This is a genomic window from Clostridium sp. CTA-17 (genome assembly GCF_054767895.1).
In genome coordinates, this window is sequence record NZ_BAAABF010000001.1 from 403700 (window position 1) to 461370 (window position 57671).

Consider the following 57671-nt stretch of genomic DNA (forward strand, 5'->3'; position numbering starts at 1 on the left):
AGCAGATTGGGCAAGCCAAGCGTAATAATTATTATAAAATAAGATTGAAGTATAAAACATAGAGCTTACTTTTTAATAAAAGTAAGCTCTATTTTGGTATTAGGTTAGGTAAATATTAAGATTTTATTTGATGTAGAGTTTGGCGAATATTGTGCTGTGAGAAGTTTTTTTTGCATAATTCATGAAGAAGCAGACAAATTAGTACATTATCAAAAAACTCCCCTACTATGATATTTATATGCAGAGAATTTCAAAATTATTACTAAAAATGGGAAATATTATTTTTAGATTAATGCAAATGTATATTGACATATTAATCATATAGAATTAAAATAATTGTATAAAATTAAATTTTAAAAAATATAATTTAGAATATATGGGGTGAGTAGTATGGAAATTTATGATATTAGCGTAAAAGATATTAATGGAGAAAATGTAAGTTTAGAAAGATATAGAGGAAAGGTCCTTTTAATAGTTAATACTGCTAGTAAATGTGGTTTTACAAAACAGTTTGATGGATTAGAAGAGCTTTATGAAAAATATAAAGATGAAGGTTTTGAGGTTTTAGGATTTCCTTGTAATCAATTTAAGGAACAAGATCCAGGAAGCAATTCAGAAATAATGAACTTTTGTAAATTAAATTTTGGTGTAACATTCCCTATGTTTGAAAAAATTGATGTTAATGGAGAAAATGAATCTCTATTATATTCATACTTAAAAGAACAGAAAAGTGGAATGTTTGGAAGTAAAATTAAGTGGAATTTTACTAAGTTTTTAGTGGATAGAGAGGGCAATGTAATAAAGAGATTTTCGCCACAAACTACTCCAAAGTCAATAGAAAAAGATATTGAGGAACTTTTAGCTTAAGGTTACATATTAATTTAATATTACTTTTAAACAAGCTTTATTTTTTAGGTGCACAAACCATCTTTTCTTTTGGCATTACAATAGATGATTTTAAACAATATTTGCTTTTAGGTGCTAACAGCTTTTTAGTAGTTACTATTAATAGAATATTGATTTTAGGTTAGAAATTTTAATCACACATAAATCCTTAAATGAGAACATAGTATGACATTGTTTAAGTATTAGGGGAGAGGGTATAATTAACATTGGATGAAAGAGATAAGCTTTAAAAAAGCAAGACTTTCTCTTTTATATAGGTGTAATTAAACTTATATGAAAAATACATGTAAGATTTAGTGATTTATTTGAAGTTAGGAGGAGTTTGAAATGAATCTTAAAAGAATAAATTCAAATGATAATTGCTTTAATAAGGCAATGGAAATATACAATGGAAGCTTCCCAATATTTGAAAGAAGAACAATGGATGATCAAATAAAGGCATTAGATGATATAAACTATCATTTTGAGGTTATATATGATAAAGAGGAAATAGTAGGAATATTACTCTATTGGGATATGGGTAGGTATAAGTATATAGAACACTTTGCCATAGATTCTAAGTTAAGAGGAAAAAACTACGGATCTAGAGTGTTAAAAGAGTTTTGTGACCATAATAAAAATGTAATTTTAGAGATAGATCCTCCGATAGATGAGATATCAATAAAAAGATTGAATTTTTATTTGAAATTAGGTTTTAAATTGCAAGATTTTGATTATACACATCCATCCTACAGAAAAGGCTGTAAGAGACATAGTTTAAAGATTATGACTTTTAATCATAATATGCCTAAAGAGGATTATGATACTTTCAATATATTGTTGAAAAGAGATGTTATGAAGTATTCTGAATTTAAAGATAGGTTAAATAATTAGTTTAAAGTATATTTTTATATAAACTAAATAGAAATTGATTTAAGTAGAAAATACAATGGTACTAAATTTAGGCCATTGTATTTTGTTTTTTAGAGCAATAAAACTTTATAATACTCTAAAAAATTAGAAGCATAATAGAATAGCAATATAGACTTTAGAGTAACAAAACTTTAGAAGGATTAGTATAAAAGCTTTTTAAATTTCTAGAAAAAAAGGTTTTTTTTATTTATAATAAAAAAGATGTAGATTTTAGAGTATTAATATAAATTACTAATAGCAAAGGAGCAAAATATGAAGAAGGTTTTAATTGGAGTTTTAGTGTTTTTAATTTGTATTATTTCAGTCTTTTTGTTTTTTGATAGAGAAGAGGAAAGCATAGTTACTGATGTAGTTGAAAAATCTCAATATGGTCTTTTAGTTAATTATGAAGATGGACTTATTGCAGTTGATACTGAAGACGCTGAAATAATTGATAGAGATGGAAAAGAAAATACTCTAGATTGTATAAATGAGGGAGATAGAATAGAAATTATTTATGATGGAAAAATAGAAGAAACTTATCCAGCTCAGATTAATAATGTTTACAAAATAATAATTTTTTAGTTTATATTAAGAGTCTTATAATAAATATATTTTTGAGTTTTGTTGAAAGTTTTATAAGAAAAAGCACTAAATTTATTTAATAGATTTAGTGCTTTTTTATAAATATTTATATTGTTTAAATTTTAATATAGTTTTATATTTATTTATTAATTTAGATAAAGAAAAATTAGTTAATTGCTTTAATTTCAAAAAAGAAGAGATAAAAATATCAATTGCTTAAATCAAGTTTATTAGAAAATTATGTTAATATTTAAATAGAGTAAAAATTTATTTAGAGATAAGGCTATATGAGAGGTTAGGGAAGTGTTACTTTATGAAAAAAAGGGTGTTTTGGGTAAGTATAGTATTTTTAATAATTATAACGGTTTTAGGTATTACAATTAAATTTGATGGTAAGAAAGTTAATTGTAACAGAAAAACAATTAAAGTAGGATTTTATGAATATTATCCTTATTATTATCTTAATAAAAATTCTGTGCCAGATGGCTATTATAATGAAATACTAGAATTAATATGTAATAAGTTAGATTTAAATTATAAGTATGTAGATTGTAATGTAACAGATGCTTTAGAAAAGCTTAAATCTGGACAGATAGATTTAGTCTTTGGAATAAGTAAGACTCCTGATAGAGAAAAGGAATATGAATTTACTGACCACTATCTAAATAATGATAACTTTGCTATATATACTAATAAGAATATAAAAAATGGTGATTTAAAAGCTTTAAATGGATTAAAAATGGGATTTTTAAAAGGAGAAGAAAATAATGAGTGGATTTTAAGGCTTTTAAAGGATAAAGGCATAAATGTGAAACCTATATATGTTTCTAATTATCCTGAAGATGAAGAATATTTACATGATAACAAAGTGGACTTTGTAGTAGAAAATACAAGAAGCAATATAAATTATGAAAATAAAAATATTAAAAAAATTTTTGAGTTTTCTTCTGGACCAGTTTATATAACTAGTAGAAAAGGTAATGAAAAATTAATTGAAGGAATAGACTCTGTCCTTGGAGAGCTTGAAGAAGATGGGGAACAAAAAGATGCTAATTTATATTCTAAGTATTTTGATGAGCATTTAGATAAATTAAAAAATGAAAAGTTATTAGTTGTAATATTTTTAATTATAATATCATTATTTATTTATAAAAAAAGAAAAAATAAAATATTCGCTATAAGAACTAAAAGAAAAATTAGAGACTATATGAAAAATGATAAATATATATTATATTATCAACCTATAGTAGATCCAAAGACAAATGGAGTAAAGGGATTTGAATCTCTTTTGAGATTAAATAAGGATGGAAAAATTTTAACTCCCTATAGCTTTATAAGGGAAATTGAAGACAATAATATGTCTTTAGAAGTTTCTTTATGGCTTTTAAAGAAGGTTATTTTAGATTACAGAATAATAAAAGATTATGATATGGTTAAAGGAAGAGATTTTTATATATCCTTAAATGTTTCATTTAAAGAAATAGAAAATCCTAAGTTTTTAAGATCCTTAATGAAAATTGCAAAAGATTATAAGATTGATGATTGTAATATTTGTTTAGAGATAGTAGAAAAGTTTGGTATGGAGGATATAGGAAGAATACAAAGTGCAATAAGAATAATAAAGGAATATGGATTTTTAATAGCTATAGATGATTTTGGAGTGGAATATTCTAATTTAGATTTATTAAATAAAATTGATTCTGATATAGTGAAGCTAGATAAGTACTTTGCTGATAATTTAGATAAGTCTATTATAAATGAAAAGACAGTGGAATTTATATCAGAAATATGTATCATAGCTAATAGAACTATAGTATTTGAAGGTATAGAGGAACAGTATCAGGTTGACATTGTTAAGGCATTTCCATATGAAAAAATATATATTCAGGGATATTTCTATTCAAAGCCAGTAGATATTGAGACTTTAAAGGATTTTAAATTTAAGGATAGTTAATTTTTAAAGGATAAAAATAGTAAGAATTAAGGAGAAGGATTTATAATATAATAAGGTGGTTATAATTAGGAGGTACAAAAAATGAAAGTATTATTAGTTAATGGAAGTCCAAATAAAGAGGGATGTACTTATACAGCATTAAAGGAAGTAAGTAAAACTCTAGAGGAAAATGGAATAGATACTGAAATATTTCAAGTAGGGAATAAGCCTATAGGTGGATGCATAGGATGTGGTTCTTGTAAAAAAACAGGGGAATGTTTTATGAAGGATGGTGTAAATGAATTTGTAGAAAAAGCTAAGGATGCAGATGGATTTGTATTTGGTTCACCAGTTTATTATGCAGCAGCTTCAGGTTCAATAACTTCATTTTTAGATAGAGCATTTTATTCTGGGGGTAAACATATGGCATTTAAGCCAGGGGCAGTTATATGCAGTGCAAGACGTGCTGGGACAACCTCTACTTTAGATCAATTAAGTAAGTATCTTACAATATGCAATATGCCAGTTGTAAGTTCACAATACTGGAATATGGTTCATGGAAATACTCCAGAGGAGGTTAAAAAGGACCTAGAAGGTATGCAAACAATGAGAGTGCTAGGAAGAAATATGGCATGGCTTATTAAGTGTATAGAATTAGGTAAGAATAATAATATTCTTAAACCAGAATTAGAAGAAAGAGAAAGAACTAATTTTATTAGATAATATGAAGATTTAAAAATAGTTTTTATAAATAGACTCTGTTAGTTAATAGAGAAAATAAGTGAAATATATCAAAGTTAATTTTAATCTTTGATATATTTCACTTTTATTTAGTTATATTCTAATTTTTAAATCATGTCCAGTATTTATTATGTTTCTTTGAAATCTTTATTCTAAAAATTCTTTTTAATGATGAAACTATTATAATTATTTTTGTATTAACTTGATTTGGTATTTAAATATTTAGAAAATATACAAATATTTTAACTTTAGTTAATTTTATAATGTAATTTATATGTGATAAAATGTAGCTAAGAAAATGATTACAAAATATATGATTTATTAAAGGTATTCTTGAAATTTTAGATTACATAAAAAGAAAGTTTATAAGTAAAAATAATACTTCTATAATGTAGATTTTAACTAGAAAGTGGGGAACTAATTATGGAATCAAAGGAAATGAGATTAGCTAAAAAAGCAAAAAAACTTATAGATGAGTTTGAAAGGGTTCAATCAGTTCTTTTAAGTGGAGAATTACCAGAGCAAGAAGTGGAAATAAGAGATGATGGAGCTACTATTGTTCTTAAAAATATAATGCCAGGGTATAGTGGAGAAGCTATGTTTAAGCTAACTCATATATCTGATGTGGTTAAGGCTTATATTGATGATATGGATGAGGAAAATGATGAAATGATTAAGAGTTACGAAGTTGAAAATACTAATTGGCATGAAAGTGACTTGGGGGATATTTACAGAGAATCTGCTATGGAACATTTAGAAAAAGTTGAAGTGGTACAAGATAAAGTTAGGCATACGTATAAGGAACTTAAAAAGATAGAAGAGAAAGCTAGAGAAATTGAAGGACTATAAGATTTAGTTTTTATTTGTAAAGTAAGGTTATATATTAAATAAACCTTACTTTATTTTTATTTATAAATAAAATAACAATATTAATTAAATACATATTTAGGAGATATATTTGTTTGGATTCTATACAGTAAATAAAAGAATAATGAGAATTAATTACTTTAAAATAAGGAGAAGATAATTTTGAGAGGGATAGTTTTATATAAAGGACAAGAATATTACACAAACTTAAGAACGGTTTTTAAAGCTTTTAATGACATTCATCTTGAATATAACTGGCTTATTACAGATTGTTGTGCTTATCCAGAGAATGAAGATATAGAGGAACTATTATCAAGAGAATATTGCTTTATATCTGGAGAAGAACTAGACAATATAATTAAAAAAGAAGATTTTCAATTGATTTGGGGTGTTTTAAGTGGGTTCAATAAGAAAATTACCTTAGAAGAGATTATGAAATATAATTTACCTTATGCAGAAGATAATAAAGATATTTGGGAGAATCCAGTTTGCATTCAACATCCTCTTTCAGAGATAGAGATAATTTCATGGGATAGTGATAAAACAGTTTTAATAAGTAAAGATGAAAATTTATTAATCTGTTTTAAAAGCAATTTTCCCTTAAGTGAAGATTTAGAATTTTACAATAGAAAGTTAAAAAAATAGATTATAAAACTTTAATAAAAAAGAAATTATTAAAAATTTTATGCTTTTTAGAAAGTAGGAAAATACAATGTTTCATTTGGTTTTTAATAGTTTAACTAAAATTTTCTTTGAGTTTTTTGAAAAAAAGTTAAGAAGTTAAAAGAACTTAGATTATAAGAGACATTAAGAGTATTTCCATAAAAAACAAATAGTTAATTGATTATAAACATATAGGTATATGAGTATTTATTATAATACTTTGAACTGATGTATAATGTCAGTATAAATAAAAGGGATGTAAAAAAGGATGTGAAAAATATGTTATCTAGTAAGAAAATAGTAGATGATTATATTAAAAAAATAGATTGGAGAGTCAATGAAAATTCCAATTCACCATATAGTTTTGGGAGTCTCAATAAACATATAATAGCTGAGGTTTCTAAAGATTACTGGCTTAATGAAGTTTATAAGGATAAAAGAATAATAGATGCTTATAAAAATGGAGATATGCATATTCATGACCTAGGAGGATTAACACTTTATTGTTGTGGATATTCCTTAAGAAACATAATTTTAATGGGAGTACAGGGAATTCCTAATATTCCAACTAGTAGTCCTGCAAAACATTTTGATGCTATATTAAATCAAATAGCTAATTTGGTTACAATATATCAAAATGAGATTATGGGCGCTGTTGCTTTTAACTCATTCGATACATTATTAGCACCTTATATAAAGAAGGATAATTTAACATATGAAGAGGTTAAACAAAATCTACAAAACTTTATATTTAGTATAAATAGTAATAGTAGGGCAGGAGCTGAACCAGCTTTCACTAATATTACCTTTGATCTTTTTCCACCAAAAGACTTAGAGAATGACCCTGCTTTAATTGGAGATAAAATTCAAGAGTTCACACATAAGGAATGTCAAAAAGAAATGGACATGTTAAATAAGGCATTTTATGAACTTATGAATGAGGGAGATTATAATGGAAGACCATTTTCTTATCCAATACCAACTTATAATATAAACAGTAATTTTGATTTTGATAACCCTAATAATGATATGTTATTTGAGATGACAGGAAAGTTTGGTTATCCTTATTTTGCAAACTTTGTTAATTCAGATATGGATCAAAGTGATGTAAGATCAATGTGTTGTAGATTAAATCTTGATTTAAGAGAGCTTAGAAAGAGAAATGGTGGTCTTTTTGGAAGTGGAGATAGTACAGGAAGTATAGGTGTTGTTACAATAAATTTACCAAGATTGGCATATAAGTATAAAAATAACGAAAAAGAGTTTTTTAATGCTTTAAAAGAAATATTGATTATAGCAAAAGATAGCTTGGAAAAGAAGAGAAAATGGTTAAATGACAATATTATAAATAAAGATATGTTGCCGGCATTTTCAACTTATGTAGGGACTTTGAAAAATCATTTTAGTACTATAGGAATAGTTGGATTAAATGAGATGTGTGAAAACTTTAATGGAAATAATATATTAACTGAAGAAGGAATGGAGTTTTCAATAAAGGTTTGTAATTTCATAAGAGAAGAATTAATAAACTTTCAAGAAGAAACAGGAAATCTTTATAATTTTGAGGCTACTCCAGCGGAATCAACTTGTTATAGACTAGCTAAAAAGGATGTAGAGGACTTTGAGGATATTATAGTTAGAGGGGGAAGAGAATATCCATACTATACAAACTCATGTCATATGCCACCTAATGAAGTTAAAAACTTAAAGCAATTATTTGATCACCAAGATAAGCTTCAAGTGTTATTCACAGGAGGAACTGTGGTGCATATTTACTGTGATGGAGCTATAAGTGGAGAAAAGGCAAAACACATAGTAAAGACAGTTTGTAAGAAATATAGAACACCTTATGTAAGTATTTCTCCTTTAAATAGATACTGTGAAGAGCATGGATATGTAAAGGAAAGGGTAGAAGAGTGTCCTATATGTGGCAAAAAGCTAGATTTATATCAAAGAATAACAGGCTACTTAAGAAAAGTTGAATTCTTTAATGATGGTAAAAAATCAGAGTTTAAGGATAGAAATCAGTTAAGTCTATGATTATAAAAACAAAGGGCATTGTTCATGAGAGAGTAGAGGATGCGCCTTTTATGGGAGCATTAATAAGTGCAGTAGATTGTAACTTAAACTGCAAAGGATGCTTTAATCAACATTTAAAGGATTTACCAAACATAGAGATGGATTCAGAAGATATATTAGATGAAGTGACAAATGATCCTTTTAATGAAGGAATTATACTTGCAGGACTTGAATGGTCACTTCAACCTAATGAGTTAAGGGAAATGGTTAATTCGGCAAGGAAGAGAAAACTTAAGGTTATAGTTTATTCTGGACTAAGTGAAGAAGATTTTAAGAAAAAGTTCCCTGATATATATGGTTTAAAAGGAGACATGTACTTTAAGTTTGGAAAGTATGATGAAAAATTAAAGGTGAATAATAATATTCAATATGATGTTAAGTTAGCCACATCAAATCAAAAGATATTAAAGAAATAATAGTAATGAAATGGAATGACAAAGAAGAAACTATTGAGTTAAAGAAAGTTTTAGATTAGATAATTACTTTAATATTATAAAAACTCAGTTATTACTGAGTTTTTTTGTATTTTATAAAGAAATCTTTTAGTAGATTTTTATAATATTATAGAAATATAAGCTTCTTAATTGTGTTTATTTTTAGTTCTTTCTCTTATGAAATTTTTTAAGCTAGATATAACTAATACTAAAACTACAAAATATATTAATATGTAGTTTAAGGATAATAGATTACCATTTCTATCAAAACCGAATCGGTATAATAAAAATGATATTGTTACTAATATGATAAAAATTAAATTAACTTTATTTTGGTATTTTATATTAATCTTTTCGTCTTTCATATAAAAGCTCCTTTTTTTAAGATTATTAAATATATTCTTGCATTAATTTTTAAAATTTTCAATTACATGTGTAAAACTGGCAATATTTTATGAATAATTGGGCAAATATAGAGTTTTATAGTGATTAAAAGTATGACATTGCTTACAGCATACCTTTCAAATATGTAATATAAGTGTAATCTAATTAAATATGAGATTTTTACTTAAGAATATATAATTAAGTCAAGAGTTGAGAGAAACAAACAAGAAAATAAATTAAGATATATAAAAGGAGAGAATAGATTATGAAAAAAGCAATGGATTTAGTGAGAGTATTAGTTAAGGTAACATTTTTAGGATATGACGAAAAAGAGGACTTAAAATAATAAAGACAGATGGACAATATAAATAGGATTAGAAAAGAGAATTATTATGTATATGTTAGAATGAAAAAGATTTAGAGCAGAGTAAGCTTTAAATCTTTTTTTTTGCTTAAATCTTTATTTAGTTTATAAGAATTCATTTTAAGGGAGTTTTGATTTTAATTAAGGAATAATTAATCTCAAAGTATGTTGTATATGATTTGGGGAATGATTTCATTTCTGACTTTTTTTCTATATTTTAGTTCACTTTCAGTTTTTCCATTATATATTGATTTATTTTTTATTGAATTATCAGAGACATTAAAAATAGCTGCTATTGGTATATTGCAAATTGAACAAGCTTTAAAAGCAGCAGCAGTCTCCATTTCAATACTTTTACAACCTAATTTCATTATATAATCTAAATGTGCAAATTGAGCAAATATAGTATCTACACTAAAATTGGGTACTATATGATAGCTAACATTATTATCTTTGCATATTTTTTCTGTATTCTTAATTAGAATTTTATTAAGCTTAGTATCTGGATAGTATTTTTCGCCAAAATAGTCTTTTGTTAAGTCTTTTTCTAGGTATCTGCATACCCCATCACCACATACTGATAAGGTAGGTATAATAATATCACCAATACTTATTTTCTCATCTAAAGCACCAACAGAACCAATAAATATAATTTTTTTACAATTAGAGTTTCCTAAGGCTAATATTACATCAGTACAAACACTTGCCCCAATTCCAGTTTTTATGTATGTAATATTTTTATCAAATAACTTACAATTCCATATCTTAATAGAAGTATCTACAATTAATTCAGATTCAATGTCTTTGAATATAGTTGGCTCCCACCAAGGAGCTATAATAACATTTTCTTTAATTGCTTCATCATTACATTTCAATACAGATTTACAAAGCGTATCTTTCTTTAAACCATACTTTTTATGTCCATCTATTAGAAAATTATACATATTACCCTCCAAATATATATTTCTATAATATTATCTTATCATAAATTGGGATGATTACTTATATTAGCGAAAAAGACAATTAACATTTAAATTAATTATTTACAGTATTTTGTAGGTTGTATATAATAGTTTTTAATTACTTAATTTCAAATATTTTCATTAAGGTTAAAGAATTATTTGATTTTGAGTAATTAATGGTGAATAAAAGTTTGTAAGGCATAACTTGTTTTATACCGTAGTTTATTTTAAAGAAAATTATGAGAAGAGTTTTATTTATACTTTTGTTAAGGTGAGAATAAGTTATGTTTTATAGGATAAAGTAAGAAAATTTATGGTGTAAGATAGGGGGAAATACAATGAATAGATGTGAATTGTTATTAATGGTAGAAGGGGACACAATTGAAGTAGAAGCAAAAGTCACATTAGAAAAAGAAATGAAGATTAGTTTTGTATTAAAAGACTCTTTTAATATGTTATATTCTTCTGCTGAATATGACACAGAACTTATAGAACCTAATTTTATTGGCAAGTGCAATAAATATATTTTAAAGGAAGAAACTGATAATTTTACTTTAAGATACAGGGGAAAACCCTATGGATTTTGTACTGAATGCAGTGATGAAAAAGTTTTATTATCATTTTATTGTGCTTGGTATCCAATTTTAGATGATTTTTTATTTGATGATACTAAAGTGATTATAAAAGGTTTAGAGAATTTTATAGTATTAGATGCAGTAAAAGAAAAGGATTTCTGGATCTTTAATAATAAAATACCCTTTGATTGCAATATAAGAGCTTTTAATAAGGATAAAGTATTTTCCTCAGAATGTGATTTCATAAAAATATATTCTGGAAAGGAAAGCGAATTAGGATATATAAATAAAATAGTTGGAGAGTTACATAAGATAAATGAATATTATAAAAGAATATTAGGAGAAAAGGAAAATAATAAGCTACAATTAATTTCTACTGGTATAGAAAATAGTGGTGGATATTTTAGAGAGGGATTTATTGTATTACCATGCTTAGAGGATAATGATAAGTTTATATATTCATTTTTAGGACATGAATTGGCTCATGCATGGCATATGGGATATTCTGTTACAACATATGATGATTGGCTTAATGAAACTGGAGCTGAATGGAGTAGTTTATCATATATATTAAGTATTGGTAAGAATGATTTATATAACAAACAAATTCAATATTCAAGAAAAGCCTTTGAGGAATATCCTATAATGAAACCAGAGGATGGGTCAAGACCTAGAACAGCACACTTTGGAGGAGTTTTGTTATTTGATAAAATTTACGAAAAGTATGGGTTAGATACAATAAATAAGTTATTAAGGTTAGCCTATGAAACAACTCCTAAAAATACTGCTGAATTTTTAAAAAGAGTAAAGGGTGATTTTGATACTGAAATTTATAATATATTAAGTGAGCCTTTTAGATAAATTTTGATTTATAGAAAATAACTTAATAGTTTCAATAATGTTTGTAATAATCTATACAAATATAAGTAATCGTTTCTAAATGAAATTTTAGGGGGATATAATATCAATTAAAATTAGATTAATCTTATTAAGATTAAAGTTATTTGTGTATTAAATAACCAATCAATTAAATAAAATTTGTAAAGGGGAGTTGGCATTGAGAACATATGAGAATAAAGAAGAATTAAAAAAAGAAATTGATAAGTATTATAAAAAGTACATTGCTGAATTTGATAATATACCAAATGATTTAAAAGATGTGAGGTGTGAAGAGGTTGATAGAACACCTGCTGAAAATCTTGCATATCAAATTGGATGGACAACTTTAATTTTGAAGTGGGAAAAGGATGAAAAAGCTGGTTTAAAAGTAAAAACTCCATCAGATAAATTTAAGTGGAATCAATTAGGGGATTTATACAATTGGTTTAATGAAGAATATGCTTTTCTTTCGTTGTCACAATTAAAGCTTCTTTTAGCTGAAAATATAGAAAATATATATAAAATGATAGATTCTATGTCAAATGATGAATTATTTAAACCACATCAAAGAATATGGGCAGATGAAGCCACAAAAACAGCAGTCTGGGAAGTATATAAGTTTATTCATGTCAATACAGTAGCTCCTTTTGGTACATTCAGAACAAAGATAAGAAAATGGAAAAAGTTAATGTTATAAATTTATTAATTATTTTGAGTATATGGAGTGAGAAATATGAAATTTATAATAGTTGGAAGTGGAGGCTGTGTTTCATTACCTAAGCCATTATGTAATTGTGAGGTATGTAAAGAGGCAAGGAGTAAAGGAAGACCTTATTCAAGATGTGGTTGCAGCTTGTTTTTAGATGACATAAATCTTTTAGTTGATACTCCTGAAGATATTGCTTATGGAATAAATTATTGTGATATAAAAGAGATTGATAGAGTTTTATTTAGTCATGTTGATCCAGATCATACTTTAGGAATGAGAGTATTTGAGCATCTTAGGCTAAATTGGTTAGAAGTATCTTGTGGTAAGAATTGTGAAAATCCAATAGAAGTATTTGCATTAGAAGATGTTATGAAAGATATAAATTCAATAGGATTTAAGTTTGGCTCTTATTTAGATTATTACGAAAATGTGAGAAATCTTATTAAGAGAAAAAGTGTAGAGGACTATATATTTATTAAAAATATAAAAGTGAGTTTTATTAAAGTAAATCATGCAACAGTATTTGTTTTTGAAAAGGAAGGAAAGAAATTAATATATGCACCTTGCGATGTTAAGCCATTTCCAGAAAGCAAACTCTTTCTGGATGCAGATTGTTTAATTATAGGAAATACCATTATAGGGGAAGTATTAAAGGATGGTTTTATTTTGAAAGAAGATAATCCTTTAAGAGATGAATTATTTACTATAAGTGACATTGAAGAGTTGAAAAATAAATATAATATTAAGAGGGTAATAATAACTCACTTAGAAGAGGATTGGGGAAAATCCTATGATGACTATGTTGAGCTTGAGAAAGAATTAGATGGTATAGAGTTTGCTTATGATGGAATGAAGATAGAAATCTAAATTATGAGGTGATTTTATGGTTGGGAAAATATTGATGATTGCTTTATTTATTTTATTAGGAATAATGCTATCCTTGGGTAAATGGTCATTTTTAATAGCAGGATTTAACACTATGACCAAGGAAGAAAAGGCAAAATATGATGTTATGTCTTTGTGTAAATTTATGGGTAAACTTATGTTTATAATTGCTTTTTGTATAACATTATTTACCTTAAGTGATATTTTTATGATGAAGATATTGTTTAATATTGGAACTGTTATATTAATAGTTTCAATAATATTTACAATAATATATGCCAATACAGGGAATCGTTTTGAAAGAAAAAATTGAAATTATATAGTAATATAAATTAAAATGGAGCAAAAGTTTTTTGCTCCATTTTTGATTGGATTTTACTGGGATTTATGTTGATATTTTCAATGTAAATTAAGTTTAACTTAAAACAAGAACTTGGTGTATATTATGTACACTATGTTCTTGTTTTAAATAAGATAAATATGGTTTATTATTGATTTGGTGTATTAAGAAAGTTTTCGATTAAATTCTTAGAGTTTATTATATCTGAATCTTTATTTACGATTTCTAATATTATTTTTCCATTATATTGAGGCAACAGTTTACTAAATATATATTGGAAGTCTATTTCTCCATATCCTATAGGTAAATGTTCATGAATAACATCAAAATGTCTATTTGCAATATGAAGAGTTTTAGGATATTTAATATCAATTAGCTCTTGTAAGTGATTAATATTATCTATATGAGCAATATCTAATAAGAATTCTAAATCAGCATTTTGGCTAAATATCTTTTGAATTTCATCAGTAGTTGTAAAAATGGGATCAAGTTTACTATTGTTTTCTAGAAAAAGAGTAATTCCATGTGGTTTAAGTATATTTAAAGCGTATTTAATATTTAGGTTTAATTTGTTTAAGGTTTCTTCGTCTATATCTTCATTTTCGCATATTGGATGGATTATTAGTTCTTTGTGATTTAATTTATTTAGGATATCTAATAGTTTGGGTATGTGCTCTTCAAATTCATTTATGTTTAAAACGGCATGAATAATAGTAGGAAAGTTATATTTATTTATAGTGTTAATAAAATTTTTATCATCTTCATGTAAGCATAATCCCTTATTGTCATACCATAATTGCATAAAGTCAAAGTTATTTTCTTTTGCAAATTTAACTTCATCTTTATATCTATTGAAAAATCGTGCTAAACAACCTAGCTGTGGCATAAGTAATCTCTCCAATCATTTAAAGTAAGTTTAGGTATAAAACTTATATTTCTACATATAAAATACCTTCTGTTCCTATAGGAAGTTCATTTAGTATATCTCCATTTAAAAATTCAAAAGATCCTCCAAAAGCCTTTGATTCTTTTGATATGCTATTAATAAATAGTACTTTTGATTTTAATTTATTTGCTTGATCTGCATATTCTTTTTTATACTGAGATTCAAACTCTCGAATATTAAAATCTACAAATAGGGGCCATAAAACAATATCTTTTTTTATTTTTGATACCATATCAATGTTTTTTTCGTGCCAAAAGTCTCCGCATAATCCCACTGAAAAAGTCAAATCTTTATATTTAAAAGTAGAAAATGTAGTACCTTCTTTGTAGTGAGTAGGATCAGCATAGGATTCTTTCCAACCAGGAGATACCCTTCTAAAATTATTTATTATTTCACCATTTTCATTAATTGTCATATAGCTACAATATAATAAACCTTTGTAATTTTCAATATAGCCAAATGAAACACAAATCCCTAGCTTTTTTGCATAATTACATAGGATTTTAATAGGTAAAGAAGAGAGGGAAAGTGCCATTTCTTTATCTTTCTCATAGTTCCAAGATAGCGAATCAAACCCTTGAAGAAAAGCTTCACCAAAACAAATCATATTAGCATTATTTTCTTTTGCTTCTATCATAGTTTCTATAATTGTATTAGTATTTTTTTCAATATCTTTATTTATAAATTCTTTAGATGCTAGTCCTATTTTCATAGTTATGCTCCTTTGATTTGTTTTAGTATAATGTAGTATTTTATTATTGTTTATTAATTAGCAAGTAATAAGGTGTTAAGTCTTGATATTCTATATTTCCATTGGCTTCATAAACAATGGCTAAATGGTCATTTTTAAAGGATAGACAAGAATATCCACCACCTAATTTGTTACCGTCTTCAGGATAAGGAATGCATATTTCTTGAACTCCTTTAGATAAATCATCAAAGTCAATCATATAAACGGCAATATTGTCTCTTATATATTCACCTTTAGTGTTTTTAGGTGCTGAAATTAATCCTATTCTATGTCCATTTGAAGTAGTAGCCTTAATAAAGGAACCTTGGCATCCAGAGCCTTTACCAGTTAAAACTTTACCATTTAAAGGTTCATATATTTCCCAAGTGGTTCCTAAATCGTGAGAGATGTATGCTGCCCTATAACCAGAGTAATCATATCTTGTACTCATAATTAAAGCTCCATCTAATTCTATGACCATATTTTCAGAAGTATTTGAATTAGGAACTTTATTTCCCATTGTCCATGTTTCACCATTATCCTTTGAATAGATAATTAATGAATAATAGTTATTTTCATTATTTTCTCTTAAGGAAATTTGTGCTGGCATAACTATTGTTCCGTCATCCATTACAATACCTGAGCCAACTCCCCCTAGCCATCCAATTGTATTGCTTGGTTGATTTTTTACTTTTGATGAGTCCTTGGTTAAATCTATTTTGTTAGACCAAGTTAATCCATTATCATCAGAATAAATCATTTGGACAGACCAATCACTTCTTCTTGTGGAGGTAGTCATTGCCCAGTTTCCATTTGTATTCCATGAGCCTGCAATTAATATTATTCTACCTGTATTTGTAATAACTGTTGTAGAGTCCATTACACGAGAATAATTAGAGTCAATACGATTATTTTTCATTGCTATATCATAGCTCCATGTCTTTCCAAAATCATTACTACGTGCAGAAGCTATGTCTATATAAGCATGGTCATCAGGGCCATTATAACGAATATCTGAAAAGGTTAAAATTGTGCCATCATTTAATAATTGTATATTGGGAATTCTAAAATACTTTGAATTCCATATGTTACTATCCTTGTTAAATAGTATTAGTGGTTCTGGTTTATGGCTTATATCTAGATTCTTTTCAAAGGTATTGTTTTTGTTACACATAAATATAATCTCCTCCATAAAATTCATATTTACCCATTCATTTAAAAGTTATTTTTCATATAAATAGGCATAAAAACCTAATTATTAAAAACTCCTATCTTGAAAAATATAGAAGTTTTTCAAATAAATTATAACAGCATTTGAAATTCTTTACTATGGAATAATGTAAATATAATTGTTTTTGGAGTTTTCTATAAAATTTTAGTTTTTATAACTTTAAGAAGGTTTAAGTTTAATAGCTTTAATTTAAGGAGATTTTAATAAAATAATAGTTTTTAAAGAAAGGAAATGGGAGTGAAAAAATTTTATATTTCAGAGAATCTTTAATAAAGTAATAATTTCTAGAGAAGTTATTAAAGATAATTAGCCTTCTTTAACAGTTAGGATGATATAGAAGGATTGAACTCTAAAAGTTTTAAAATATAAGGTATTAAACAAAGGACTTATATTTTTTGATATAATTAAAAGGTGAGACTTAGAATTATTATAAACTGTGAGGAAAAAGATGAAAGTAAGAGTACCAAATTATTTTAATGAATTTAAATGTATAGCATCAGAGTGCGAAGATACTTGTTGTGCTGGATGGGAAATCGTTATTGATGATGAAACCTATAAGCGTTATGAAAATGTGGAGGGTGAATTTGGAGAAATCCTAAGAAGTAAGATAGTTAAAAGTGATGGGGAAAATATTTTCCTTTTAAATAATGGGAACTGTTCCTTCTTAAATGAAAAAAAGATGTGTGAGATTTATATTAATCTTGGAGAGGATCATCTTTGTTATACTTGTCAGCAATTTCCTAGATATACTGAAGAATTTTTAGATTTAAAAGAAGTAGGACTATCTTTATCATGTCCAGAGGCTGCAAGAATTATTTTAAGAAAGGCTGAAAACACTACTTTTAATTTAAGTGAAGAGGATAAGTGTGAAAATGAGATGCGAGAAGAGCTAGAAGATGATTTAAGCTTATCATGTGAAAATATAAATTCATCAAACTGTGATTTATGTAAATCTTCCAACTTAAAGAATAGTGAAAATAGAGAGTGTTTTGACTTGAAAAATAGTGAAGACAGTGAATGCAGTAATAGTGAAGTGGATAGCTTTACTAAGGATGAAGACTACTTTAATGAAGGCATTGATGCAGAGGTTCTTTCAGAGTTTTTAGAGTGTAGGAATATTGTCTTTAATATTATAGAACGCAATGATTTAGGTTTAGGGACAAAGGCAGCCTTAGCTCTTGAATTTGTTAAAGAGGTTCAAAACAAGATAGATTTAGGTGATATGGATGAAATCCCAGAGCTTATGGAAGAGTATAGGGATGAAAATTTCATAAATACACTTTTAAAGGAACTAGAAAGTTTTAAAGGAAAAGAAAGCATAAAACATAAAAATCTATGTGAATATTTAAATGTTTATAAGAGCATAAAGCATATAAATTCAAATGATCCTTTAGGGCTAGAGAAAGCATTAAAGTGTTTTGAAGGAAATGAGGAGTTTTATTTAAGAAAGCACAAGGAATTTAATGAGTATTACAAAGAAAATTTATATAAGTTTAAAAACATACTTGTATATTTTATATTTAGATATTTCATGAAAGCTATTTTTGACTATGATGTCTCTGCTAAGATAAAGTTAGCTATAATCAGTACATTAATGATTAAGGAGCTTGCTGTAGTAAGGTTTATAGAGAATAATAATGAATTTACAGAGGAAGATATGGTAGAGGTTAGCCGTATTTACTCTAAAGATATTGAACATTCAGATGAAAATATAGAAAATTTACAAGAAATATTTGAGACAGAAGAAATATTTGAAGTTGATGAAATACTACCTATGTTAATGAATGACTTCTAAGTTTAGATAATAACAATTAGATTATTTATGGAAAGAATACTATAGGTAATTAAGAAAGTTTTTTTGACTTACCTATAAATAGTTACAATTTTAAATCTTAATGATTTTTCTATTAAAGAGGATATTTAATAAAATGATTAATTGAAAAAGTGATACAGGTTTAATGAGTTAATTTTGGGTATAAATAAATTAAGCTTTTAAAAACTTAGGCTTTTTAAATTTATTAATGATTTCATATAATATAATTTGCTTAAGTTTTAACTTATTTAATAAGTTGTAATCTTGTATAAGGTTTTGGGATTAAAAAATTAAAGAGAAATTAAAATAGAGGCTATATATAAGGTTAAATAATAAAAAAGAGTATTTTAAGTTATATATTTATGTAATTTAAAACACTCTTTTTTTAAAAGTTTTGTTTAAAAAGTTATTTAAACCATTCATTTGGTGAGGGATTAAAATAGTGAGCATTAAACTCTACAAATTTATAATCTTGTATTCCATAAAGTTTAAATGGTTCCTTTGATAAGTAGGCTTCTAATTTTTCTACAGATTCTGATTTAATAACAAATATGCCTCCACTCATGTCTGATTTAAGTCCAGAGACTAATATTATTCCTTCATCCATTGCCTTTTGAGTATAGGCCATATGTTCTTTCATTATATCTTCATTAATCTTATCTGAATCTTTTAATATACCTTCAACAATAAAATATTTCATTTCTTATCCTCCAAAATTAAGTATTATAAATATATTATAAACTAATAGTTAATAGTATTTAATAATATTTACTAAAATAAACTTTTGAGGTTAGAGGTGGAATTTCTTTTAAATATGTTTAGACTTAAAAATGATTGTAAATATATTATTGTGTTAATTTAAGAATCTATATATAAGTCTTATTATTTTATTGCTAGTGCTTAAAATTTTTTTAAGAGGTGTACTTTTAGGAATTAAGGTTATTTAAAAAGTTTTTATTATTAATAAAGGAATTTTAATTGAGCATTAAATTAAGATGTTTTTATGTACACTTGAAAAACATCTTAAAAGTAATAATCATAAATATCCTTAAATTAAGATTAAGCTTAGCTTGTTAAAGAGCCTTTTTTGTATAGCTTGTATAATAGATAGGCCATTGGAACTATGCTAATTATTTGAAAGCCATTAACAAACTGGAGTATTTCATGCTTAGCTAGTGGAGGGGGAAGGGTTGCAACTAGGTTATTTAGCATATGCATGAATATAACTAAAGGAAGAGACCGAGTTTTACTATATACAAATCCTAAAATAATTCCTAATATAGAGGCATAAACAACTTGTACAGGTTCTCTATGGAATAATCCAAATAAAAGACCAGAGAGAATTATGGGGGTTGCTCCTCCTTTTATCTTATCTATTTCGTTAAAAATTAATCCTCTAAAAAGTAACTCTTCAACAATTGGGCCAAATAAAATTACAGATAAAAATATAAATATATAGGCTTCATTATTTAAGCTTTCAGATATTTGAGAAAAATTTTGTAAGCTATTTTTTACAAGGGTAATAGAGGATAATATTGTATCTGCAAATATGAGCCATAGAGCAGAGAGTCCTCCCATACCAATTGAAATTAAGGCATATTTAGGAATGTCTTTTCTTGGAAGTTTATTAATAATTTTGTTCTTGTCGTATTTCTTACATTTATATATAAGAAGATAAACTAACATGGTTAAAAAACAAGCAAATCCATCAATCATAAAGAAATTTGAGTCAATAAAATTAGGTGGTAATAGTCTTAAGGGAGTCTTTGTTATAAAGCAGCAGAATAATAAAAATAAAAGAGAGCCTATAAAGGATAAAATGTAATATAGGGCTAAAAAAATAAATATGTTTAGTATGGCTTGAAATAGTTTAATGATTTTTTTCATGATTCACCTCAACTTATAAAAAATAGTCTAATGAGCTTTTGTGATAAATCTTTCCTTAAATTTTCTTATTAAAGAAACTTACATAGCAAGGGTTAAAAAGATATTATGATAAATTTCCTTTTAAATGATGCTAATATATTAAGTGTAGGAAAATAAGTTTAATAAGTTCTTATAATAAATACTCAATTTAAATTTTGATTAGTTCTATAAGTTCCATAATTTTTAGCTTGGGAAAGAACCTAGATGAGATAATATATGGAATATAAATTAATTATATGCATAATGTTTATGGGAAATAGCTTAGTTATTTATAGAATTAATTAGGGAATAACTGATAGTACCAAGGCGGTTACATATTATTTATATAAACTGCAATTTTTATGTTATTAGAAATAATGGATTTTATAAGAAGGCTTAGGGATAAAAGATAATTACTGTTTATAATATATTTATTGATAATATGTTATAAGAAAATGGTTGTTTCAGAAGAAAAAACTTGTAATAATCTATATTTATTGATAATTACTATTTTAAAATAAAGTTTTATGGTATATAATGTAAGAGTAGTAAATTTTATTGAGAGATTTAATTTTTAGGTAGCTTAATATTATCTGCCTAATACATACAAAATTATTACTCGACATAATAATTTTATGGGCTAACTAAAAGTTAATATTTTCAGAAAGAGAATTAAGCAGTTATAGGATGAATTAAAAGTTCCTCTTATAACTGCTTATATTTTTTCGTTGTCTTAATTTTGTAATATTTTCTATCTAAAATATTAATAGAGATATATTTAGAGGGATAAATTGTTTTTTTATTAATAACAGTAATAAAAAGGGATTGGCTTTTAAAATAATTATGAGTAATTAGATCTTAAGATGAGGTGGTAGTATGGATTCTATTAAGGAACAAATATTTCAGCTAGAGAATGATTTAATAAAGTCTGAAGTGAGAAAGTCAGCAGAGAAAATAAATGAAATATTATCAAATGATTTTGTTGAATTTAGTAGTTCAGGAAGTGAATATCATTATAAATGTGGAGATGTTTTTCAAGATGAAGAGGATGAGAGAACATTAGATTGGGAGATATTAAATTTTAAGGTGAAGAAGGTTGCAGAGAATTGTATTTTAGCCACTTACAGGGTAATAAAGCATGATGAGTTAGATGAGAGAAAGAGATATTCCCTTCGTAGTTCTTTGTGGACAGAGGAAAATGGAAAGTGGAAGATGTCTTTTCATCAAGGAACACTACTAGCAGGTAAAGAAGGAAGAAGTATTTTTTAGCATAATTAAATAGAATATTTGATTAATATATCAAAGAGCTTGTATCAGAATTTAGTAAGTATAAGACTTTATTAATATGTTTTTAGAGGGTTTATCACTTAAATTTTGATAGAAGCTTTTTTATTTAGTATAAAAAATTTGTATTGATAAAGTGAGTGGTGAATTTATAAAAAAATGGTAGAATATACATAAGAAGGTGTGCTAAATGAAATTAAGAAAGCTTAATTTTTTAAAAAAATACTTTCTTAAAACTTTTATATAGACTTAATGGAATATTTGTAGGGAGAAGAGTTTGGGATTATTAAAAAATGTTTTGAGTAAGGGGGAATTATGAAACATAAAAAAGAAGTGTTTATAGCTGCGCTTATAATAGTGTTTTTAATAGCTATAGGACCAAGTATTAAGAAGCAAGTGGGGATTTATACAAAAGGTAAAAATATTGAGAAGAATTATTCTAAAGATTCATTATATGATATTTATATAACTAATGGTGAGGGATTAGGATTAATTCAAATTAGTAATATTGAAAAGGGAAATATAAATTACTCAAAGATAGATAATATCAATGTAAAGTATGATTCAGCTAACTTTTTATTTATTGAGAAGGACTCAAGGGGAAAGATATATGTTCCTTATTCCTCTGATATAGAAAATCCCAAGAATGCAAATATACTTTTAATTTTTAATGAGGGAAAGTTAGAGGATGAAATAGAGTTTGATGATATAAGAAATCCACAGACTGTAATAAGTGATAGGGAAAATAATAGGATTTTCCTTGAGCAGAATATTACTGTTCAACCTGAAGATTCTCAAGGATTAAAGCTAAAGGTGATTGATACAAATAGCAAGGAAGTAATTAAGGAACTTTATTTAAAGGGATATATTAGAGATTATTATGTGGGGGAAAAAGAGATAGTTCTAAGCCTAGAAGGGGCTAAGAAGTTAGGTTTTTTAGATGCACAGGACAGAAGTTTATATGCCATAAATAGAGAAACTTTAGAAGGAAGAGAAATTAGTAAAGAACCAATATGCAATGTTGTTAATGCCCTATGTGGAGATTCTAAAGGGAATAATGTAATATTTACTAATATAACTTTAAAAGAAAGTGGAGATTTAAATAAAAATGAAATTATTGTCATGGACAGTAATGGGGAGATCAAGGAGAGAAAAGAGGTTCTTTATGATATGAATGGTAGCTTTTATGGCAATGAGAAATATGAGTATGTATTAAATGGAAAAATTCATAATAAGAATAATGGTTTTCTTACTTTTAATAAGGAGACACTTGAGTTTGAAAAATTAGTTGATGGTATAAGGGATATAAGTTATATAGAGAGTTTGGATGGTTACTTATTTATATTAACTAGAGATTCAAAGATATTTATATATGATGAAAATACTTTAGAGCAAATAGGAAGCATAGAGTTAGGGTGGGAGGTTTCACACAGAATGAAGGTTATTAAAAAGAAAGGTTAAATTGTCTTAAGAATATGATTAAATATATAGATGGGGGGAATTTCAAATGAATACTGCTCTTTGGATTTCAATAGTCGGTGCTATTTTTTGTGCAATTATAGCTGTATTTATTGAAAATAAAGAAAAATAATTATATTTATTATGGAGAAATTAGTAATGGGAAAAGGTAGCATTGAAATAAATATTGATAGAGTAATATTTATAGGCTTAATAATAGAATTTATTTGTACAGCATTTATATTTTTTAACTTTACAACACTTTATGATAATTTGAACTTAATAATAGATTGCTTAATGACTTTAAATGTAATTATATTTATACTTAGTATAATTTATTTTAAGTACAATAAGAAATTAGCTTTAAGATATACCATAATAAGTTTAATATTCTTTTTCTTTTCAGATAAATCAATGTATAGCTTAATACTGGTTATTATTTTAATAATGCAAGGCAAGGGAATGTACTAAAAACAGAAAATAATTTTAAAAGAGAATTGAATTTTTCATTCTCTTTTTTTATATTTATTTATAAGATAAGAATTTTTATTTGGGGTAAATTATTTATAAGATAAAGAGAGAATTTGAAGTATCTAAAAAGAAAATATAATTGAAAATATTAAGATGTTTATAGACTAAAGAGAAAATATAAGTTTATGCTTTTTACAGATAAGATGTTAAAAAAGAAGTTTATAGATTAAGATAAAGATAGGATATAAAATTATGGAACACATAGACAGAATGTTGCATAGGTGGATTATTTACAAATTGAAAATTATATAGAAGGTGTTTTTATATGGATAAGATAAAGAATGAAGTTACTAAGGAAGTTAAGGACCTTACAAAAGAGGATTATTTAAGCATATTGGAATTTTTAAAGAACCATGCAGGAGAAGAATATAGTAATCCTGAAAATGAGGAAAATATTGAGGAAAAGAATAAATACATAGCTTTGAGAGAAGAGGCACAGGAGACTTTAAGTAAATTTAGAGCTATTGGAGATTTATTTAAGGAAGAGGGCTTAGTTTATGAAAAAAAGGGGGCTTCAAAGTGGCTAGTTGCTGCAAGGGTTACAAGGGTTAGAAACTATCTTTGGATTGAGCTTAAGGAGCCAGAGAAGATGGGCTTTTCAACTAGCATATCCATATTTGCAGATAAGATTGAGGAAGGAAATAAGCTTAGATTTAGAGTGGTTTTAGAAACTAAAGATTTAAAAAGTGATGAAGGGGACTATGTTAGACATTTTAGATTTTTAGAGGAGTTAGATCCTGAAGAGGATAAGTTTGAGTATTGGGACAATTATAGTGATTATAGTTATTTAGAGAGAGGAAAAACAAGTGATATAAGGGCTTTAATACAGGATGTTAAGGAAAGAAAAGAGTTAAAACTTCAAATAGGAAGAACATTATATTATGAAGATGTTAAAAGAATTAGCAAAGAGGAAATAAGAGAGTTTTTTGAAGATGCAGTTAAGGAGCTTAAGCCTTATTATGACTTAGCTGTTGAAGGAGAGTATTCCTTATTAGGGGAGGAAGAGCTAGGAATTAGTGAGGAGGGAGAAGAGTATTTAGAAGAACCAAAGATTCTTAAGGTGAAAAATCAAATTCTATATGGTCCTCCAGGAACAGGAAAAACTTATAATGCCATAAATAGAGCCTTAGAGATTATTGATTTTAAAAAGTATAAAGACTTAATAGGGAATGAAGGGGAAAGAGAAAAAGTAATTAAGGTTTTTAATGAACTTTTAGATGAAGGACAAATAGCCTTTTGTACATTTCATCAAAGCTATGGATATGAGGATTTTGTGGAAGGCTTAAGAAGCAATGAAAGTGGAGCAGGATTTGTTCCTAAGGATGGGATTTTTAAAAAGCTTTGTAGAAAAGCTTCAAAAAGTCCTAAAAACTATGTGCTTATTATAGATGAAATCAACAGAGGAAATATTTCTAAAATCTTTGGAGAACTTATAACCTTAATAGAGGATGATAAGAGACTTGGGGAGAAAAATCAGCTTAAGGTTACTCTTCCATATTCAAATGAAAGCTTTGGAGTGCCAAAAAACTTGTACATATTAGGAACTATGAATACAGCAGATAGATCCATAGCCTTACTAGACACAGCCTTAAGAAGAAGATTTGAGTTTTTTGAATACATGCCTAAGGAAGAACTTTTAAAAGAAGATGCTTGTGGGATTAATTTAAGAGAGTTTTTAAGGGTGATTAATGAGAGGATAGAATATTTATTTGATAGGGAACATACAATTGGACATTCTTACTTTTTAAAAGAAGACCTTACCTTTGAAGAGCTTGTTTCCATAATGAAAAATAAAGTTATTCCGTTGGTGCAGGAGTATTTCTATGGAGATTGGGAAAAGGTAGAGTTAGTCCTTGGAGGTTCTTGTAAAAAGGGAAGAGCTAATAGATTCATAGAAAAGAGTAGAATTGACACAAGAAAACTTTTTAAGGGAATGAGAGTGGATTCTTATGGAGAAGAGTATAAGTATTCCATAGTGGAGCATCCAGAAAAAGAGGCCTTTCTAAATATCTATGAAGATGAGGAATAGACCATGAGGCATATAGTTATTAAGGAAAGCTATGAATCCCTTAGGATTGTAGATGACTTTATAATAGATAAAATAAGAGAACAAAGGGATTTAGGGAGTAGAAAGGACTTTGAAAAAGGTAGTAATCACTTGGAAAGACTAAATTTAGGTGATGAAAATTCTAATGACTTCTATAATCATAGAGGAAAGAATTATGAAAAAGAGAGTTTAACAAATAAAGGTGACTTTCTTGATAATAATTTTGACAAAAATTTTACTAACAACAAGGGTAGTTTTAGTAAGGTTGGAGAGTTTTTTAGAGAGCAAAGTTCTTTAAAGGATAACTTTAAGAAAGAATTTCAAGAGAAACGGTCTTTAGGCGAGAATTTTAAGAAGAGGGTTAAAGAGAAAAGTTTTCAAAGAGAAAATGATTTTTATAGAGATAAAGAAGAGGATTTTTATGATTATGAAGGAGAAGATTTTTATGGGAATTATGGCTGTGAAAAGATAATAAGCAGAAGAGAGGCTCATGAACTTTATAACTATGCTATTTCTGAAAAGTTAGATATGGATAATATCCTTTGGGAAAGGGATACCTTAAGATTCATAAACTATGTTGGATATATAAGGCTTTCAACAGTTTCCATAGAAATACTTCCTAAAATAAGTCTAAATGATAGTGCAGAGCTTGAAAGAAAAGCCTTATTAAATATGATTTCTAAGTGTGGAATTTTAAAGGTTAATTATTCAGAGATCAGTTCATTAAAGTTATATAAGCAAAGTCTGAATGAGATACTGGCATATTTATTTAGCAAGAAACTTCAAAAAGAGCTTGGAAAAGGAGTCTATGGGGAGTATGTTTATATTGAGGAGAATATAAATTCCTTAAAGGGAAGCTTAAGAGTTCAGGAGCAAATTAAGAACATGGCCTCACATAGTTCAAAGGCTTTTTGTAGATTTGAGGAGTTTTCTAGGGATAATAAATTAAATAAGATATTAAGTTTCTTTGTAAAAGAAGTCATGAAGAATGTGAAAAACAGAGAAACCTTAAAGATTTTAAGAGTTTCAGAGATGATTTTAGGAGATGTAGATGAAAGAAGTATCACCTTAAATGAGGTGAATAATTTTAGTTTTAACAGGTTAAATAAACCCTTTGAGGATGCTTTTACCTTAGGAAAGATGATTGTTTTAGGAGAGTCAGCTCTTGGAAACTCAGGAGGAAATAAGGCTTATTCAATACTGTTTAAGATGAATGAAATCTTTGAAATTTATATAGGAAAGCTTTTAAAGGAACTTCTTTATGAAGAAACTGTTCATATGCAGCATTCAAAATACAAGCTTTTAATAAAGGAAGAAAGCAATAGAGGAGTGTTTAAACTTATTCCTGATATAGTAATTGAAAAGAGTGGAATAGAGAGGGTAATAATAGATACAAAGTGGAAGAGCATAGAGAGTAAGTTTAATAGGCATGGGGTTAAGAGAGAAGACTTGTATCAAATGTATGCTTATCTTACTAGATATAAGAATGCAAGGACAGTTATACTTCTTTATCCTTATAATGAAAGAATAGAGGGTGAAGATGGAGAATATTTAGAGTCTTGGTACTTAGATGAGGAAGAGCATAAAAGAGTTAGAGTTTATGCAGTAAACCTTGAAAATGAGAAAGAAACTTTAAAATCCTTAGATAAAATAGTTAGAAAGTATCTTGAAGAATAAATTAGATTAAAAGGGGAGATAGAAAATGGGATTTTGGATTTTTATGATGATTATGGAATTATTAATACCACTTATAATGATTATTTTGGGTAAGCAATTTAGCAAAAAGGCACCAAAGGAAATTAATCATTTTTATGGTTACAGAACTTCAATGTCAATGAAAAATAAGGACACTTGGGAGTTTGCACATAAATATTGTGGAAGGCTATGGCTTAAAATAGGATGGATTATGTTTGTGGTATCTTTTATTATTATGTTATTTGTCCTTGGAAGAGGTGAACAGGCTATAGGAACTTTAGGTGGAGCACTTTGTATGATTCAGTGTGTAGTTTTAGTTGCCTCAATATTTCCTACAGAGAGAGCTTTAAGGAAGAATTTTGACAAGTATGGCAATAGAAGAAATGTGTAGTTTTGATTTTATTGCCTAACTATGATTCATTAAAGAAATTATAGGTGGATTGTCCACCTATAATTTTTTATATAAAAACTTTGTGAATTACTATTTAATATTTTTTCCTATGTTAAAGGCATTACCAACAAAGTCACCTATTTCCCAATAATTATTGTCCATAGAGTAAATAAGTGGATTTATCTTCTTTGTATCTGGAAAACCATTTGTAAGTAGGTCTTCATTAACATAAGTTTCTGTTATTTCACCAATAAATACTTCCATATCATAAATTTCGATTATCTTTGTTACTTTACATTCCATATTTATTGGACATTCCTCAATCAGTGGAATTTTATTATTACTTTCATAAAAACACTTAAAAATTTGTGATTTATCAATGTTATTTCCTGAAACAAGCCCGCAATAATCAACTTTTTCAACTAAATCTGCTGAAGGTATATTGATACTAAACACTTGATTTTCACTTATGCCTTTATTTGTATAATGATTCTTTTCCATTGATATATAAATAACAGCAGGGTTAACACTTATTATTCCGCAGTTTCCTATGGTTGTAAAATTAGGCTTATCATTTATAATTGTGCCTATTAATACTGATGGTATAGGATAAACTAAAGGAAGTTTATTAAATTTAACTTTTGACATTTTACCACTCTCCTAACCTTTTTATTCCATATAAATATATTAACTTACAATTGTTCTAAAAAGTAGTAACTTAATATATAAATTAGAACAGTTCCCCAAATAGTTCTGAAAAGTATTTTAGTTTTTTTTACACCTCTTTTTTGCAAACCCTTATCTTCTCCAAAGGGAAATATTACATTTAAAGCAGGTGCTATTAATGAAATAGCTATGAATAAATATTTTGATATAGGATTATTAGGTAAAAACATTATATTAATAAAGAAAATTAATAAGAGTATTATAGAAAAAATCTTTACTGGAGTTTCAGTTTTTTCTCTTTGTTTCATATATTTTTGATATTTAATATTGCAAGTCTCAGAGCAGCAACAAATTTCACTTGTTCCTTCATATGTTTTGTCACAGTATTTACATCTCTTAAGTATTAAATTATCCATAGATTACCCCTTTTCATAAACTAGAATATTTCTGCTTTATAGCTATTATAATTCTAAGAAACCATGAAGATTCCTTTTTATATTTAATATTACAATTATTGTAAAGTTGAATTTTGATATATTGTAAAAAATATAAATAAAAAATAACTATTTTTAAGTAAATGTTAATTATTGTTATAAATTAGAAAAAAATACATGGGATTTAAGGTTAAATAGAAAATTAGAGTAAGAAATTAATATTTGTAATTGGTATATAATTGAAAAAGCAAAAGGAATAAATACATTTTAAAAGGAGTTATGATATGAAGAAGAGAAATTATTTAATTAGTTTATTGGCTGTGGTACTTAGTTTAGGAGTTTTAGTTGGATGTGGAGATAAGACAAACACTTCTAATGAAGGGGCTTCTGTAAATAGTTCAGAAAATAGTGAGGCTACTAGTTCAAAAGATTCTGCTGATGTGGCAAAGGATAAGGGGGAAGCAGATAAAGCACAGGCTAAAGATTCTGATTCTAAGGATAAAGAAGCTACAAATAAAGATGAGAGTGAAAAGAAAGAAGATAATAGTAAGAATGATAGCAGCACTAAGGAGACTGCTAAAGTAGATAATTCTAATAAAAAGGAAAGTAAAGGATCAAGTAATTCTTCCAAGAAGGAAGAGGGTAAGAGTGCTTCTAAAAAGGAGAATTCAAAGGATGAAAGTAGCTTAGCAAAAGCAAAATCAGAGTATCTTCAAAAGATGAAAAAGATAGATAATGAGTCTGAGAAGTTAGATAAAGAGTATGAAACTGATGAGGGATCAACACAAGGAGGAATGAATATTATTAGCGGAAAGCAAGCTAAATTATATGATGATGAGTTAAATCAAATTTATGATTACTTAAAACAAAATTTAAGCAAGGAAAAAGCTAAGGAACTTGAGAAGAGTGAAATGGCTTGGATTAAAGAAAAAGAAAGTAATATAGCTGAAATAAAGAAACAATATGAAGGTGGTTCAGTTACTCCTCTTATGGTAAATTCAGAGGTGGCAAAGGAAAGTAAGGAAAGATGTTATTATTTAATAGATAATTATATGAATTAGAATAGATGGGGAAAGTTCTAAAGCTTTCCCCATTTTTCAGTTTCTATGAAATTATTATATACTTGATTTGATAAGTAAACTATTTCTTTATTAAAGTTCATTGCTTTAAGGAGTTTTAGGGCATTTCTTGTATTGGAAGGGCCTTTTTTTAGTTTGTAATCAAAGATTACTCCATCCTCTGTAACAGTTTCGCTAAAATGATAGTTTTCATAGGTTTCAAGGATTTGAGTTAATTCCATATCATGAGTGGCTACTAGCAATTTTCCATTGGTATTTTCAGCATATTTTAATATGGAGGCAGAGGCAGAGATTCTCTCTATGGTGTTTGTCCCTTTTAGTATTTCATCAACAAAGGCTAAAACTCTAATTTCTCCATTTAAAGAGTCAAGGAGCCTTTTTAGACTTTTTATTTCTGCAATGAAGTAGCTATCACCAGCTAGAATATTATCTCTTATTGCCATAGATGTTACCACCTTAGAAAACTTGCATCTATATTTTGAACATAAAGCAGTGTTTAAACTTTGAGCAAGTATGCAGTTTAGAGCTACTGATTTTATGAAAGTAGACTTACCAGAAGCATTTGACCCTGTAAAGAGAATATTATTCTTTATAAGTATGGAGTTTTTCACAGGATTATCAATAAGAGGATGATATAGATTTTCTAGGACTATATCCTCACTTTCAATAAATTCTGGGGTAGTGTATTCACTTAGACTTTTTCTATAGTAAGCAAGACTTAAGGCAAAATCTAACTTGGCTACTATATCATATATCTTATAAAGATTTTCCTTGTTTTTTTCCAAGATTTTAACTGAATTTTGGTAAGCTATAATATCCACCATAAAAAACATCTTTATGTAATCAAAAATAATATCAATATCAGTAAAGGAGTTTTCCTTCTTTTGAAAGCTACCACCATAAATTTTCACCTTATTTAAAGCCTTGAAATTATGAAGGGCAGAGCTTATCTCATTTCTAAAGAACTCAAAATCTTTATCCTTAATTTTAGATAGGCTTCTACAAAGATTAATGTTATTTAATAGGTAAATCATAACTTTAAACCTATTTTCTAAAAATATTTTTTCACTTTGGTATGACAATATGTTTATGCATAGAAAAATAAAGCTAAGTATAAGGCCAACCTTTGTGTAAATAAAGGATAGGAGTATTGAAAATATAAAACCTAAGGATAATAAGGGATATTTATAATAACTAGGTATTTTACTAAACTTAGGATTGTAAATGAAATTGATTAAGTTAAGGTCATTTAACTTGCCAACTTTAAGTAAAAGCAGTGATACTTTATTTCTTAATTCTTCATTGGTGGTGAATAGGGTTATAAGATTTTCTAAGCTTGTCCACTCATCTTCATTGTAACTAATTTTTCTAAGTTTATAGTATAAATAGGCTTCCCCTAAGCTTGTCTTTGTGTAGTTTATACGCTTAAAAACTGTATCCATATCTAGATCATTCCAAGTTAGTTCATCAATTGATTCACCAGAGGATTCATTTTTCTTACGAACTTCATAGTGATTTTTTAGAAAGGTCATATCAAAATCTTCAAGATAATCCTTAGGCTTGTGTCCAAAACTTTCATTTAAGCTTTTAATAAATTTACCTTTGGATTTCATGTTGTAATAAACCACAGATAAAATAACTAGGATTATTCCAATAAAAATATATAACTGCATTGGTTTGTTTCTCACTTTCTTTTTAATTTTCTTTAGTTAATGTAAAATCACTTACTATTTTAGCATAATTTTCTATAGAATTTTGGTTATATTGTTTAAAAATGTATAAGTTGTAAATAAAATTTAAATATATTATAATTTGTTTAAAAGAAATGTTAGGAGAAGAAATTATGAAAGAATTTTTCTGGGATATTTTACCCGCTATATTACTTGTAGTTGTTTTTTTAATAGTTTTAAATGATTTTAGGAATAATAAAAATTTAAAAAGGAATAAGAGATATTCTAAAGAATCAGATGATATAAATAAGAAAGAAGGAAAAAGAGTAGATTATATGTCTATTGGAATGTGTTTTGGAATAGCAATAGGTATATTTTTTATAAGAAAATTTGGATCAATTGCGCTTACTTATGGAATTCTTTGTGGAATGTTAGTCGGAAAGCTTGTGGGAGTAATAGTTAAAAGAAATTTTTAAGAGAGAGAATTGCACAAGTTTTATAAAGAAGATGTTGGTGAATTGGGAGGATAAGTAGGCATAAGAGAGGATGTACATGCTTTAGAAGGAAGTTATTAATTTAATAGGAATTTTATAATATAGTTTATAAAGAAAAAGAAGTGGTTTAATTTTTTAGGTTAAATCACTTTTTTTCTTAAATTAATATGAGCAAATGAAAATTGAGGTAGAGAGGATTTCTTTTAATTAATGATTTTAAAATATGGTAATGAATAAATATTTTTATGTAGATAGTAAGAAGATGTAAGGGGAGAGGAAGTTAAGGGGTTTTATAGGTAAGAGATTATTAAAAAATCTAACCTATAAAAACTTAATCTTTATTAATATTTTGTTTTAAAGAGAATTTAGAATATAGTTTTTATTTTGAATCCTTTGAAATTTAACTAATAATAGTGTCTTTTAAAGAGTTAGACTTTACTTTCTTTGTAGAGTTTTCTCAATAAATATATCATTGGAATTATGGAAAGTACTTGTATTATAGAAATAAATATTGAAAGTGGCTCAGGGGCAAAGGTAAGCAAATTATTTAGCATATGTAAAAACATTACAATAGGAAGAGAATGAGTTTTACTATATACAAAAGCCCAAATAAGCCCACTAATAAAAGTATATACAATTTGTATTGGCTGCATATGAGCTAGTCCAAATAATAATGCAGATATAATTATTGGAAAGGCACCACCTTTATATTTAGCAACTTCGTTAAAGATTATTCCTCTAAAAATAATTTCCTCAACAATTGGAGCAAATATTACCACTGATATAAAAGCAAGAATAGTATTGCCAGTAAATATTTCGTTATGCTCAATAAAATCTTGTAAGCTACTTTTGATAAGAGGAGAGTACTTTGATATAAATTGTACAAGAAGAAGCCATAAAATTGATATACCGCTATCACCAAGAGAAATTAAAGCATATTTTCCAAAGGTGTTTAAGGACATAGGATTATTAATCTTTGGCACATTAAATTCCTTTTTTCTATAGGTTTTAGTAAAGAAATATATTCCTAAAATTTGAGTAATACAGTTTACTGTGAGCATTGTAGTGTCATTATGAAAATTTATCGAAATATCTGTTTTAAATACTAGATTTAATACTAGAGAAATTGGTACAAGGATAAAAATTGCTAAAAATTCTATTCCTATATAAATAAATATTAATGAGAAAATACTTTTCGTAAGTTCTAGTGTTTTATTTTCAGATAAAGTCACAAATAGCCCTCCTTTGAATTGTTTTATATGAAATATTTTAACATTATTTAACATAATATTCAAATATTATTAAAACATAGAATTGGATTTTAAATTATTTTAGTTTTGTAACTTTGTTGATTTTAAGTCAAATATTGCAAGGAGGATTTGGGATGGATTATATTTAATATAGAATATATTAGATTATATTAAAAAAGTTAAGTATGAACTGGAAAAAGAGGATATATAAAATTATTAAGATTAAATATAATTTAAATTTAAGGGGATGGTAAAGTGAAGACACATGTTATGAATTTAAGTCTAGATTCATTTGAAATGATAGAAATTGGTACAAAAACAATTGAAATGCGATTATATGATGAAAAGAGGAAGAAAATTTCAAAAGGTGATTATATAAAGTTTATAAGTACAATGAATGATAATAAACAATTAGATGTTAAGGTAATAGATATTTATAGGTACAATAATTTTGAAGAATTATATAAAGAATTCAATAAAGTAAAACTTGGCTATAGGGAAGATGAGATTGCACATTATACTGATATGGAACAATATTACTCAAAAGAAGATATAGCTAAGTATGGCGTAATTGGAATTGAATTAGAAGTAATTAATAAAAAATCATAACTTGTTTTATAACAATATTGAATAATTTTACTTTAATAAAAGAGGGAAATAAAAATAATTAAGTGAGGTTTTGATATTTAACATGTTAAGTGTAGGGGACAATATTATGTTAGAAAATGTAAGATTAATTTCAAAAGTTAATAAAGTTGAACGTAGAGAATCTTTAATTAAAATACTTAAGAAAAATGATTTGAAATATAAAATACATCATGAGAAATTTGGTAATCATTTTGTTGATAACATAATTGTTACTTTCAATAGTGAAATAAAATTGCCTAAGTTAGTTATTGGTGCACATTATGATAATATTGAAGGAAGTTGTGGGGCAAATGATAATGGTTCTGGAGTTAGTATTTTAATAGCGGTAGCTAAGTATCTTAAATTAAATAAAGCTAACATGCCTATTGATCTTGTATTTTTTGATAGAGAGGAATATGAGGATAGGGGAAGTGAACAGTATATCTTTAGTACTGGAAGAGAGAACATATATGCAATGATTAATATTGATACTTGTGGGTTTGGAGATATGATGCTCATAGGGCCTGAAAAGAATTTAGGAGCAATGAAAGAGAAAAAAATAATAAGTGAAGGATTATTAGATAGGGAATATATTGAGATTATAAAAAGAACTCCTGGTTCTGATGATAGAAGCTTTGAATCTGAAAATATACCTAACATATCTATTGGGGTAGTGCCCAAAGGGGATGTGGAGATAATACAAAAGCTTATTAAGTTAGAACTTGAAAATAAAATTCCAACAAAGGATCTTATACCTAATCCTCCAGAGTTTATGGGTACAGTTCATAATGGAGATAGAGATTGTATTGAAATAGTTGAAGAGAGTTCTATGAAAATAGTATTAGATTTTATTATTAATATACTTGAAGAGTTAAGATTTTAATATATTATTGTGGTTAATAATTTATCTAGGGGGTAATAAGTGAATAAGAGAGTCAATTTTTCGCGTGTGATATTTGTTTTAATCATAGTCAGTATATTAGTAGTATCTATAACTTTATCAAATAAAAGTGAGAAATTCTTTATTATAAATGATGAAAGCTTAAAAGCAAAGATTGAGATTTTTTTAAAAAACTTTTTTAGGTTTGAAAACTTTGATAGGGAGATAGGTAATTCTATTGATACATCTAATGTTGGAATGTTCTTTACTATGACCGATGAGAGATTATTGTATATATATGAAAAAAGGTTTTTGGTAAACCTTAGAGAAAACTCTGAAAAAAAGAATATAAATTATGATATTGAGATTAAAGAAATTTGTGAAGGTGATAAAGGGGAGTTAAAAGTTTTGTTTAAGTATAGCAGAAGTTTTTATTCTCTTATTAGGAGTAAAGAATGCAAAGAACAAACTTTATATGAGGCAATTTTATTAAAAAATAAAGATGATTTTAATATAGAAAGAATATATGAGGTTGAATCTTTAAAGAGGGATAGTTTATTAGATTTTTTTTATAGTAAAGATAAGCTATATGAGAAATATATTGAAGATGAATTCATTAAATACAAAAATTTATCTAGGATGATGTCTTTATAATAAGATAAAGTTTAATAACATGAAATTATGAATCTTTGTAGTAAAAGAGATTATAGGGAATTTTGTGTGAAAACAAAATTCTCTACAATCTCTTGTAAATTCTTATATTAAAATTTATTTATGGTCTTGAAGCCAACGCATTGCTGTGTAGGCGTAAACTGCACTACCACTAGATAAAACTTCTTCATCGAATTTAACCATTGGGTGGTGTTGTGGATATGGATATCCTTTGTCTGGGTTTCCAGCAGCTAAAACTAACATGATAGCAGGAACTTTTTGGCTTATGTAAGCAAAGTCTTCTGAGCCAGAGGTTTTAGCAGATTTTTGATTTCCAGCCATGGCATTTAGTTTGGCAACAGAGAAAGTTTTATCTTCCCCTAAAAGTTCTTTTATGTATTTTTCAGAGCATATAGTTAAGTCTTTATCGTTAACTAGGGTTGGGCATCCACTTCCCCAGATTACCTCAGCTGAAGCTCTAAAGGATTTTGCTGTACATTCTGCAATTTCTTCAATTCTTTCCTTTATAAATGAGCGTGTTTCTTCATCAAAGGTACGAATAGTTCCACCCATAGTAGCTGTGTCAGGGATTACATTGGCAGCAATACCAGCATTCATTGTTCCAATTGTTAAAATTGCTTGATCGCTTATGGCAAGTTCTCTAGCATGAATTTCTTGTAATGCAATTAAAATGTGAGCAGCTACATTAAGTGGGTCAACCCCAGTATTAGGCATAGAACCATGACATCCTTTTCCTTGAACTTTTATTTCAAAATAATCAGCAGCTGGGGCTCCAATTCCAGGTACAGGAACAATAACAGTACCAGCATTAAAAGGCATTCCTGCCATTACATGAATCATTAGTGCCTGATCAACCTTTGGATTTTCTAATACTCCTGCTTTAATCATATCCTTAGAACCTTCAAAAATTTCCTCAGCAGGTTGGAACATAAGTTTAACAGTTCCTTCAATTTCATCCTCATATTTTTTTAATAATCTTGCAGCTCCAAGCATCATAGATGTGTGCATATCATGGCCACAGGCATGCATTTTTCCACTTTGGCAAGAAAACTCAACATCTGATTCCTCTTTTATTGGTAAGGCATCCATGTCACCTCTGATTAAGAAAACTTTTCCTTCCTTTTTTCCACCTGCTAAAGCAATAAGTCCTGCTTTACCACATTCTATTGGCTCATAGCCCATATCAATTAACTCTTTTTTTACAAAGGCAAGAGTGTTTTTTAAATCAAATCCTGTTTCAGCATGTGAGTGTAAATATCTTCTGTTTGAAACAATAGTTTCTTGAAGTAAATTAGCTTCTTTTAATAATTCTTCTGGTTTCATTTATGTTCTCCTTTCAAATTCTAGTTATATTCTATTAATATTTTATCACATTAAGAAATTTAAATTAGTTTTTATTATTTAATGAGTAGGATTTAATTTTATGATTTTTAAACATTAGTGAGATAATAGAGTTGGCGGTATTATTTAAGAGACCTTCTTTTTAAATTTAGAGATTTTAAATTAAGAAATAAGAAAAGAATTTAAAGTCATATTTAATTATGTGCTATAATTTCATTGGTAATAGAAAGAGAACGATTGTAATTGATGAAATAGAATTATTGGTGAATAGGGGTGGTATTTTGAATAGCAGAGAGAAAAAATTAAGAGTTTTATTAAAAGTTGGACAAGTATTAAATGAAAACTCTATAACATGGGCAGTAGGAGCATCATTACTTTTATATTTTAAAAAAGTTACCAATGAATTTAATGATATTGATATTATGATTGATGAAAAGGATGTTGAAAAAGTAAAAGAAATACTTTTATCCTTTGGTGAATTACAACCTAAAAATCCTAGTTTAAAGTATAAAACTAAGCACTTCTTGGAATTTAAAGTAGAGGGTGTGGATATTGATATTATGGCTGGTTTTACTATTGTATCCAATCAAAGGGAATATTACTTTCCACTAGAGAAGAATGAAATTGAGGATTATTTTATATTAAATGGGATCTCTATTCCATTACAGTCAGTTCAAAAATGGCGTACTTATTATGAATTAATGGGAAGAGAAAAAAAGGTGAAATTGATTAATAGCAAAATAAAATAAGGGTATTTATAAAAATAATTTTTATTACTATATTTTGATACAGCTCAGTTTTTCTATATTTAATTTAATGTTGAGGTATATGGATAAAATTGCAGCTAAAATTCCAGAAAGAGGCTTTGGACATACTGTAATAGTTGAATATATATGGATAAAGTGGCTAACAGCTTTTTTTATACTGTTTCATAGTTATTCTATATAGAATTTCTACATAGGCATATAGATATACACTTAATAATATAAATCTAAAAAACATATTTGTATTATTGATAAAAGTATCTAAATAATATTCATTTATGATATAAAGTGGTAAAAGGAAGGTAAAAAATATAATCATTCTGGTCTTATAGTTGAAATCTAAATCTATATCATTATTTAATGAAGCTAAACCAAGAAAAAATAATAGCTTTCTTATTAGACTTACTTTTTTCATAGTTAATCACCTCTCTTTAATTAGTATAGTATTATATATTTAATTTTATCTTACTAAAGAAAACAATTACAAGACTTAAACTTTGTATAAGTCTATGCTAAAATTATACTGTTAAGTTTCTTTTAAAATAAAGATTTTAAATTATTATTAAAGTAGAGAGGTGACTTAAGCTAAAGGTTATCTATTATGCCAATAGAAAGTATAATGTGAATGTTGTTTAAAGCCTAGGGATTTATAAAAATCGCTATCTGAAATAACATAGGCTTTTTTAGCTCATAAACTATAAGCTCTTTTAAGAGCTTCCATAAGAATCATTCTAGCAATTCCTTTATTACGATATTCTGGAATAGTACATACTGGCTCAACATAGACAGAATCAGTTTTATCATTAAACCATAAACCACAGTATGCAACATACTCATTACATTTATTTTTAGCTATTACATGTAACAGAGGATTCAAATGTGGAGCTGATAACATTAACTTTTGTTTATTAATAGTATCTTTATTTAAAGGTGCTTGTCCTTCATGATTAAAACCTCTCCATAATAACTCATGGTGCTTATACAAGTCCTTTTTTATATCAATATTTTCTAAGGTTATACCATTAATAGGTTCTAAATTAAAATTTACCTCATCTAGTTTAAGCTCAAGTATATTTTCAGTCTTCTCATTCTTTAAAAAAACATTATTTTTCAATATCTTTAAAGTTTTACTGTCCTTATCATTCCAAGTTTTACAATATTAATAAGTTGTTGGTGCGGTTTTATTTAGAGATTTATTTCTTTATGATAAAGTAGAGAGAGTATAGAATATTTATATAAAGTGAAACTTCTTATTATTTTTTTAGATTATGTTTTAAATCATTAATGATTTTATGTATGTTTAAATTGATAGTGGATTTTAGAGGCGAATGGATATATTAGAAAAAAGAGATAATTAAGTTTTATTAGAAGATTGAAAGTATAGTATTTAAATACTAATTTGCTTAAGATAGATTTTGTTTAAACCTTTAATTTTTGGAGGGGAAGATGAGAGTAGAGATAATAAGAGAAAATAAGAAGAGATTTTTAGATTTATTGTTATTAGCTGATGAGCAGGAAGAGATGATTGATAAGTACCTTGAAAGAGGAGTTATGTTTGCTATGTATGATGAGGGATTAAAGGGTATTTGTGTGGTAACTAAAGAGAATGAGAGAATATATGAGCTAAAGAATATTGCTATATATGAAGAGTTTCATGGACAAGGCTATGGGAGGAAATTAGTTGAGTATATTTTTGAGTATTTTGAAAGTGATTGTGATGTTATGTATGTGGGGACAGGAGATAGTCCTTTAACTGTACCTTTTTATAAAAAGTGTGGCTTTGTAGAGTCTCATAGAGTTAAGAATTTTTTTATAGATAATTATCATAAACCAATTTATGAAGGTGGAAAGCAATTAGTTGACATGGTATATTTAAAGAAAGCGTTTTAATTACATGAAAATGAAAGTATTTTAAACTTAAAAGATAAAACATTAAGGTGAGGATTAGAGAATGGATGTTAGAATATACAAAATTGATACAGGAATAACAGGAAGAAATTTTAGTAGTGATAAGAGGACTAATTTTCCTATAGGAGGAAAAACTAATTCTTTTTATTCAATTGGTAACTTAATGAGAGGAATAGAGGACTTTTATTTGGAGGGGAATCTTTATTTTATAGATAAGGAAGAGGAACTTGAGAAGTTTTATAATCCTTTGGGGGATAGATGGGTTGCAAAGAAGAAATATTACATAAGTCACCCTAAGAAAGCTAGAGAAAACTATCTTGTGGAGGCTAGTAAGTTTCATGAGTATATAGTTAGGGAGCAACTTTTGGAGATAGCAAATTATCTGCATTGTGATCTAAATATAAATTCTTTAAAGATAGAGGTTGAAGAGGGAAATGACTTTTCATCATATACTAATGTAGCTCTTGAGGAAATGAATCTTAATAATGGTGGAAAAGTAGAATTAAAGGGAGATAAGACTTTAGAGATTAAGTGGAGTGAAAATTATACAATGGATTATGAAGCTAAGCAGGAAGAGAAAGAAGTTGATTGCTTAGAAAGTGAAAATATAAATGGTAAAAATGAATTTCTGTGGATAGATGATTTTGACGGCTTAGTTAATAAGGTTCAGGAACTTAAGGCTTCTAATAAAAGAGGAGAGAAGGCAGGTTTAGAGGAAAATTCTTTAAGCAAAGGAGAAACTTCTTATATATTGGAAATAGATAATTCCTTTGGAATAAGTAATAAAATAGGAAAGAAGATAGGGGTTAATCCTACTTGGCTTAAGAAGTTCTCTTTTAAAATAATATTTTAGAAATAAGATTTAATAAAAGGTGCTGTATTAAAACTTTTATATAAAACTTATAAATGGTAGAAGAGATAATCTGAATAAGCTTTAGAATTTAAGTTATTAAGTAGAGTAATTCGTGATAAGAAGAGAAACTGTTTAATCAAAAGGAGTTCTTATTTTTATCAAATTATTCGAAGCAAGTAATTTCTAATGATTATAATGAGACTAAAGTTCTATTAGGGAGTTCAATATCAAAGTAAAGTTCAAGAACCAAAGTTAAAATTTAGACTTGAGTTTAAAATTCAGTAACCCTCATAATATATTTATAAGTTTATTTTTATACAATGAAGTTGGTTTAGTTAAGGCATTAGATTATACTTTGGAGTTTTATTTCTAGCTATGTTTAAGAATAGTGTTGATAGTATGTAATTTTTTAAGGGAACTTTTAACAAGTTCCCTTAATGTACATTTTAAGAATATTACTAAGCAACAATCATAATATTGTAGTTTTATTAAGAATATTACGAAGCAATAATAATATTCTAGTTTTATATAGACTATTAATTATGCTTAGGATAATATAATGCCTTTTTCTATTTTATTTCCTTTTAAAAATTCTTTTACCTCAAGAGGTTTCCCACCTGGAAACTGTAATATTTCTATAATCAGAATACCTTTCTTGGTAGCCACTTTAATTCCTTCATCATTTGCATCTATAATATAACCAGGCGGGTCAATAATATTTGCTTCTAATGACTTGGATTTGAATATTTTAACTGGAATATCTTTATAATAAGTATAAGCAGTTGGCCATGAGTTTATATTTTTATATGGCCAAGAACTCAATCCTCTTATTAAATTATGTATGTTAATACTATTGTCATTCCAATCAATCTTTGCCATTTGTTTGTTTAACATCTTTACATAAGAACTTCCATCATTGGGTTGTTTTATTCCACAAATTTTACCTGTTATAATTCCATTTATTGTTTCTCCTAATAGTTCAGCACCGTTTATTTTTAATAAATTGTATAATTCTCCTGCTGTCATAGATTCAGATATTTCAACCTCACTTCTCATGAGCATATCACCTGTATCTATACCAGTATCCATTAGTATGGTTGTATTTCCAGTTTTTGTTTCTCCATTTATTAAACACCAATTTATTGGTGCTGATCCCCTATACATTGGAAGGAGAGAGGCATGTAGACAAATGCATCCTAGTCTTGGTATGTCAAGTATCTCCTTAGTTAATATTTGACCATATGCTACAACAATAATAAAATCAGGTTTTAATTCTTTTAATTTATTAATAATTACAGAGTCTGTTCTTATTTTTTCGGGCTGAAAAATTGGAATTTCATTAGATAGTCCTACCTCTTTGATTGGTGAAATTGATACCTTTTTACCCCTTCCACTTGGCTTATCAGGTTGTGTTACAATGGCACTTACATTAAATTTCTCTATCATTTTCTTCAATGAGGGAACTGCAAAATCAGGCGTCCCCATAAAAACTATTTTCATTATTGCTACCTCCCTTTTATACCCCAAAATATGTTTCATAGTTATTTATTATTTACACAATATTTTACAGTTATTCATTTCTTTGAGTATATAATATATAAGTGTTCAATTTCAAGTATTTAACAGATGTTATATAAATTGCTTCTCTGATCCTAAAATCCTTTAATTATGAAATGAAACTATAAACTAGTAATACACTTATTAGAGTTTGTTTAATTTTTGGAAGCGTATAATGGGTTTGCAGTACGAACCATTCCTGAGAATTCTTTTTTCAATTCTGAAAATGCTAGATTAACCTCATCAGGTATATGAAGATGGGCAATAAAATTTTTACCTTTAGGGCCATATCCATCTGAATTATCAGATAATCTTGGAATTTCACCCATTAGAAGAGTTATATAATGATTAATGTCCCACATTCCTAAAATATCATTCTCATAAGCAAGTTCACCATCTTTAAGGATTACTTTTGCATTGTAGGTAGCAAAGTTTATAATCTTAATATCACTAGAAACATATTTACGAAGTCCAGCTTCCATGCGGTGTTGCATAGTTGCATCTTGCATGATTATTATGCTATTAAACTGGATGTTATTCTCCTTTAATAGTTCTAATAGATATGTAATATTATTACCACAATTTGTGGAGTTGCATTCTAATAAATCTGCTTTTAAATTATATTTGTATTTTAAGTATTCATCAAAAATTTCAGCCTCTGTTAAGTCTGAAGTATCTACATTTGGAAGTTGAGAATGCATTTTCTTGCGTAACACTTCTGTTGTATGACCAGCACCTCCAACAATGACATATTTTTTGGCTACATTATTTTTAATTCCTTCTGCTAAAAGGTCACCTCCACAAATTATGCTTCCACCAAAGAGTACCATTACATCAGCTTGATCTATGTCATACTTCTTTTTCAGTTCTTCTTTTCTTAAAGAAGGAATGTCTCTTTTTCCGCAAAACCTTCCTAACACATTAATATATTCTGCTGTTTTTTTCTTCATAAATTATACCTCCCAAAATAAAATTAACCCAATTAAGCTTATAAAAACATAAAATTTATAAATATTTATAAATCTTATAAAGGTCTTTTATTTCCTAAAAAAATATCATGTTTATTATTAATAAAATTATAGCTATGGAACTAAAGCCTATGGAAAAATAGTCATAGTATTTTTCTTTTGAATTTTTAGTTTCTTTTAAAAGTCTACTTGATAAGATTAATTGATCCCCTAAAAGCACTATTAAGAGTAAGTTTATTTTCCCTTTTAAAAACACATATTCTGCAAAGCCTACAATTAATAAAAATATATAGATATAGGTATAGGCCTTGGGTAATGTTTTTCTTATCTTACCTTCTAGTTTTAGATTTCTTTTGATTTTAAATCCAAACCTTAATACTATAAGAGCGATTAAATATAATGACAATAAAATTAATGCTGTTATAAGTTCAATTTGATTTTTAGACATTAAAATTCCTCCTTTGTGAAGATTATATTTTTTGTAAAATTAAATAAACTTGTCCAATAGTTTATGTTTTTATTATACAGAATTTATGACTTATAATTTCAATAATATATAAATTCAATAAAATTTATTTAGTTATAAGGAAAATTTAAGAGAAATAATCTTGGAAAATACCTTGTAAAGCGATGTATATTTGGATAAAATTAACTTGAGAATATTTTACTGTAGAATAAATTTCTTAAGGGTAAAAGAGTTAAAGAGTAAGTTTAATAAATCTTTGTTAAAGGTTCATTTGATGAGGATTAAATATTAAAGAGTATAAACTTAAGGTTTATTAATTTTATGCTAAAAGGGGTGATGGCTTGGACAGAGAGATATTAAAGGGTTCTTTAGAAATAATTTTATTATCTTTATTAAAGAATAATGCTATGTATGGATATGAAATTTCTAAGACAATAAAAAATTTGAGTGAAGATGCCTTGATAATTGGGGAAGGAACATTATATCCAGCTTTGAAGAGATTAGAAGAGAAAGAATTAATTAAGCATTATTTTGTTGAATTTGAAAATTCAAAGAAAAAGCGAAAATATTATGAGATTACTGAAGAGGGAAAAAGAGAATTAGACTTAAAGCTTAAAGATTTTTCGCTAATTGAAAAATTGATTAAAAGTTTTTAGGAGGAGAGAAGGATGAGGTTAAGTGAGATTTTGGACTATAAGTTAAATAAACTTGATATGTCACAAAAGGAATTGGAAGAGTTAAAAATGCAACTACTTGATAATGCTGAAGAGATGAAAAAAGACTTCTTAGAGGAAGGATTTTCAGAGGAAGAGGCACAGAAAAAAGCATTGGATTCAATAGAATTAGATGAGCTTATTACATCAATAAAAGAAAGTTCAATTAAGAAGTATCTGACTCTTAATAGAATACTAGCTACTATATTTGCAGTAATTTACTCTGGATTTTTAGTAAAGTGTATTTCTAACAACGCTGGAATGGTTAGTGATCTTTTGGAATCAAGCTATATTCCTTTTAGATTTTTAATTAATTTGGTAAAACATCTTATGAACTATAAAGGGCCTATATACGAAGAACTTTACATATTAGATCAATCTTTTATATTAATGTTATTTATTCCTTTTGGTATATTAATTCCTATAGTAATAAACAAATGCAATTCATTAAAAGTAAACTTAAAGATATTTATAGTATTTGTTTTATTTTTTAGTTTAATATTCTATCCTAGACATTTTAATTTTGACTTAACTGTATTAAGAATATTAGCTTGTATTTTAGGATTTTATATTTTAAGGTTTTTTATAAATAAATCTAAGGCTAAACAATATTAAACAAGTATATTTAGATGTTTTTTTATTCTATCTTTATAAGATAATAAATGAAACAATAGAAAAGATTAATGATTAAAGTAGATTAAAAAGAGATAAATGTATTTAGAGCTTTAATAGAAAATATTTAGTTAAATGCTTAAAGTGGATTGAAAAGTATAGATACTAATAAAAAAGACTAGTTAGTAAAAAATAACTAGTCTTTGGTCATTTTAGGAGTAATAAAACCAACCTAAATAAAGTTAACTTGTGGTTCTACAAAAGTTAATTTATGACTTTAAAAAAGTTGCTTTGTGTTTTATATCTTGATTATAGACAGAAATAAGAATTTTATACATTTAAAAGTAAAATTTATAATTTATATTTTTCGAAGGCCTTTTTTGTGCTGATGTTAAAATCTTTGAAGAATAGAATTAGCCAGATAATAAAGGCTATGATTGCACAATATTGGCTTACAAAATAGGAGAAGAGTGCCCCTATAAATAAAATCATTGCCCATAGGAAAAAAGAGTTTCTCATATCTAGGCTTATTCTTTTTTGATCATATTTTTCTCTTTCAGCTTTGGAAAATGAGTTGAATCCACTAACAAGGATTGCTCCTTTTTCCTTTAAAATAGCAAAACAGATTGAAAAGACTAAGAAAAATATGCCTAAAGTTAAACATGCTACTACACCTACATTCATAGTATATACCACCTTTAAAATAAGTTTTTTTAAAAATAAGGTTTATAATTAAATATAATATAAAACTAGAATAATAATTCTACTTAGATAGTTTTTTAATTTAAATAGTAAAAATAAATAATCTTAATTTCTTTTGTCCTTTTTCTTCTTATCAAAGAAACCCATAATGAATAATGCCATAAATATTGGTACTAATATTTGTAATAATGATTTCAATATTTTCACCTCCTAAAACAGCAAAATACCTTAATCCTACATATTTCTATTATATAAGATATAGGAGGCATGATTCTATATGAAAGTGGATAAGTTATCTATTCATTTTACTTTTTAGTTGGCATTTTATTTGCTTTGTTTTTTAAGAAAGTAAGTTTTAGGTTTTAAAGTAAAGCTTTAGAGTTTCAAGCAAAGTCTTAAATTGGAAAGTAAAGCTTTAATTTAAAATAGAGCATTTGCTTGAAAGAAAATATGGGTTTCCTTTTCAAGCAAAGCTCTAATTTAAAAGTAAGTTTTTAGAATTTTAACCTTTGAGGTGTTATGGTTTTAATGTTTTATGGTTTTTTAATTCTTGAGCTTTAAGCTTTCTTTATTAAATTTGGTTTTGTAGGTTTTTAGGCAAAGAGCCTCCAAAGTTGAGTGGTGATGAAGCAAATAACTATGCCTGCCACTGTTGGGATTAGGAAGCTTAAGGCTGTCCATTTAAAGCTCTTAGTTTCCTTTTTGATTGTCCAGAGGGTTGTACCACAAGGATAGTGCATTAGGCATAGTATCATAACATTAATTGCAGTTAGGATTGTCCATCCATTAGCAACTAATAATTCTTTAAGCTCATAAAGGTTGTCTAATTCTAACATTGTGGTGGCTCTTAAATAGCTCATTATTATTATAGGCATTACTATTTCATTGGCTGGTAATCCTAAGATAAAGGCCATTAATATATATCCATCTACCCCTATGGCATTAGCAAGTGGACTTAAATAGTTAGCACATATTGTTAGAATTGAAGAATCACCAATCATTATATTAGAGAATATCCATATAACTGCCCCTGCTGGAGCTGCAATTGCTATGGCTCTACCTAAGACATATAGAGTTCTATCAAATATTGATCTTACTATGACCTTTCCTACTTGAGGTTTTCTGTATGGAGGTAGTTCTAATATAAAGTTTGAAGGCATTCCTTTTAGTATTGTCTTTGATAGGATTTTTGATACTAGTAATGTCATTAAGACCCCTAAAATTATAACTACAGTTACTGTAAGGGCTGATATAAAACTTTCTTTTATTCCAACAGATATTCCACCTATGAATATGGCTGCTATGGAAATTAGCATAGGAAATCTTCCATTACAAGGCATAAAGGCATTAGTTAATATAGCTATAATCCTTTCTCTAGGAGAGTTAATTATTCTACATCCTATGATTCCGGCTGCATTGCATCCAAGTCCCATACACATGGTAAGGGCTTGTTTACCACAGGCACAGCATTTTTTAAAACATTTGTCTAGGTTAAATGCTATTCTTGGCAAATATCCTAAGTCCTCTAAGAGAGTGAACATAGGGAAGAAAATTGCCATAGGAGGTAGCATTACTGAAATTACCCAAGCTAAAGTAACATAAATGCCGTCTATTAATATTCCTGATATCCAAGAAGGTAAGTTTAGTCCAGAGAAGAAGTCTCTAATGTAAATTTCTCCATGGGCGAACATATTAGCAAGCATTTCAGATGGGTAATTTGCTAAGGTTATGGTTATCCACAAGACAACTAATAGGGTCATTATCATAATAGGTATTCCTGTTGATTTTGACACAAGTATTTTATCTATTTTTCTCTGGAAGTCAGTATATTCTTCTCCACCTTTAACAACCTTATTTCCTATTCTTTCAGCTTCTTTTATTATGGATTTTATTATTATATCTTCTACTAATTCATCCTTATAATTTTTATTAAGCTCATCTTTTATTTTACTTATCATATTTATATACTTTTCTTGAATATTATATTTATTGTATAAGGATTTTAAGATGCTTGTATTTCCTTCTAGAATTCTAAGAGTTATCCATCTTTTCTTTCTTTTAGGAACTTCAAGGGTTTCATCTAGTATGATTTCTATTTCTTCTATTGCTTTTTCTATAGGAGAATCATAATTTATTGCATTTTTTTTGGAGTTTTTTAGGGTGATTTCTTTAAAGATGGCTTCTTTTAATTCTTCTATGCCAACTCCATTTCTGGCAGATGAGGAAACAATGTTTGCGTTTAGTTCTTTTGATAACAAATCTAAATCTATTTTTATGTTATTTTTTTCTGCTTCATCAGTTAAGTTTACGCAGAGGATTGCCTTTTCTGTTATTTCAGATATTTGTATAAAAAGGTTTAGATTCCTTTCTAGGGAGGTTGCATCAGCTACAACAACCACTATATCTGGATCATTAAAGCATATATAATCCCTTGCGATTTCTTCTTCTTCTGAATTTGATAGCAATGAGTATGTTCCAGGTAAATCTACTATCTTTATGGTTGAATCCTTAAATTCATAGTATCCTTCTGCCTTAGCTACTGTTTTTCCTGGCCAGTTTCCAGTATGTTGATTTAAACCAGTTAGAGCATTAAAAACTGTACTTTTACCTACATTTGGGTTTCCTGCTAATGCTACAACATAGTCTTCCTTGGTGTTTCCTTTTGATTTTTCTTTAGATAATAAGCTAATTCCAGTAGAATTTTTGTTTAAACTCATATCTTTTTCTCCTACTATTAAATTACTTCTATCTCTTCACATTCTTCTTCCCTTATGGCTATTACAGTTCCTCTTATTAAATATGCTTTAGGGTCTCCAAAGGGGCCACCATATAAAACTTTTATATCTGTTCCTTCTATTATTCCTAAGTCAAAAAATCTTCTCCTTAGTTCTCCCTGTGCCTTTATGTCAATAACCTTAACAGTTGATAATAGTTCAGCTTCATGTAATTTCACATTTATTCCTCCTTCTAAGGCTTAATCTAAGATTATTTCTTTTTGTTTTATGCAAGAAGTTTAGAGTTTAATTTATTAACAGAACAATCCATATAATAAACTATGATAAAAAATAATTTAGTGTGATTGAAACTTTAGGGAGGATTGATATGGGTTGCATATGTGGATTAATAAGGAGTTAATAGACTATGCTTTAAACTTAAGGAGATTTAGTTAGATTTTTTGAAGTAAATGTATAATTGAAAAAAGTTATAAAGCTTTATCTTACATATATGAGTTATTTGCTTGCTTTGAATGGGTATATAATTAAAAATTTTATAGGGAAGAGTTATAAGAATAAAGAGTGATAAATTTAAAATATTAACAGTTTTGTTATATAATATTAGTAACATTCTGGGGTTTTATGGGGTGATTTTTAATGAGTAAATTTTATGATGAAGCAATTAAGAAACTTGATTATGATGAAAGACCATTATGTTATTTGAAGTGTTCTCTTTTAACTTTTGTATGCAGAAGAGGATATAGATAAGGGATACTCATTATAGCAAATAAAAGAGTGTTTTTTTATGAGTTAAATTTAGGTTTTTGGCATACAGAAAGCTTTTTATATGAGGATATTTCTTCTATTTAAGAAAGGGAAGGAATAATGAGGAAATCTATAGTTATGAATGTAAATGGAGAAGTAGTTAATATATGAAATATACTTTCTGGAAGTGTTTGAAGGTTTACAATAAGGGTAAAAGATAATATTAAGTTAGGAAAAGGAAGAGGTTAATGAGAGATAAAAAGTTTTTAAGAAGAATTATAGAAATTTTATTTATATTATTACTAATAGTACCTTCACAGCCTATTTATGCAAGAGCAGGAGGCGGTGGAGGTGGTGGTGGAGGTGCAGGCGGTGGATATGCTTCATCAAGTGAAAGTGGTGGTGGAAAAGATGGGGCCAGTGCCTTTGATTTTAAATTTATTATGAAACATAAACTTCTTTTTGGATCAGTAGCTTTTTTCTTGCTGTCTGGAGGGGTAGTTTTAATGTTTGTGGAGATGGATAGGTATAGTAAAGTGGTTAAGCGTAAAAGTGATAAGCTAAAGGAGTTAGCCTTAAAGGATCCTTACTGGAATATTAATTATATAAAATCTGTTGTGGAAGATACCTTTTATAGTATTCAGTATGCTTGGAATGATGATGAATATGAAAGGGTTGAGAGTTTACTTACAACTTCATTATATAATAAGCATCTTAAGGTTTTAGAGGAGCTTAAAAGTGAAAATAAGAAGAATGTCTTAGAGGATATTCAGTTTAATGGGTGTAGAATAATAAGTCTCTTTGAGGGGGATGAAAAGCAATGGGGATTTATTTGGGTTGAGGTTAATTTCTCCATGAGGGATTACATAGTTAATACAAAGGGGAAAAGAAGAGTAATAGAGGGAAATGATAATTATAGCAGAAGTGACTTTGAGTATTGGAAGTTTGTGTATATTGAGAATACATGGCTACTTTCAAATATATTGCAGAAAAATGAAGTGGGTTCAGGCTATAAGAAGTTATATAGAGAGGCTGAAAATGCCTATGGCTCTATTAATATGAAGAAGGTTTAAAATGTAGGAGGGGTGAAATATGGAGTTTAATATCAATAGTGTATGGATAATTATAGGGGCTTGTATGCTGATGATTTTAGTTAGTGTTATTAGTCAAATGAGAAATGATCTTAAGCATATGAGGATTACTTTAGATAAGATTGCTGAAAAGTTTGGAGCAATTGAAATTGTAACAAAGGAAGAAAAAGAGGAATTAAAGAGACTAGTTGCAGAAGGAAAGAGTGTTGAAGCTGTAAGAAGGTGCAGAGAGATTACTGGGCTTGGACTAAAGGAAGCTAAGGAGTATGTTGATGGGCTTGGTAGGGAGAAAGGGATATAAGTTTTTTATTTTTAAAAATGGAAATAAAATTGTTTTAATGTTAAAATAAAACAGTAAATACAAATATATAAAGATTGTTTTGAAGTTTTATAATTATATGAAAGTAAGGAAACTACTATTTTTATATATTTGTATATTGTAAAATTAGGAGCATTAGAATGAGTGTATTACAGGATATAAAGGAAAAAGTTATAAAGGATAAAATTGAAGAGGTAGGATCTAAGGGCATCATTGAAGATAAATATCTTATTAGGAACAGGCTTATTGTTAATTCCCAAAGAGGAAATCTTTTAGGGGAACTTAAGGAGAGTCTAAGGGAGTGTAAGAGTTTTTATTTTAGTGTTGCCTTTATTAATTTTAGTGGGCTTCAACTTCTTTTGGATTCTTTTAGGGATTTAGATGAAATGGGAGTTAAAGGGAAGATAATAACTTCTACATATTTAAACTTTACTGAGCCAAAGGCTTTGGAGAAGGTAAAGAGTTTTGAGAATATAGATTTAAAGATTTTTATTGCTGACAGTGAAAAGGGGTTTCACACTAAGGCTTACATATTTGAGAATGAGGATAATTTTAAGATTATAATTGGTTCATCTAACATAACTCAAAGGGCTTTAAAGAGTAATGTTGAGTGGAATGTTATGATTATTTCTAAGAAGGACACTGACTTTGTTAAGGAAGTTTTAGAGGAATATGAGGGAATATGGAGCTCAACTGGAATTGTTGATGATGAATTTTTAGAGAAATACAATGAGTTTATTAAAAGTATTAAGGAAAAGCAAAGAGAAATAGCTATTGATTTTAGTGAGTATGAAGTTATAAAACCTAATTTCATGCAAAAAGAGGCTATGGAAAACCTTGAAAGATTAAGAAGTGCTGGAGAGGATAAGGCTTTAGTTATTGCAGCAACTGGAACAGGAAAGACCTATATGTCAGCCTTTGATGTTATGGCCTTTAATCCTAAAAGGTTATTATTTTTAGTTCATAGGGAAGAAATTTTAAGAAGTGCAGAGAAAACTTATAAAAGCTTATGTAAGAATAAAAATATCACCATGGGATTTTACACAGGAAATGCAAAGGAAAAGGAAGCTAATTATTTATTTTCTACTGTTCAAACCATGTGCAGAAATTTAGAGGATTTTAATAGGGATGATTTTGATTATATAGTTATAGATGAGGCACATCATAGTACAAGCCCTACTTATGAGAGAATATTAAATCATTTTACTCCTAAGTTTTTACTTGGAATAACTGCAACTCCAGAAAGATGTGATACTGGAGATGTTTTTCAGATTTTTGATAATAATGTAGCTTTAGAGATTAGATTAAATGAGGCTTTGGAGCATGAACTTATTGTACCATTTCATTATTTTGGAATAACTGATATAGATGCTGTTGATTATAGCAATGTTGATTTGGATAATATTTCTGAGATTTCTAAGAGATTAATGATTAACTCAAGGGTTGATTTTATTATAGATAAGATGAATTTTTATGGTTTTGATGGAAGTAAGCAAAAAACAGTAGGATTTTGCATAAATAAGGAACATGCCTATTACATGGCTGAGAAATTTAATGAGGCTGGTATTCCTAGCATAGCTTTAACTGGAGATCACTCTATAGACAAGAGAACAGAGGAAATAAAAAATCTTGAAAATGAAAACCATGAATTAAAGGTTATATTTACTGTTGATATATTTAATGAGGGGGTTGATATTCCTTCAATTAATCAGGTCTTAATGCTTAGACCAACTAATTCACCAATAATATTTATACAACAGCTTGGAAGAGGATTAAGAAAACATAGGAGTAAAGAATTCTTAACTGTTTTAGATTTTATAGGAAATCATAACAAGGCCTTTTTAATAGCCTTAGCCTTAAAGGGTGGAAGATATTATGATAAGGATAGTTTAAAGGTTTCAGTTGCTACAGATTTTTCTGATATTCCAGGATGCTCTAATATTCAGATGGATAGAATTTCTAAGGAGAGAATATTAAATCAGCTTAACACAGAGAATTTTAATAGCTTAAAGTATTTAAAGGAAGAATATAATGAGTTTAAATCTCTTTTAGGTGGAAAGATTCCTTATCAGTTAATGGACTATGTTAAGTTTGATGGAGCACCAGATCCACTTAAATTTATTAATTATGGAAAGACATATCAGGGATTTCTTAATAAGGTTGAAAAGACTTATGAGGCTTTAGAGCTTTTAGATGAGAATTTTTATAAGGTGTTAAAGGAATTATCAGATAAATTACCTCTAAAAAGACCTCATGAGTTTGCAATAATTAAGGAATTAATAAGTAAAAGTGATTTAAGTGTGGATGAGGCTTTAAAGGGAATAAGAAAGTATATTCAATCTGTAGATGAAGAGACAGTTAAACATGCCTTTAGAACACTAAACCAAGATTATTATGATTCAAGGGAAAAGAGTAATTGTATTAAATTATTTGATTTAATTGGAGAGAGATTAGTAAAACTAATAAGCTTTGAAAAGATATTGGCAGATAAAAGGTATAAGGAAATCATAGTGGACTTGTTAAACTATGGACTTATAACCTATGAGAAGAGATTTGGTAGTGAAAACTTTGGAGTTCCATTTTTTAAGCTATATGAGCAATATCAAATGGTGGATGCAGCACTTCTATCTAATTATGAAAAGATACATAGCTCCTTTAGAGGAAGTGGACTACTGGCAAATGGAAAGGAATACTTCCTTTTTGTGGACCTAAATAAGGATGAAGATATAAAGGAAAGCATTAACTATAAAGATGAATTCCTAAGTAGAAGATTGTTCCAATGGGAAACACCAAACAGTACAGCACAAACATCTGAAAGAGGAAAAAACATAATATTCAATAAGGAAAGAGGAATTAACCTGCACCTTTTTGTTAGAAAATATAAGGAGATAGACAGAAAAGTACAGCCTTATATCTATATAGGAAAAGGGGATGTAGTTAAGTATGAAGGGGAGAAACCAATAAAAGTTGAGATAAAGCTTCATAATAGGGTTCCAGAGAATTTGTATGTGGAGTTTACTAAGAGTGTTTAATTGAAAGAAGTATTTAATATTTTTTATAGAATAAAGGAATAGGTGAAAAGAAGTGAATAATTATATTGAAGAATTTTTAGATGGTTATATTAGGGATGATACTTATAATTATGCTGTAATGATAAATGGAGATTGGGGTTCAGGAAAAACATTTTTTGTGAAAAATTATATATGTAATCATAATAACAAAGAAAAATTTTTATATTTGTCATTATATGGAATAAAGAATTTAGATGAGATAAGTAAAGATATTTATGCACAAATTATTAGAAAGAACTCTATTTATGCTAAGACAATAGGTAAATTAGAAGAGAAAAAAATAAGTGTTTTAGGTAATATAGGTGGAAGAATAGCGATAGATTTATGTAAAAGTAATGGAATAAATATCGATGGAATTAAAAATATTTATAAAAATCTTGTTGATTTAAATAAGTATATTTTTGTATTTGATGATTTTGAACGTAGCTTGGTTGATATGAATGAAATTTTAGGGTATATAAACAATTTAGTTGAACATAGTGGAATAAAAGCAATAATAATTACTAATGAGTCTAAAATAGCTGATGAAAGCTATAAAGAAATTAAAGAAAAGTTGATAGCTAATACAGTGAGATATGAACCTAATATAGAAATAGTTTTTAAAATTCTTATAAATGAGCTGAAAGAAAATGATGATATAAAAAATTCATTGTTAGATAATATAAAAATTTTAGAGAATAAAAATAACAAAAATATTCGAACTTATCAATTTTTCTTATCTAAATATAAAAGAGCTTATAAAAAACTCTATGATTTATATGATGGAATGATAGAAAAGAACTTATTGAAAAAAATTATTGAAGAAATGTATGATTCAGCAATAGCTTATAAGAATGGACAAGAAGAAGATTCACCAAGAAATTTAGCTTTTATATCAAATTATATTTATTTGGATATTTGGGATATGAATGAAGTTGAAAAAGTTACAAAGTTGTATATAGAAGAAATAAAAAGAAATAAATGTCAGTATAAATTAAATAAGTTAACTTGTTGGTACGTACTAGAAGATGAACAGATAGTAAGTTTGTTGAAAGAAATTAAAGAAGAGATAAAAGAGGATAAATATAGTGCTAAAGATTTTGTTAAAATAGTTAGGCTAGGATTAATTATTAAAGATAAAGGTTTTGAAGAGAAATATCTTAAAGATATTATTAATGAAATGAAAGAAAAAAGTTATAAAAGTCAGGAATTAGAATCTGTTATTTGTTTAAATGATGGCTATTTTAGTAATAATCAGGAAAAAAATAAACAAATGAGTTTAGAATTTAAAAAAATTATTAGTGATATTGCTAGAAGTTTTGATGAAAATTCAAATAAAAAGGATATTAAAGCAATATGTGAAATCTTAAAACAAGATAATTGGATTGAGAGACTTCAAGAATGGTTAATAGATGATAAATATTTAAATAATAGAGAAAATTTTGGACTATGTATAGTAAAAGATTTAATAGATAAAATACAAGATTTAAATAATAAAGATATATGTAAATTAAGAAATCTATTTGATGAGTTTATTTTTTATAAAAAAGATAAACTATTTTTAGAAGGTTTAAAGCAAGAAGTAGAAGCATTAATTTATAAAGAAAATAAAATAGTTAAAAAAGAATTATTAAAATGGTTTAGTGAAGATATAGAAAGGGCTTTAAAAGAATTAAGATGAGTATATTAAATTGGGATGATTTTATTCGAAAGATTTATTTGAATGTGTATGTAAAGAATAGGAAGGTTTTTGGTTTGATAAACAAAAGGTAGAGTAGATTTTAATAGATATATATTATAACTTTAAAATCATAGATAATATTTAGAAAATAATTTAGAATAATATTACACTTTTGAAAGTAGACAAGCACCATATGGGTCAATAGCATTTAGAGAACATATTATAGAATATAGATATAATAATAACAAATTAGATATGTTTACTTCATCAGAAATAGTAATATTAAAATTAATGATCAAAAGGAAGAATTCCATGAGGCATTGGCTACAAAACATATAGATAAAAGGTCATATAAATATGATTATACTTTATATGTAGATAATATTAAAATGAAAGAAGTTGGGTTGGTTTAGTTTGATGTATTTAGAGCTTTATTATCAATACCTAAAAAATATGTAAAGCATATTATTGCTAGAGATGAATATTTAATTTCTATATTGTTAAACTCTAGTATAATTTAATTTAATAATTATATGAGACTTTCAGATTTACAAGTAAAATAATAATATTTATTTTTATAAATTTTAGAGAATATAAATATATATTATGATAAGTATGGAATTAAATTGTTTTAAAGGGAATTATTATGAAATTGAAAATTTTAAAAGCTTTTTCTGGAGATTGTATTATAATATCTTTTTTTAAAAATATTGAAAAAAATTATAATATATTAATAGATGGCGGAATAACTAAGACATACTATACATCCTTAAAAGAAGAACTTTTAAGGATCAAAGATAAAGGAGAAGTTATAGATTTATTAATAGTGACACATATTGATAATGATCATATTGAAGGAATAATAAAGTTTTTTGAGGACGATGAGTTTGATTATGATTTTATTAAACAAATTATATTTAATTGTGTTAATGAGTTAGGAGATGAGATTAAAATAACAGAGAAAAGTCAGTATTGTAGCTATAGAAAAGGAAACACATTAAAAAAAGAATTATGCAGAAGACGACTATTACCAACATCAATGGTATTAGCAAAAGAAAAGATAGCATTAGGCGAAATGAAAATAACATTTTTATCACCTATAAAAGAAGATTTAGATAAATTAATTTCAGTTTGGAATAAAAAAAATATAGGATTAGAGTATTGTCAAGGCAAAAAATCAGATTATGCTAAAACAATAGAGGAATTACAAAAAAATGATGATAAGATAGTTGATACATCAATTACAAATAAATCAAGTATAGCATTTATTGCTGAATTTAATTCTAAAAAAGTAATGATGTTAGGGGATTCTCATCCAGATACTATAGTACAATCACTTAATGAATTAGGTTATTCAGGGTCAAATAGGATGAAGATTGATTATATGAAGCTATCACATCATGGGAGTAAGAAGAATTTAACTTATAAATTGTTAAATTTAATACAATGTTCAAATTATATTATTTCGACTAATGGTAAACATATGCATCCTAATAAAGAAACATTAGCTCGTATCATTAAAGAAGAAGAGAATGTTAAATTTTACTATAATTATGGAGTGTATAAAGATATTTTCACAAATGAAGAAATTTTAAGATATAAAATCAAAAATAGTCTTATTGATGAAATAATTATTAACGAAGAATAGTGAGGAGTTAAATAAGATATGGGGTATTCAAAAGAAAAATACATAGGCTTTACAAGTGAAGATAACATTGGAAGTGGTTTTTTAGTTAAATTAAAAAATAATGACGTGGATATGGTCTTAACAGCAAAGCACTGTATTTCTAATGATAATATTGGAAAGTTGGAATTTTTAGATTTAAATTATTCAATAGTAAGGATTTTTAAGAGTAAGAGATTGGATATTGCTTGTATTATCATAAAGAAAACTAGTTGTGAAGATGAATATAAATATTATGATGGTGAGTTTAAATTAGAAGAAAATTATAAATACTCACTTTATGGTTATCCAGCATTAAAAAGAGAAAATGATATGAAAAACGAAAAATTTAATCTGAAATATATAGATTGTATAGATAAAAATCTAAAATTTAAAGTAAAACGAATAAACGAAGATGAGACAGTTAGTACTCCGAAGAAAGAATTATTAGAGGGTGTATCAGGTGCACCTGTTACTGTTTTAAATAATAATGATGAGTTTTTA

General features: G+C 27.1%; 56 protein-coding genes (2 of these 56 running past the window's edge). 38 read left to right on the top strand and 18 right to left on the bottom strand.

Annotated features, from left to right (window positions below):
• The 10 genes from ACYUCG_RS01740 to ACYUCG_RS01785 all read left to right on the top strand — a co-directional run.
• Positions 1-25: the 3' end of a cupin domain-containing protein gene (locus tag ACYUCG_RS01740; RefSeq protein ID WP_003453912.1), read on the top strand. Its footprint begins 449 nt before the window's first position; 25 of the gene's 474 nt are visible here — the last part of the coding sequence; the start codon falls outside the window, past its left edge; its stop codon occupies positions 23-25.
• A 365-nt stretch (positions 26-390) separates the two neighbouring features.
• Complete coding sequence (locus ACYUCG_RS01745) at positions 391-867, top strand: glutathione peroxidase (protein WP_003454005.1); 477 nt, start codon at positions 391-393, stop codon at positions 865-867.
• Positions 868-1233: 366 nt separating this feature from the next.
• Positions 1234-1779 (top strand): GNAT family N-acetyltransferase, encoded by a 546-nt coding sequence (locus ACYUCG_RS01750; RefSeq protein ID WP_003459864.1) that lies wholly within the window; start codon positions 1234-1236, stop codon positions 1777-1779.
• A 291-nt stretch (positions 1780-2070) separates the two neighbouring features.
• On the top strand, positions 2071-2382 hold the full coding sequence (locus ACYUCG_RS01755; RefSeq protein ID WP_003459816.1) for a hypothetical protein: 312 nt from the start codon (positions 2071-2073) through the stop codon (positions 2380-2382).
• Positions 2383-2695: 313 nt separating this feature from the next.
• On the top strand, positions 2696-4336 hold the full coding sequence (locus ACYUCG_RS01760; protein ID WP_415345825.1) for an EAL domain-containing protein: 1641 nt from the start codon (positions 2696-2698) through the stop codon (positions 4334-4336).
• An 81-nt stretch (positions 4337-4417) separates the two neighbouring features.
• Entirely contained in the window at positions 4418-5038 is a 621-nt protein-coding gene (locus ACYUCG_RS01765) for a flavodoxin family protein (RefSeq protein WP_003453853.1), read from the top strand.
• A 441-nt stretch (positions 5039-5479) separates the two neighbouring features.
• Complete coding sequence (locus tag ACYUCG_RS01770; RefSeq protein ID WP_124041754.1) at positions 5480-5905, top strand: hypothetical protein; 426 nt, start codon at positions 5480-5482, stop codon at positions 5903-5905.
• 180 nt (positions 5906-6085) lie between these two features.
• Positions 6086-6568, top strand: a complete 483-nt coding sequence (locus ACYUCG_RS01775) for a hypothetical protein (protein WP_460267926.1) — start codon at positions 6086-6088, stop codon at positions 6566-6568.
• A 246-nt stretch (positions 6569-6814) separates the two neighbouring features.
• On the top strand, positions 6815-8626 hold the full coding sequence (locus ACYUCG_RS01780) for a ribonucleoside triphosphate reductase (protein WP_460267927.1): 1812 nt from the start codon (positions 6815-6817) through the stop codon (positions 8624-8626).
• The gene (locus tag ACYUCG_RS01785) at positions 8623-9081 is read left to right on the top strand and encodes a 4Fe-4S cluster-binding domain-containing protein (protein WP_460267928.1); all 459 of its coding nucleotides are present in this window, start codon (positions 8623-8625) and stop codon (positions 9079-9081) included. The genes ACYUCG_RS01780 and ACYUCG_RS01785 overlap by 4 nt, the downstream gene beginning before the upstream one ends.
• Before the next feature lie 924 nt (positions 9082-10005).
• On the opposite strand, the gene ACYUCG_RS01790 is transcribed toward ACYUCG_RS01785, so the two are convergent.
• Complete coding sequence (locus ACYUCG_RS01790; RefSeq protein WP_460267929.1) at positions 10006-10791, bottom strand: phosphorylase family protein; 786 nt, start codon at positions 10789-10791, stop codon at positions 10006-10008.
• 356 nt (positions 10792-11147) lie between these two features.
• Here ACYUCG_RS01790 and ACYUCG_RS01795 point away from each other — a divergent pair, with 356 nt between their 5' ends.
• The 4 genes from ACYUCG_RS01795 (at position 11148) to ACYUCG_RS01810 (ending at position 14170) form a co-directional block, all read left to right on the top strand.
• Positions 11148-12245: a hypothetical protein gene (locus ACYUCG_RS01795; protein WP_460267930.1), complete on the top strand. Its 1098-nt coding sequence runs from the start codon at positions 11148-11150 to the stop codon at positions 12243-12245.
• Positions 12246-12441: 196 nt separating this feature from the next.
• Complete coding sequence (locus ACYUCG_RS01800; protein ID WP_111693875.1) at positions 12442-12960, top strand: ClbS/DfsB family four-helix bundle protein; 519 nt, start codon at positions 12442-12444, stop codon at positions 12958-12960.
• Positions 12961-12996: 36 nt separating this feature from the next.
• Positions 12997-13839, top strand: a complete 843-nt coding sequence (locus ACYUCG_RS01805) for an MBL fold metallo-hydrolase (RefSeq protein WP_460267931.1) — start codon at positions 12997-12999, stop codon at positions 13837-13839.
• A gap of 16 nt (positions 13840-13855) precedes the next feature.
• Entirely contained in the window at positions 13856-14170 is a 315-nt protein-coding gene (locus ACYUCG_RS01810) for a DUF3784 domain-containing protein (RefSeq protein WP_003477365.1), read from the top strand.
• 175 nt (positions 14171-14345) lie between these two features.
• Here the strand turns inward: ACYUCG_RS01810 and ACYUCG_RS01815 are convergent, their stop codons facing one another.
• The 3 genes from ACYUCG_RS01815 to nanH are packed head-to-tail and all read right to left on the bottom strand — an operon-like array spanning position 14346 to position 17047.
• Complete coding sequence (locus tag ACYUCG_RS01815; protein ID WP_460267932.1) at positions 14346-15083, bottom strand: TIM barrel protein; 738 nt, start codon at positions 15081-15083, stop codon at positions 14346-14348.
• A 43-nt stretch (positions 15084-15126) separates the two neighbouring features.
• The gene (locus ACYUCG_RS01820) at positions 15127-15855 is read right to left on the bottom strand and encodes a carbon-nitrogen hydrolase family protein (RefSeq protein WP_460267933.1); all 729 of its coding nucleotides are present in this window, start codon (positions 15853-15855) and stop codon (positions 15127-15129) included.
• Positions 15856-15898: 43 nt separating this feature from the next.
• Positions 15899-17047 (bottom strand): exo-alpha-sialidase NanH, encoded by a 1149-nt coding sequence (nanH, locus tag ACYUCG_RS01825; RefSeq protein ID WP_460267934.1) that lies wholly within the window; start codon positions 17045-17047, stop codon positions 15899-15901.
• Between the two features lie 505 nt (positions 17048-17552).
• Between nanH and fliB the strand changes: the two genes are divergently transcribed.
• Positions 17553-18899, top strand: a complete 1347-nt coding sequence (fliB, locus tag ACYUCG_RS01830; RefSeq protein ID WP_460267935.1) for a flagellin lysine-N-methylase — start codon at positions 17553-17555, stop codon at positions 18897-18899.
• Positions 18900-19323: 424 nt separating this feature from the next.
• On the opposite strand, the gene ACYUCG_RS01835 is transcribed toward fliB, so the two are convergent.
• Both ACYUCG_RS01835 and ACYUCG_RS01840 read right to left on the bottom strand, forming a co-directional pair.
• Complete coding sequence (locus tag ACYUCG_RS01835) at positions 19324-19617, bottom strand: YciI family protein (RefSeq protein ID WP_111945319.1); 294 nt, start codon at positions 19615-19617, stop codon at positions 19324-19326.
• Between the two features lie 365 nt (positions 19618-19982).
• Positions 19983-20603, bottom strand: coding sequence for a lysostaphin resistance A-like protein (locus ACYUCG_RS01840; RefSeq protein ID WP_460267936.1), 621 nt, complete (start codon positions 20601-20603; stop codon positions 19983-19985).
• On the opposite strand from ACYUCG_RS01840, the gene ACYUCG_RS01845 reads away from it, so the two are divergent.
• The 7 genes from ACYUCG_RS01845 (at position 20602) to ACYUCG_RS01875 (ending at position 28228) form a co-directional block, all read left to right on the top strand.
• Positions 20602-20742: a hypothetical protein gene (locus ACYUCG_RS01845; RefSeq protein ID WP_003462211.1), complete on the top strand. Its 141-nt coding sequence runs from the start codon at positions 20602-20604 to the stop codon at positions 20740-20742. The genes ACYUCG_RS01840 and ACYUCG_RS01845 overlap by 2 nt on opposite strands.
• Before the next feature lie 956 nt (positions 20743-21698).
• The gene (locus ACYUCG_RS01850; protein WP_003454100.1) at positions 21699-22091 is read left to right on the top strand and encodes a nuclear transport factor 2 family protein; all 393 of its coding nucleotides are present in this window, start codon (positions 21699-21701) and stop codon (positions 22089-22091) included.
• 330 nt (positions 22092-22421) lie between these two features.
• A complete protein-coding gene (locus ACYUCG_RS01855; RefSeq protein ID WP_460267937.1) occupies positions 22422-23567 on the top strand; it encodes a hypothetical protein in 1146 nt (381 codons plus the stop codon).
• 156 nt (positions 23568-23723) lie between these two features.
• Positions 23724-24035, top strand: coding sequence for a hypothetical protein (locus tag ACYUCG_RS01860; protein ID WP_003477377.1), 312 nt, complete (start codon positions 23724-23726; stop codon positions 24033-24035).
• Between the two features lie 325 nt (positions 24036-24360).
• Positions 24361-26124: an McrB family protein gene (locus tag ACYUCG_RS01865; protein ID WP_460267938.1), complete on the top strand. Its 1764-nt coding sequence runs from the start codon at positions 24361-24363 to the stop codon at positions 26122-26124.
• Between the two features lie 3 nt (positions 26125-26127).
• The gene (locus ACYUCG_RS01870) at positions 26128-27819 is read left to right on the top strand and encodes an McrC family protein (RefSeq protein WP_460267939.1); all 1692 of its coding nucleotides are present in this window, start codon (positions 26128-26130) and stop codon (positions 27817-27819) included.
• Positions 27820-27844: 25 nt separating this feature from the next.
• Positions 27845-28228 carry an SdpI family protein gene (locus tag ACYUCG_RS01875; protein WP_460267940.1) on the top strand — a complete coding sequence of 128 codons (384 nt, stop codon included), beginning with the start codon at positions 27845-27847 and terminating at the stop codon, positions 28226-28228.
• 90 nt (positions 28229-28318) lie between these two features.
• Here ACYUCG_RS01875 and ACYUCG_RS01880 read toward each other — a convergent pair whose 3' ends face one another.
• The gene (locus ACYUCG_RS01880) at positions 28319-28876 is read right to left on the bottom strand and encodes a flavin reductase family protein (RefSeq protein WP_460267941.1); all 558 of its coding nucleotides are present in this window, start codon (positions 28874-28876) and stop codon (positions 28319-28321) included.
• A gap of 44 nt (positions 28877-28920) precedes the next feature.
• Positions 28921-29310, bottom strand: a complete 390-nt coding sequence (locus ACYUCG_RS01885) for a hypothetical protein (RefSeq protein ID WP_139933091.1) — start codon at positions 29308-29310, stop codon at positions 28921-28923.
• Between the two features lie 302 nt (positions 29311-29612).
• Here ACYUCG_RS01885 and ACYUCG_RS01890 point away from each other — a divergent pair, with 302 nt between their 5' ends.
• Positions 29613-30389, top strand: coding sequence for a lysozyme inhibitor LprI family protein (locus ACYUCG_RS01890; protein WP_460267942.1), 777 nt, complete (start codon positions 29613-29615; stop codon positions 30387-30389).
• A 17-nt stretch (positions 30390-30406) separates the two neighbouring features.
• On the opposite strand, the gene ACYUCG_RS01895 is transcribed toward ACYUCG_RS01890, so the two are convergent.
• A complete protein-coding gene (locus ACYUCG_RS01895) occupies positions 30407-32080 on the bottom strand; it encodes a MutS-related protein (protein WP_460267943.1) in 1674 nt (557 codons plus the stop codon).
• A gap of 170 nt (positions 32081-32250) precedes the next feature.
• Between ACYUCG_RS01895 and ACYUCG_RS01900 the strand changes: the two genes are divergently transcribed.
• Positions 32251-32553, top strand: coding sequence for a hypothetical protein (locus tag ACYUCG_RS01900; RefSeq protein ID WP_265878791.1), 303 nt, complete (start codon positions 32251-32253; stop codon positions 32551-32553).
• A 446-nt stretch (positions 32554-32999) separates the two neighbouring features.
• Here ACYUCG_RS01900 and ACYUCG_RS01905 read toward each other — a convergent pair whose 3' ends face one another.
• Positions 33000-33803 (bottom strand): lysostaphin resistance A-like protein, encoded by an 804-nt coding sequence (locus tag ACYUCG_RS01905; protein WP_460267945.1) that lies wholly within the window; start codon positions 33801-33803, stop codon positions 33000-33002.
• Positions 33804-34076: 273 nt separating this feature from the next.
• On the opposite strand from ACYUCG_RS01905, the gene ACYUCG_RS01910 reads away from it, so the two are divergent.
• The 3 genes from ACYUCG_RS01910 to ACYUCG_RS01920 all read left to right on the top strand — a co-directional run bounded on the left by ACYUCG_RS01910 (position 34077) and on the right by ACYUCG_RS01920 (position 35982).
• Positions 34077-34430, top strand: a complete 354-nt coding sequence (locus ACYUCG_RS01910; RefSeq protein ID WP_139933093.1) for an ASCH domain-containing protein — start codon at positions 34077-34079, stop codon at positions 34428-34430.
• A 106-nt stretch (positions 34431-34536) separates the two neighbouring features.
• On the top strand, positions 34537-35331 hold the full coding sequence (locus ACYUCG_RS01915; protein ID WP_460267948.1) for a M28 family metallopeptidase: 795 nt from the start codon (positions 34537-34539) through the stop codon (positions 35329-35331).
• Between the two features lie 39 nt (positions 35332-35370).
• Positions 35371-35982, top strand: a complete 612-nt coding sequence (locus ACYUCG_RS01920) for a hypothetical protein (protein WP_195466508.1) — start codon at positions 35371-35373, stop codon at positions 35980-35982.
• A 114-nt stretch (positions 35983-36096) separates the two neighbouring features.
• On the opposite strand, the gene ACYUCG_RS01925 is transcribed toward ACYUCG_RS01920, so the two are convergent.
• A complete protein-coding gene (locus ACYUCG_RS01925) occupies positions 36097-37323 on the bottom strand; it encodes a M20 metallopeptidase family protein (protein WP_139933095.1) in 1227 nt (408 codons plus the stop codon).
• Between the two features lie 299 nt (positions 37324-37622).
• On the opposite strand from ACYUCG_RS01925, the gene ACYUCG_RS01930 reads away from it, so the two are divergent.
• Positions 37623-38090 carry a nucleotidyltransferase domain-containing protein gene (locus ACYUCG_RS01930; RefSeq protein WP_460267952.1) on the top strand — a complete coding sequence of 156 codons (468 nt, stop codon included), beginning with the start codon at positions 37623-37625 and terminating at the stop codon, positions 38088-38090.
• A gap of 703 nt (positions 38091-38793) precedes the next feature.
• Here the strand turns inward: ACYUCG_RS01930 and ACYUCG_RS01935 are convergent.
• On the bottom strand, positions 38794-39219 hold the full coding sequence (locus ACYUCG_RS01935; protein ID WP_460267954.1) for a GNAT family N-acetyltransferase: 426 nt from the start codon (positions 39217-39219) through the stop codon (positions 38794-38796).
• Between the two features lie 332 nt (positions 39220-39551).
• On the opposite strand from ACYUCG_RS01935, the gene ACYUCG_RS01940 reads away from it, so the two are divergent.
• Positions 39552-39995, top strand: coding sequence for a GNAT family N-acetyltransferase (locus ACYUCG_RS01940; protein ID WP_060796987.1), 444 nt, complete (start codon positions 39552-39554; stop codon positions 39993-39995).
• Between the two features lie 61 nt (positions 39996-40056).
• Complete coding sequence (locus ACYUCG_RS01945) at positions 40057-40866, top strand: hypothetical protein (RefSeq protein ID WP_460267956.1); 810 nt, start codon at positions 40057-40059, stop codon at positions 40864-40866.
• A gap of 546 nt (positions 40867-41412) precedes the next feature.
• Here the strand turns inward: ACYUCG_RS01945 and fmt are convergent.
• The 3 genes from fmt to ACYUCG_RS01960 all read right to left on the bottom strand — a co-directional run bounded on the left by fmt (position 41413) and on the right by ACYUCG_RS01960 (position 43839).
• On the bottom strand, positions 41413-42366 hold the full coding sequence (gene fmt / locus ACYUCG_RS01950) for a methionyl-tRNA formyltransferase (protein WP_460267958.1): 954 nt from the start codon (positions 42364-42366) through the stop codon (positions 41413-41415).
• 212 nt (positions 42367-42578) lie between these two features.
• The gene (locus ACYUCG_RS01955; protein ID WP_460267960.1) at positions 42579-43373 is read right to left on the bottom strand and encodes a YdcF family protein; all 795 of its coding nucleotides are present in this window, start codon (positions 43371-43373) and stop codon (positions 42579-42581) included.
• A 94-nt stretch (positions 43374-43467) separates the two neighbouring features.
• Complete coding sequence (locus ACYUCG_RS01960) at positions 43468-43839, bottom strand: hypothetical protein (protein ID WP_460267962.1); 372 nt, start codon at positions 43837-43839, stop codon at positions 43468-43470.
• 359 nt (positions 43840-44198) lie between these two features.
• On the opposite strand from ACYUCG_RS01960, the gene ACYUCG_RS01965 reads away from it, so the two are divergent.
• Both ACYUCG_RS01965 and ACYUCG_RS01970 read left to right on the top strand, forming a co-directional pair.
• Positions 44199-44513, top strand: a complete 315-nt coding sequence (locus ACYUCG_RS01965) for a PadR family transcriptional regulator (protein WP_003462151.1) — start codon at positions 44199-44201, stop codon at positions 44511-44513.
• A 12-nt stretch (positions 44514-44525) separates the two neighbouring features.
• The gene (locus ACYUCG_RS01970) at positions 44526-45185 is read left to right on the top strand and encodes a hypothetical protein (protein ID WP_460267965.1); all 660 of its coding nucleotides are present in this window, start codon (positions 44526-44528) and stop codon (positions 45183-45185) included.
• Between the two features lie 348 nt (positions 45186-45533).
• Here the strand turns inward: ACYUCG_RS01970 and ACYUCG_RS01975 are convergent, their stop codons facing one another.
• From ACYUCG_RS01975 to ACYUCG_RS01985, 3 genes are all read right to left on the bottom strand, one after another.
• Positions 45534-45866, bottom strand: coding sequence for a DUF3784 domain-containing protein (locus ACYUCG_RS01975; RefSeq protein ID WP_283679495.1), 333 nt, complete (start codon positions 45864-45866; stop codon positions 45534-45536).
• Positions 45867-46477: 611 nt separating this feature from the next.
• Positions 46478-48601, bottom strand: a complete 2124-nt coding sequence (feoB, locus tag ACYUCG_RS01980) for a ferrous iron transport protein B (protein WP_460267967.1) — start codon at positions 48599-48601, stop codon at positions 46478-46480.
• A 17-nt stretch (positions 48602-48618) separates the two neighbouring features.
• The gene (locus ACYUCG_RS01985) at positions 48619-48837 is read right to left on the bottom strand and encodes a FeoA family protein (RefSeq protein WP_003480712.1); all 219 of its coding nucleotides are present in this window, start codon (positions 48835-48837) and stop codon (positions 48619-48621) included.
• Positions 48838-49611: 774 nt separating this feature from the next.
• Between ACYUCG_RS01985 and ACYUCG_RS01990 the strand changes: the two genes are divergently transcribed.
• From ACYUCG_RS01990 to ACYUCG_RS02015, 6 genes are all read left to right on the top strand, one after another.
• Complete coding sequence (locus ACYUCG_RS01990; protein ID WP_460267969.1) at positions 49612-50436, top strand: Tim44 domain-containing protein; 825 nt, start codon at positions 49612-49614, stop codon at positions 50434-50436.
• A 19-nt stretch (positions 50437-50455) separates the two neighbouring features.
• A complete protein-coding gene (locus ACYUCG_RS01995; RefSeq protein WP_460267971.1) occupies positions 50456-50755 on the top strand; it encodes a ribosomal protein L7/L12 in 300 nt (99 codons plus the stop codon).
• Between the two features lie 158 nt (positions 50756-50913).
• Positions 50914-53805 carry a DUF3427 domain-containing protein gene (locus tag ACYUCG_RS02000; protein WP_460267973.1) on the top strand — a complete coding sequence of 964 codons (2892 nt, stop codon included), beginning with the start codon at positions 50914-50916 and terminating at the stop codon, positions 53803-53805.
• Positions 53806-53857: 52 nt separating this feature from the next.
• The gene (locus tag ACYUCG_RS02005) at positions 53858-55504 is read left to right on the top strand and encodes a P-loop NTPase fold protein (RefSeq protein WP_460267975.1); all 1647 of its coding nucleotides are present in this window, start codon (positions 53858-53860) and stop codon (positions 55502-55504) included.
• A gap of 646 nt (positions 55505-56150) precedes the next feature.
• Positions 56151-57152, top strand: coding sequence for a ComEC/Rec2 family competence protein (locus ACYUCG_RS02010; protein ID WP_460267977.1), 1002 nt, complete (start codon positions 56151-56153; stop codon positions 57150-57152).
• An 18-nt stretch (positions 57153-57170) separates the two neighbouring features.
• On the top strand, positions 57171-57671 hold the 5' end (the start) of the coding sequence (locus tag ACYUCG_RS02015; RefSeq protein ID WP_460267978.1) for a hypothetical protein. 2232 nt of this gene lie beyond the right edge of the window; 501 of the gene's 2733 nt are visible here — the first part of the coding sequence; it begins with the start codon at positions 57171-57173; its stop codon lies off the right edge, out of view.

Coding starts and splice junctions, on each gene's coding strand:
- ACYUCG_RS01745 (WP_003454005.1), top strand. CDS start 391: ATGGAAATTTATGATATTAGCGTAAAAGATATTAATGGAGAAAATGTA.
- ACYUCG_RS01750 (WP_003459864.1), top strand. CDS start 1,234: ATGAATCTTAAAAGAATAAATTCAAATGATAATTGCTTTAATAAGGCA.
- ACYUCG_RS01755 (WP_003459816.1), top strand. CDS start 2,071: ATGAAGAAGGTTTTAATTGGAGTTTTAGTGTTTTTAATTTGTATTATT.
- ACYUCG_RS01760 (WP_415345825.1), top strand. CDS start 2,696: ATGAAAAAAAGGGTGTTTTGGGTAAGTATAGTATTTTTAATAATTATA.
- ACYUCG_RS01765 (WP_003453853.1), top strand. CDS start 4,418: ATGAAAGTATTATTAGTTAATGGAAGTCCAAATAAAGAGGGATGTACT.
- ACYUCG_RS01770 (WP_124041754.1), top strand. CDS start 5,480: ATGGAATCAAAGGAAATGAGATTAGCTAAAAAAGCAAAAAAACTTATA.
- ACYUCG_RS01780 (WP_460267927.1), top strand. CDS start 6,815: ATGTATAATGTCAGTATAAATAAAAGGGATGTAAAAAAGGATGTGAAA.
- ACYUCG_RS01785 (WP_460267928.1), top strand. CDS start 8,623: ATGATTATAAAAACAAAGGGCATTGTTCATGAGAGAGTAGAGGATGCG.
- ACYUCG_RS01790 (WP_460267929.1), bottom strand. CDS start 10,791: ATGTATAATTTTCTAATAGATGGACATAAAAAGTATGGTTTAAAGAAA.
- ACYUCG_RS01795 (WP_460267930.1), top strand. CDS start 11,148: ATGAATAGATGTGAATTGTTATTAATGGTAGAAGGGGACACAATTGAA.
- ACYUCG_RS01805 (WP_460267931.1), top strand. CDS start 12,997: ATGAAATTTATAATAGTTGGAAGTGGAGGCTGTGTTTCATTACCTAAG.
- ACYUCG_RS01810 (WP_003477365.1), top strand. CDS start 13,856: ATGGTTGGGAAAATATTGATGATTGCTTTATTTATTTTATTAGGAATA.
- ACYUCG_RS01815 (WP_460267932.1), bottom strand. CDS start 15,083: ATGCCACAGCTAGGTTGTTTAGCACGATTTTTCAATAGATATAAAGAT.
- ACYUCG_RS01820 (WP_460267933.1), bottom strand. CDS start 15,855: ATGAAAATAGGACTAGCATCTAAAGAATTTATAAATAAAGATATTGAA.
- nanH (WP_460267934.1), bottom strand. CDS start 17,047: ATGTGTAACAAAAACAATACCTTTGAAAAGAATCTAGATATAAGCCAT.
- fliB (WP_460267935.1), top strand. CDS start 17,553: ATGAAAGTAAGAGTACCAAATTATTTTAATGAATTTAAATGTATAGCA.
- ACYUCG_RS01835 (WP_111945319.1), bottom strand. CDS start 19,617: ATGAAATATTTTATTGTTGAAGGTATATTAAAAGATTCAGATAAGATT.
- ACYUCG_RS01845 (WP_003462211.1), top strand. CDS start 20,602: ATGGTTAAAAAACAAGCAAATCCATCAATCATAAAGAAATTTGAGTCA.
- ACYUCG_RS01840 (WP_460267936.1), bottom strand. CDS start 20,603: ATGTTAGTTTATCTTCTTATATATAAATGTAAGAAATACGACAAGAAC.
- ACYUCG_RS01850 (WP_003454100.1), top strand. CDS start 21,699: ATGGATTCTATTAAGGAACAAATATTTCAGCTAGAGAATGATTTAATA.
- ACYUCG_RS01855 (WP_460267937.1), top strand. CDS start 22,422: ATGAAACATAAAAAAGAAGTGTTTATAGCTGCGCTTATAATAGTGTTT.
- ACYUCG_RS01860 (WP_003477377.1), top strand. CDS start 23,724: ATGGGAAAAGGTAGCATTGAAATAAATATTGATAGAGTAATATTTATA.
- ACYUCG_RS01865 (WP_460267938.1), top strand. CDS start 24,361: ATGGATAAGATAAAGAATGAAGTTACTAAGGAAGTTAAGGACCTTACA.
- ACYUCG_RS01870 (WP_460267939.1), top strand. CDS start 26,128: ATGAGGCATATAGTTATTAAGGAAAGCTATGAATCCCTTAGGATTGTA.
- ACYUCG_RS01875 (WP_460267940.1), top strand. CDS start 27,845: ATGGGATTTTGGATTTTTATGATGATTATGGAATTATTAATACCACTT.
- ACYUCG_RS01880 (WP_460267941.1), bottom strand. CDS start 28,876: ATGTCAAAAGTTAAATTTAATAAACTTCCTTTAGTTTATCCTATACCA.
- ACYUCG_RS01885 (WP_139933091.1), bottom strand. CDS start 29,310: ATGGATAATTTAATACTTAAGAGATGTAAATACTGTGACAAAACATAT.
- ACYUCG_RS01890 (WP_460267942.1), top strand. CDS start 29,613: ATGAAGAAGAGAAATTATTTAATTAGTTTATTGGCTGTGGTACTTAGT.
- ACYUCG_RS01895 (WP_460267943.1), bottom strand. CDS start 32,080: ATGCAGTTATATATTTTTATTGGAATAATCCTAGTTATTTTATCTGTG.
- ACYUCG_RS01900 (WP_265878791.1), top strand. CDS start 32,251: ATGAAAGAATTTTTCTGGGATATTTTACCCGCTATATTACTTGTAGTT.
- ACYUCG_RS01915 (WP_460267948.1), top strand. CDS start 34,537: ATGTTAGAAAATGTAAGATTAATTTCAAAAGTTAATAAAGTTGAACGT.
- ACYUCG_RS01925 (WP_139933095.1), bottom strand. CDS start 37,323: ATGAAACCAGAAGAATTATTAAAAGAAGCTAATTTACTTCAAGAAACT.
- ACYUCG_RS01940 (WP_060796987.1), top strand. CDS start 39,552: ATGAGAGTAGAGATAATAAGAGAAAATAAGAAGAGATTTTTAGATTTA.
- ACYUCG_RS01945 (WP_460267956.1), top strand. CDS start 40,057: ATGGATGTTAGAATATACAAAATTGATACAGGAATAACAGGAAGAAAT.
- fmt (WP_460267958.1), bottom strand. CDS start 42,366: ATGAAAATAGTTTTTATGGGGACGCCTGATTTTGCAGTTCCCTCATTG.
- ACYUCG_RS01955 (WP_460267960.1), bottom strand. CDS start 43,373: ATGAAGAAAAAAACAGCAGAATATATTAATGTGTTAGGAAGGTTTTGC.
- ACYUCG_RS01960 (WP_460267962.1), bottom strand. CDS start 43,839: ATGTCTAAAAATCAAATTGAACTTATAACAGCATTAATTTTATTGTCA.
- ACYUCG_RS01970 (WP_460267965.1), top strand. CDS start 44,526: ATGAGGTTAAGTGAGATTTTGGACTATAAGTTAAATAAACTTGATATG.
- ACYUCG_RS01975 (WP_283679495.1), bottom strand. CDS start 45,866: ATGAATGTAGGTGTAGTAGCATGTTTAACTTTAGGCATATTTTTCTTA.
- feoB (WP_460267967.1), bottom strand. CDS start 48,601: ATGAGTTTAAACAAAAATTCTACTGGAATTAGCTTATTATCTAAAGAA.
- ACYUCG_RS01990 (WP_460267969.1), top strand. CDS start 49,612: ATGAGAGATAAAAAGTTTTTAAGAAGAATTATAGAAATTTTATTTATA.
- ACYUCG_RS01995 (WP_460267971.1), top strand. CDS start 50,456: ATGGAGTTTAATATCAATAGTGTATGGATAATTATAGGGGCTTGTATG.
- ACYUCG_RS02000 (WP_460267973.1), top strand. CDS start 50,914: ATGAGTGTATTACAGGATATAAAGGAAAAAGTTATAAAGGATAAAATT.
- ACYUCG_RS02010 (WP_460267977.1), top strand. CDS start 56,151: ATGAAATTGAAAATTTTAAAAGCTTTTTCTGGAGATTGTATTATAATA.